This is a genomic window from Streptomyces inusitatus (genome assembly GCF_014651115.1).
GTDB classification, from domain to species: Bacteria; Actinomycetota; Actinomycetes; order Streptomycetales; family Streptomycetaceae; genus Streptomyces; species Streptomyces amakusaensis.
Window position 1 is genome coordinate 1 of sequence record NZ_BMWG01000002.1, and the last position, 55,325, is coordinate 55,325.

The 55,325-nt window shown below is 71.5% G+C and carries 54 protein-coding genes and 3 pseudogenes (1 of these 57 running past the window's edge); 15 read left to right on the plus strand and 42 right to left on the minus strand.

What is annotated here, in order from left to right; translation table 11 throughout:
* Positions 1-149: helix-turn-helix domain-containing protein (locus tag IE247_RS34950; RefSeq protein WP_190121436.1), on the plus strand; the 149-nt coding region annotated here is incomplete at its 5' end.
* A 19-nt stretch (positions 150-168) separates the two neighbouring features.
* Here the strand turns inward: IE247_RS34950 and IE247_RS03725 are convergent.
* Both IE247_RS03725 and IE247_RS03730 read right to left on the minus strand, forming a co-directional pair.
* Positions 169-705: a hypothetical protein gene (locus IE247_RS03725; protein ID WP_190121437.1), complete on the minus strand. Its 537-nt coding sequence runs from the start codon at positions 703-705 to the stop codon at positions 169-171.
* Between the two features lie 138 nt (positions 706-843).
* On the minus strand, positions 844-1,242 hold the full coding sequence (locus tag IE247_RS03730; protein ID WP_190121438.1) for a hypothetical protein: 399 nt from the start codon (positions 1,240-1,242) through the stop codon (positions 844-846).
* Between the two features lie 143 nt (positions 1,243-1,385).
* Here IE247_RS03730 and IE247_RS03735 point away from each other — a divergent pair, with 143 nt between their 5' ends.
* Positions 1,386-1,928, plus strand: coding sequence for a GNAT family N-acetyltransferase (locus IE247_RS03735; RefSeq protein ID WP_229868605.1), 543 nt, complete (start codon positions 1,386-1,388; stop codon positions 1,926-1,928).
* 54 nt (positions 1,929-1,982) lie between these two features.
* Here IE247_RS03735 and IE247_RS03740 read toward each other — a convergent pair whose 3' ends face one another.
* Positions 1,983-2,309, minus strand: coding sequence for a hypothetical protein (locus tag IE247_RS03740; RefSeq protein WP_373305498.1), 327 nt, complete (start codon positions 2,307-2,309; stop codon positions 1,983-1,985).
* 284 nt (positions 2,310-2,593) lie between these two features.
* Here IE247_RS03740 and IE247_RS03745 point away from each other — a divergent pair, with 284 nt between their 5' ends.
* Together IE247_RS03745 and IE247_RS03750 are read left to right on the plus strand one after the other, a co-directional pair.
* Positions 2,594-3,148: a peroxiredoxin gene (locus IE247_RS03745; RefSeq protein ID WP_190121439.1), complete on the plus strand. Its 555-nt coding sequence runs from the start codon at positions 2,594-2,596 to the stop codon at positions 3,146-3,148.
* Between the two features lie 3 nt (positions 3,149-3,151).
* Complete coding sequence (locus tag IE247_RS03750; protein ID WP_190121440.1) at positions 3,152-3,688, plus strand: alkyl hydroperoxide reductase; 537 nt, start codon at positions 3,152-3,154, stop codon at positions 3,686-3,688.
* A gap of 76 nt (positions 3,689-3,764) precedes the next feature.
* Here the strand turns inward: IE247_RS03750 and aztD are convergent, their stop codons facing one another.
* Genes aztD through aztB form a run of 4 tightly spaced genes read right to left on the minus strand, consistent with a single transcriptional unit; the run spans position 3,765 to position 8,064 of the window.
* Positions 3,765-4,964: a zinc metallochaperone AztD gene (gene aztD, locus IE247_RS03755; RefSeq protein ID WP_190121441.1), complete on the minus strand. Its 1,200-nt coding sequence runs from the start codon at positions 4,962-4,964 to the stop codon at positions 3,765-3,767.
* Between the two features lie 24 nt (positions 4,965-4,988).
* Positions 4,989-5,912: a zinc ABC transporter substrate-binding protein AztC gene (gene aztC / locus IE247_RS03760; protein WP_190121442.1), complete on the minus strand. Its 924-nt coding sequence runs from the start codon at positions 5,910-5,912 to the stop codon at positions 4,989-4,991.
* On the minus strand, positions 5,909-7,162 hold the full coding sequence (locus tag IE247_RS03765) for a hypothetical protein (RefSeq protein ID WP_190121443.1): 1,254 nt from the start codon (positions 7,160-7,162) through the stop codon (positions 5,909-5,911). The genes aztC and IE247_RS03765 overlap by 4 nt, the downstream gene beginning before the upstream one ends.
* A gap of 50 nt (positions 7,163-7,212) precedes the next feature.
* The gene (gene aztB, locus IE247_RS03770; RefSeq protein WP_190121444.1) at positions 7,213-8,064 is read right to left on the minus strand and encodes a zinc ABC transporter permease AztB; all 852 of its coding nucleotides are present in this window, start codon (positions 8,062-8,064) and stop codon (positions 7,213-7,215) included.
* Between the two features lie 16 nt (positions 8,065-8,080).
* Between aztB and aztA the strand changes: the two genes are divergently transcribed.
* The gene (aztA, locus tag IE247_RS03775) at positions 8,081-8,824 is read left to right on the plus strand and encodes a zinc ABC transporter ATP-binding protein AztA (protein WP_373305499.1); all 744 of its coding nucleotides are present in this window, start codon (positions 8,081-8,083) and stop codon (positions 8,822-8,824) included.
* A gap of 21 nt (positions 8,825-8,845) precedes the next feature.
* Here the strand turns inward: aztA and IE247_RS03780 are convergent, their stop codons facing one another.
* The 5 genes from IE247_RS03780 to IE247_RS03800 form a co-directional block, all read right to left on the minus strand.
* Positions 8,846-9,628: a hypothetical protein gene (locus tag IE247_RS03780; RefSeq protein ID WP_190121446.1), complete on the minus strand. Its 783-nt coding sequence runs from the start codon at positions 9,626-9,628 to the stop codon at positions 8,846-8,848.
* The gene (locus IE247_RS03785) at positions 9,625-11,031 is read right to left on the minus strand and encodes an AI-2E family transporter (protein ID WP_190121447.1); all 1,407 of its coding nucleotides are present in this window, start codon (positions 11,029-11,031) and stop codon (positions 9,625-9,627) included. Before IE247_RS03785 ends, IE247_RS03780 begins: the two co-directional genes overlap by 4 nt.
* Before the next feature lie 128 nt (positions 11,032-11,159).
* Positions 11,160-11,927 (minus strand): lysozyme family protein, encoded by a 768-nt coding sequence (locus tag IE247_RS03790; RefSeq protein WP_506005031.1) that lies wholly within the window; start codon positions 11,925-11,927, stop codon positions 11,160-11,162.
* Positions 11,928-12,340: 413 nt separating this feature from the next.
* A complete protein-coding gene (gene phoH2, locus IE247_RS03795) occupies positions 12,341-13,663 on the minus strand; it encodes an RNA 5'-3' helicase PhoH2 (RefSeq protein ID WP_190121449.1) in 1,323 nt (440 codons plus the stop codon).
* Between the two features lie 352 nt (positions 13,664-14,015).
* A complete protein-coding gene (locus tag IE247_RS03800) occupies positions 14,016-14,777 on the minus strand; it encodes an isoprenyl transferase (protein ID WP_190121450.1) in 762 nt (253 codons plus the stop codon).
* Positions 14,778-15,031: 254 nt separating this feature from the next.
* Between IE247_RS03800 and mgrA the strand changes: the two genes are divergently transcribed.
* A complete protein-coding gene (mgrA, locus tag IE247_RS03805) occupies positions 15,032-16,099 on the plus strand; it encodes an L-glyceraldehyde 3-phosphate reductase (protein ID WP_190121451.1) in 1,068 nt (355 codons plus the stop codon).
* A 348-nt stretch (positions 16,100-16,447) separates the two neighbouring features.
* Here mgrA and IE247_RS03810 read toward each other — a convergent pair whose 3' ends face one another.
* Genes IE247_RS03810 through IE247_RS03820 form a run of 3 tightly spaced genes read right to left on the minus strand, consistent with a single transcriptional unit; the run spans position 16,448 to position 19,341 of the window.
* Positions 16,448-16,816, minus strand: coding sequence for a winged helix-turn-helix transcriptional regulator (locus tag IE247_RS03810; RefSeq protein WP_190121452.1), 369 nt, complete (start codon positions 16,814-16,816; stop codon positions 16,448-16,450).
* Between the two features lie 26 nt (positions 16,817-16,842).
* A complete protein-coding gene (locus tag IE247_RS03815) occupies positions 16,843-18,498 on the minus strand; it encodes a DUF2079 domain-containing protein (protein WP_190121453.1) in 1,656 nt (551 codons plus the stop codon).
* Between the two features lie 48 nt (positions 18,499-18,546).
* Complete coding sequence (locus tag IE247_RS03820) at positions 18,547-19,341, minus strand: prepilin peptidase (protein ID WP_190121454.1); 795 nt, start codon at positions 19,339-19,341, stop codon at positions 18,547-18,549.
* 88 nt (positions 19,342-19,429) lie between these two features.
* Here IE247_RS03820 and IE247_RS03825 point away from each other — a divergent pair, with 88 nt between their 5' ends.
* A complete protein-coding gene (locus IE247_RS03825; RefSeq protein ID WP_190121455.1) occupies positions 19,430-19,795 on the plus strand; it encodes a DUF192 domain-containing protein in 366 nt (121 codons plus the stop codon).
* Here the strand turns inward: IE247_RS03825 and IE247_RS03830 are convergent.
* The 15 genes and pseudogenes from IE247_RS03830 to IE247_RS03900 form a co-directional block, all read right to left on the minus strand.
* Positions 19,792-21,132, minus strand: coding sequence for a hypothetical protein (locus tag IE247_RS03830; RefSeq protein ID WP_190121456.1), 1,341 nt, complete (start codon positions 21,130-21,132; stop codon positions 19,792-19,794). The two genes, IE247_RS03825 and IE247_RS03830, sit on opposite strands and share 4 nt — an antisense overlap.
* A gap of 72 nt (positions 21,133-21,204) precedes the next feature.
* Positions 21,205-21,906: an OmpA family protein gene (locus tag IE247_RS03835; RefSeq protein ID WP_190121457.1), complete on the minus strand. Its 702-nt coding sequence runs from the start codon at positions 21,904-21,906 to the stop codon at positions 21,205-21,207.
* Entirely contained in the window at positions 21,906-22,511 is a 606-nt protein-coding gene (locus IE247_RS03840) for a hypothetical protein (RefSeq protein WP_190121458.1), read from the minus strand. Before IE247_RS03840 ends, IE247_RS03835 begins: the two co-directional genes overlap by 1 nt.
* Before the next feature lie 46 nt (positions 22,512-22,557).
* Positions 22,558-23,217: pseudogene (locus IE247_RS03845) on the minus strand (pilus assembly protein TadG-related protein); the annotation flags it as partial.
* A gap of 44 nt (positions 23,218-23,261) precedes the next feature.
* Positions 23,262-23,513 carry a hypothetical protein gene (locus IE247_RS03850; RefSeq protein WP_190121460.1) on the minus strand — a complete coding sequence of 84 codons (252 nt, stop codon included), beginning with the start codon at positions 23,511-23,513 and terminating at the stop codon, positions 23,262-23,264.
* Between the two features lie 195 nt (positions 23,514-23,708).
* Entirely contained in the window at positions 23,709-24,605 is an 897-nt protein-coding gene (locus IE247_RS03855) for a response regulator (protein ID WP_190121461.1), read from the minus strand.
* A 41-nt stretch (positions 24,606-24,646) separates the two neighbouring features.
* Positions 24,647-25,966 carry a sensor histidine kinase gene (locus tag IE247_RS03860; RefSeq protein WP_190121462.1) on the minus strand — a complete coding sequence of 440 codons (1,320 nt, stop codon included), beginning with the start codon at positions 25,964-25,966 and terminating at the stop codon, positions 24,647-24,649.
* Positions 25,967-26,017: 51 nt separating this feature from the next.
* Entirely contained in the window at positions 26,018-26,905 is an 888-nt protein-coding gene (locus IE247_RS03865; RefSeq protein ID WP_190121463.1) for a DUF5936 domain-containing protein, read from the minus strand.
* A gap of 22 nt (positions 26,906-26,927) precedes the next feature.
* Positions 26,928-27,866: a type II secretion system F family protein gene (locus tag IE247_RS03870; protein ID WP_190121464.1), complete on the minus strand. Its 939-nt coding sequence runs from the start codon at positions 27,864-27,866 to the stop codon at positions 26,928-26,930.
* Positions 27,867-27,923: 57 nt separating this feature from the next.
* Positions 27,924-29,264, minus strand: coding sequence for a TadA family conjugal transfer-associated ATPase (locus tag IE247_RS03875; protein WP_190121465.1), 1,341 nt, complete (start codon positions 29,262-29,264; stop codon positions 27,924-27,926).
* A gap of 81 nt (positions 29,265-29,345) precedes the next feature.
* Positions 29,346-29,756, minus strand: a complete 411-nt coding sequence (locus IE247_RS03880) for a TadE/TadG family type IV pilus assembly protein (RefSeq protein WP_190121466.1) — start codon at positions 29,754-29,756, stop codon at positions 29,346-29,348.
* The gene (locus tag IE247_RS03885; protein WP_190121467.1) at positions 29,753-30,196 is read right to left on the minus strand and encodes a TadE/TadG family type IV pilus assembly protein; all 444 of its coding nucleotides are present in this window, start codon (positions 30,194-30,196) and stop codon (positions 29,753-29,755) included. The genes IE247_RS03880 and IE247_RS03885 overlap by 4 nt, the downstream gene beginning before the upstream one ends.
* Before the next feature lie 25 nt (positions 30,197-30,221).
* On the minus strand, positions 30,222-31,469 hold the full coding sequence (locus tag IE247_RS03890) for a CpaE/TadZ family protein (RefSeq protein WP_190121468.1): 1,248 nt from the start codon (positions 31,467-31,469) through the stop codon (positions 30,222-30,224).
* Positions 31,470-31,476: 7 nt separating this feature from the next.
* Positions 31,477-32,193, minus strand: a complete 717-nt coding sequence (gene cpaB, locus IE247_RS03895; protein ID WP_190121469.1) for a Flp pilus assembly protein CpaB — start codon at positions 32,191-32,193, stop codon at positions 31,477-31,479.
* Between the two features lie 259 nt (positions 32,194-32,452).
* The gene (locus tag IE247_RS03900; RefSeq protein WP_229868619.1) at positions 32,453-33,331 is read right to left on the minus strand and encodes a hypothetical protein; all 879 of its coding nucleotides are present in this window, start codon (positions 33,329-33,331) and stop codon (positions 32,453-32,455) included.
* Positions 33,332-33,699: 368 nt separating this feature from the next.
* Here IE247_RS03900 and IE247_RS03905 point away from each other — a divergent pair, with 368 nt between their 5' ends.
* Entirely contained in the window at positions 33,700-35,397 is a 1,698-nt protein-coding gene (locus IE247_RS03905; protein ID WP_190121470.1) for a chitinase, read from the plus strand.
* A gap of 327 nt (positions 35,398-35,724) precedes the next feature.
* Positions 35,725-37,059 carry a M14 family metallopeptidase gene (locus tag IE247_RS03910; protein WP_190121471.1) on the plus strand — a complete coding sequence of 445 codons (1,335 nt, stop codon included), beginning with the start codon at positions 35,725-35,727 and terminating at the stop codon, positions 37,057-37,059.
* 93 nt (positions 37,060-37,152) lie between these two features.
* Here IE247_RS03910 and IE247_RS03915 read toward each other — a convergent pair whose 3' ends face one another.
* The 4 genes from IE247_RS03915 to IE247_RS03930 form a co-directional block, all read right to left on the minus strand.
* Entirely contained in the window at positions 37,153-38,619 is a 1,467-nt protein-coding gene (locus IE247_RS03915; RefSeq protein ID WP_190121472.1) for a GntP family permease, read from the minus strand.
* Between the two features lie 171 nt (positions 38,620-38,790).
* Positions 38,791-39,201, minus strand: a complete 411-nt coding sequence (locus IE247_RS03920; RefSeq protein WP_190121473.1) for a RidA family protein — start codon at positions 39,199-39,201, stop codon at positions 38,791-38,793.
* Between the two features lie 45 nt (positions 39,202-39,246).
* Positions 39,247-39,999: an IclR family transcriptional regulator gene (locus tag IE247_RS03925; protein WP_190121474.1), complete on the minus strand. Its 753-nt coding sequence runs from the start codon at positions 39,997-39,999 to the stop codon at positions 39,247-39,249.
* Complete coding sequence (locus IE247_RS03930) at positions 39,996-41,096, minus strand: sugar kinase (protein ID WP_190121475.1); 1,101 nt, start codon at positions 41,094-41,096, stop codon at positions 39,996-39,998. The genes IE247_RS03925 and IE247_RS03930 overlap by 4 nt, the downstream gene beginning before the upstream one ends.
* An 86-nt stretch (positions 41,097-41,182) precedes the next feature.
* Between IE247_RS03930 and IE247_RS03935 the strand changes: the two genes are divergently transcribed.
* The gene (locus IE247_RS03935; protein ID WP_190121476.1) at positions 41,183-42,457 is read left to right on the plus strand and encodes an amino acid deaminase; all 1,275 of its coding nucleotides are present in this window, start codon (positions 41,183-41,185) and stop codon (positions 42,455-42,457) included.
* A gap of 24 nt (positions 42,458-42,481) precedes the next feature.
* Positions 42,482-44,095, plus strand: a pseudogene (locus IE247_RS03940) (N-acyl-D-amino-acid deacylase family protein); the annotation flags it as partial.
* 51 nt (positions 44,096-44,146) lie between these two features.
* On the opposite strand, the gene IE247_RS03945 reads toward IE247_RS03940, so the two are convergent.
* Positions 44,147-44,371 (minus strand): hypothetical protein, encoded by a 225-nt coding sequence (locus IE247_RS03945; protein ID WP_190121478.1) that lies wholly within the window; start codon positions 44,369-44,371, stop codon positions 44,147-44,149.
* A gap of 190 nt (positions 44,372-44,561) precedes the next feature.
* On the opposite strand from IE247_RS03945, the gene IE247_RS03950 reads away from it, so the two are divergent.
* The gene (locus IE247_RS03950; protein WP_190121479.1) at positions 44,562-44,819 is read left to right on the plus strand and encodes a chaplin; all 258 of its coding nucleotides are present in this window, start codon (positions 44,562-44,564) and stop codon (positions 44,817-44,819) included.
* Between the two features lie 98 nt (positions 44,820-44,917).
* Here IE247_RS03950 and IE247_RS03955 read toward each other — a convergent pair whose 3' ends face one another.
* Together IE247_RS03955 and IE247_RS03960 are read right to left on the minus strand one after the other, a co-directional pair.
* Entirely contained in the window at positions 44,918-45,778 is an 861-nt protein-coding gene (locus IE247_RS03955) for a tyrosinase family protein (protein ID WP_190121480.1), read from the minus strand.
* Between the two features lie 17 nt (positions 45,779-45,795).
* Complete coding sequence (locus tag IE247_RS03960) at positions 45,796-46,227, minus strand: tyrosinase family oxidase copper chaperone (RefSeq protein ID WP_190121481.1); 432 nt, start codon at positions 46,225-46,227, stop codon at positions 45,796-45,798.
* Positions 46,228-46,481: 254 nt separating this feature from the next.
* Between IE247_RS03960 and IE247_RS03965 the strand changes: the two genes are divergently transcribed.
* Positions 46,482-47,738 carry a cytochrome P450 gene (locus IE247_RS03965; RefSeq protein WP_229868622.1) on the plus strand — a complete coding sequence of 419 codons (1,257 nt, stop codon included), beginning with the start codon at positions 46,482-46,484 and terminating at the stop codon, positions 47,736-47,738.
* Here the strand turns inward: IE247_RS03965 and IE247_RS03970 are convergent.
* Together IE247_RS03970 and IE247_RS03975 are read right to left on the minus strand one after the other, a co-directional pair.
* Complete coding sequence (locus IE247_RS03970) at positions 47,735-48,238, minus strand: DUF5949 family protein (RefSeq protein WP_190121482.1); 504 nt, start codon at positions 48,236-48,238, stop codon at positions 47,735-47,737. The genes IE247_RS03965 and IE247_RS03970 overlap by 4 nt on opposite strands.
* 45 nt (positions 48,239-48,283) lie before the next feature.
* Positions 48,284-48,883 (minus strand): DUF4352 domain-containing protein, encoded by a 600-nt coding sequence (locus tag IE247_RS03975; RefSeq protein WP_190121483.1) that lies wholly within the window; start codon positions 48,881-48,883, stop codon positions 48,284-48,286.
* Positions 48,884-49,338: 455 nt separating this feature from the next.
* On the opposite strand from IE247_RS03975, the gene IE247_RS03980 reads away from it, so the two are divergent.
* The gene (locus tag IE247_RS03980; RefSeq protein WP_190121484.1) at positions 49,339-49,584 is read left to right on the plus strand and encodes a hypothetical protein; all 246 of its coding nucleotides are present in this window, start codon (positions 49,339-49,341) and stop codon (positions 49,582-49,584) included.
* Positions 49,585-49,591: 7 nt separating this feature from the next.
* On the opposite strand, the gene IE247_RS03985 is transcribed toward IE247_RS03980, so the two are convergent.
* Together IE247_RS03985 and IE247_RS03990 are read right to left on the minus strand one after the other, a co-directional pair.
* Complete coding sequence (locus IE247_RS03985) at positions 49,592-50,854, minus strand: NAD(P)-binding domain-containing protein (protein ID WP_190121485.1); 1,263 nt, start codon at positions 50,852-50,854, stop codon at positions 49,592-49,594.
* A 74-nt stretch (positions 50,855-50,928) separates the two neighbouring features.
* On the minus strand, positions 50,929-52,314 hold the full coding sequence (locus tag IE247_RS03990; RefSeq protein ID WP_229868774.1) for a carboxylate--amine ligase: 1,386 nt from the start codon (positions 52,312-52,314) through the stop codon (positions 50,929-50,931).
* A 176-nt stretch (positions 52,315-52,490) separates the two neighbouring features.
* Between IE247_RS03990 and IE247_RS03995 the strand changes: the two are divergent.
* Positions 52,491-53,804, plus strand: a pseudogene (locus IE247_RS03995) (glycoside hydrolase family 26 protein); the annotation flags it as partial.
* A 447-nt stretch (positions 53,805-54,251) separates the two neighbouring features.
* On the opposite strand, the gene IE247_RS04000 reads toward IE247_RS03995, so the two are convergent.
* A protein-coding gene (locus tag IE247_RS04000; RefSeq protein WP_190121486.1) for a GNAT family N-acetyltransferase crosses the window boundary here: on the minus strand, positions 54,252-55,325 show its 3' portion. 78 nt of this gene lie beyond the right edge of the window; the window shows 1,074 of its 1,152 coding nt (coding positions 79-1,152); its start codon lies beyond the right edge, outside the window; the stop codon is at positions 54,252-54,254.

Here is a 55,325-nt window from a genome sequence, read left to right on the forward strand (position 1 = left end):
TACTCCCCCTCCTCCAACTCCTCACCGACCGCACCGAACACCGCATCAAAGACCTCGCCCACAACACCGGCCTCACCCGAAGCCAAGTGGCCAAAGTCATCGAAGAACTCATGACCGGGGGAATCGTCGCGGTCCGGAAGCGGGCGTGAGGGCGCGACCCAGCCACGGTCACGGGCCCGTGTTTCCCTCGAAGGCACCCAGGCTGATCAGGCTTATCCGGTGGTCCCAGGCGTCCCACCGCACATGCTTCCGCGCGCCCCAGTAGTAGTTGTCGTAGCCCATGAGGTCGCCGTATGCCTCGTCTTCGTGCGTCCGGTCGGGTCTGCCGAACGCAACCAGGAGTTCCTCGTACGAGGTCAGGTGGGCGAAGTGGGACAGATGCGGGCCGTAGATCGCGAAGCCGACGACTGTCCCTGCTCGAACCTTGTAGGTGAGCTTGTCGGTGCAGTACAAGAATCCGTCTGACTGGGCAGCGTGGTTGACGACCTCGTCGAGGGTCAGCTGCCGCCCGTCGGTGGCGTAGTACTCGCTGTCGGTGTCGGTCCCGCCGCAGTACCGGGCGACTACGGAGGACTGGGCCTGGACGATGCTCCGGCGTGGAACGCTGGTGGCTGGCGCTCCCAGGGCTGTGCCGCTCATCGCGACAGTCGTGAGGTCGAGGTCCGGCCGGGACAGTATGTCCAGATTGTCGAGGATCTCGATCATCGTCAGAGTCTAAGGTCGCCATGAGGGGGTCCGAACGCGGCCAGTCGGCACTCCTCAAGGCTCCCGGTCCCGGCGAACCGCCGAGGAACACATGACACGCCTCCGCCAGGATGCGCACCCGTCCTTCGGCGATGCCTGTCACAGCCGTCCCTCACCCTCCCGCAGCAGCCATTCCCTGGCCGAAGGAACGCGGCCAAGGAGCTGGCCCACCTTCATGCCTTCTTCGCGTGAGGTCACCCTCGGCAGTGGGCTGAAGTCTTCGGGAAGTACGTCCAGCCAGCTCACCACGCGGTCTCCCGCCCGCAGAGTGATCAACAATTCGCACCGCAGCTGGCGTGGAACGTCCGGGCGGTGGGACAGGCTGTTCCACAGGGTCGGCCACAGATAATGGGTGCCATCAGGCGCCGCATTCGCCCGCACCCACGCCGGGTCCAGTCGCGAGTTCAGGCTGAGGTCACACGCCCGCTCCTCCAGTCTGAACAGCGAGGACGAATCGATGACTTTCACCTCGCGAGGCAGTGGCTCATCGAAGGTCATCGGCCCATGCTGCCCCACAGCGCCCCACCACGAGGAGCCGACCCCGACGAGTTGCCGCACGACAAGGCCGCAATCTTGATCGTGCGGGAGCCCGGCGGCCTGTGTACTGGTGTGCGGCGACGCCGGCCTGACAGGATCGGCTCGTGATCAGAGCCTCGGTAACCCTGCGCGAACTCGTTGTCGGTGACTGTCACTCCGTACATGCCTTCGCCAGTCTTCCGGAGGCTTGCCGCTACCAGGCATGGGGGCCGAACACCGAGGAACAGACAAGGGACTTCGTTCAGGGCGCGGTGGATGCCCGGTCACAGTCCCCGAGGACGAGATTCGTGTACGCGGGCTGCCTCGACGGTGAACTCGTCGGTATCGGCGAACTGAAGGTTCGCAGTCTGGCCCACCGGCAGGGCGAGATCTCCTATCTCGTCCATCCCCGGGTGTGGGGTCGCGGCGTGGGCACAGCCATCGGCGGGGAACTTCTCGGCAGAGGGTTCGGGTCGACAGGGCTGCACCGGATCTTCGCGACCTGTGATCCTCGCAATGTGGCATCGGCCCGGGTGCTGGGCAAGCTCGGCATGGTCCACGAGGGCCGGCACCGGCACACCGTTCTGCTCCGGGACGGCTGGCGTGACTCCGAGGTCTTCAGCATCCTCCAAACAGAATGGGTGCACCGGCCCGAGCCTCTTCGCTGAGATGTAGCCCGCGCGGCGGCTACGGCGAACGCGCGCCGATGGCTCGGCCTCCGCTTACGCCGGCAGTCTCACCACGGCCGGCGTGGTCATCTCGTTGTACTCAAGGGAGATCGGGTCCAGCTCGACGCTCTGAACCAGGACTCCGGGAAAGTCCTCGAACCGGGCGAGGGCGTCCGCGATGGCCCGAGTCAGCGTCTCGGCCTCGAAGGAGCATGTGAACCACGACCGCTCAGGGGACTCGACCAGCGAGATCCTCCCGTCGTGGAAGCCGGCCACCTGCGCCAGCGCATCGGACTGCTCCTCGGTGATGATGTCCTGCAAAACCAGGTTGAAATACCAGTTACGCGCAGGCACGGTGCTGCCTGACGAATCCATCGACATACCTCGCTTCTTCGCTCGGGTTCTGTGGCGTGGAGGAAACAGTGCGCCGCTGGCTGCACGGGCAGCAGTAGGGCCCATGACCGTATGTACTACTCGCCGACCGCGAGGAGGGTACGGAATCAGAAGCGAGGCCATCCGATCGGGCTACCGCACGGCCCAGGGGTGACCCCGACCGATTGATCGGGCCCCCTGATCACATTGACCCGATTGATCGATTTCACCAACGATCGCGGATATGACAGGGTTCCTTTTGTCCAAACCCTCATGCATCCAGGAGTAACACTGTGCTGACTGTCGGCGACCAGTTCCCCACCTACGAGCTCACTGCCTGCGTCTCCCTGGAGGCCGGTAAGGAGTTCGAGGTCATCACCCACAAGTCCTACGAGGGCAAGTGGAAGGTCGTCTTCGCGTGGCCGAAGGACTTCACCTTCGTGTGCCCGACCGAGATCGCCGCGTTCGGCAAGCTGAACGACGAGTTCGCCGACCGTGACGCGCAGGTGCTGGGATTCTCCGGGGACTCGGAGTTTGTGCACCACGCCTGGCGCAAGGACCACGCGGACCTGCGTGACCTGCCCTTCCCGATGCTGGCGGACTCGAAGCACGAGCTGATGCGCGACCTGGGCATCGAGGGTGAGGACGGGTTCGCGCAGCGTGCCGTCTTCATCGTGGACCCGAACAACGAGATTCAGTTCACGATGGTGACCGCCGGGTCCGTGGGCCGGAACCCGAAGGAGGTCCTGCGGGTGCTGGACGCGCTCCAGACGGACGAGCTGTGCCCGTGCAACTGGACCAAGGGCGAGACGACGCTGGACCCGGTCGCGCTGCTGGCCGGTGAGTGACACATGGCTCTCGACGCTCTGAAGTCCGCGCTGCCGGACTATGCCAAGGACCTGAAGCTGAACCTGGGCTCGGTCATCGGCAACAATGACAAGCTTTCGCAGCAGCAGCTGTGGGGCACGGTTCTCGCCACCGCGATCGCTTCGCGCAGCGCCATTGTGCTGCGGGAGCTGGAGCCGGAGGCGAAGGCGAACCTGACGCCGGAGGCGTACACCGCCGCGAAGGCGGCGGCGGCCGTGATGGCGATGAACAACGTCTTCTACCGGACGCGGCACCTGCTGTCGGACCCGGAGTACGGCACGCTGCGCGCCGGGCTGCGGATGAATGTCATCGGCAACCCGGGTGTGGAGAAGGTCGACTTCGAGCTGTGGTCGCTGGCGGTGTCGGCCGTCAACGGCTGTGGCCAGTGCCTGGACTCGCACGAGCAGGTGCTCCGCAAGGCCGGGGTCGAGCGGGACGTCATCCAGGAGTCGTTCAAGATCGCGGCCGTGGTGCAGGCCGTGGGCGCGACCCTCGACGCCGAGGCCGTGCTCGCGGGCTGAGGCTCGCACGTACATACATCACATCGGTCTCCGTACCCCTGACGAGGGGGTACGGAGACCGATGTCGTTTCAGGGGTCAGTGCTTGACGCCGCTCAGCTCGTTGGACGGCTTCGGCAGGGTCGCCGAGGCGAGCTTCTTGCCGGATTCGACGTCGATGGCGTGGATCTTCCGGGTGGCCGGGTCGGAGACATAGGCCGTGTGGTCGCGTACGAAGATCGCGGGGCGGGGGCGCTGCCAGTCCAGCGGCTCCTTCCAGGCGCCGATCACGGGGAGCGCCTTGGTGACCTCGCCCTTCTCGGGGTCGATGACATGGATCGCGCCGTCGGTGCCGAGGACGAGCGCCTCGCCGTGCGGGCCCCGGGCGAGGGAGCGGAAGGTGTAGCTGGTGTTGTCCAGGTCGACCAGGCGCAGCTTTCCGGTGCGGGTGTCGATGAGGGAGATCTGCTCGGGGCGTTCGAGTTCGGCGTCGGCGTCCTTCTTGTAGTCGCCGAGGACGATCGGGGACTCGTCGGAGCCGGCGACGTTGCCGATCCTGCCGTACGGGGTGGGGCTGTCGACCTTGGTGATCTTGCCGTCGCGGTAGATCAGGACGCCGTCCTCGCAGCCGATGACGACGGCCTCGTCCTTGGCGGTGGCCTCGCCGTGGACGCCGGGGCACTTCTCGCTGCGGGCGATCTCCTCGCGGTCCTTGCCGAGTACGGAGATGCCGACGCGCTCCTCCTCGGTGCCGAGGGTGGTGAGAAGCCGGCCGTCGGCCAGCTCGACGGCGACTCCGTGGTGCGGGGAGCCGGTGCGGTGGATGTCGGTCCTGGGCGCTCCGTCGGCCAGCTTCTTCGGGTCGAAGGCGGTGATGTCGCCGGTGCCGTCGGTGAAGAGGACGGTCCGGCCGGCGTGGCGGACGACATGGCCGGGCTTGGCGCCGGGGAACTCGATGTCGGTGAGGGTGCCGCCCGCCGCGTCCAGGGCGCGGAAGCCGGTCGCGGTGGATATCAGGACATGGCGGTCGTCGCCGGCGGGGTTGACCCGGTTGAATCCCTTGAGGGGGATGTCCTTCGCGAGTTCGAGGGTGTCGCCGTCGAGGAGGTGGAGACCGCCGTCGTACGTGGTGACCAGCGGGTTGTTGATCTTCTCGGCGGCCTTGGACGCCTTGGGCTCCTCGGTCTTCGCGGACGGCTTGTCCTCCGTGCCGCACGCGGTGAGCGAGACGGCGGTGGCGAGGACGACGGCGGCTCCGGCGAGTCGCCGGGTTCGCCGGGTTCTCGGGGGGATTCTCATGGCGGGGTGTTCCTTTCTGGGGAATCAGGTCAGTCCGTCGGCTATCGCCGTGGTGTTGGCGCGCATCATGGCGAGGTAGGTGGGCGCTCCCCCGCGTGCGTCGGTGAGGGACTCGGAGAAGAGCGGGACGATCTCGACGTCCACCCCGCTCTCGCTCTTCAGCACCCGGGCCAGCCGGTCGGGCTGGGAGGAGTCGGCGAAGACCGCCCGTACACCCGCCTTCTCGACGGCGGTGGCCAGGGATTTGAGGTCGGAGGCGCTCGGCGAGGCGAGCGTGGTGCCGCTGGGGATGACGGCTCCGACGACGCGGAAGCCGTAGCGCTGGGCGAGATAGCCGAAGACATGGTGGTTGGTGACCAGGGCGCGCTTGTCGGCGGGGATCGCGTCGAAGGTCTCGCCCATCCAGTGGGCGAGGTCGGCGAGTTCCCGGTCGTAGCCGTCGGCGTTGGCGCGTATCGCGGCGGTGTCGACGCCGTCGGCGTGCTCGGCGATCCGGTCGGCGATGAGACCGGCGGCCTTGCGGACCCGGTGCGGGTCGGTCCAGAAGTGCGGGTCGGGCTGTCCGGCCATGGCGTCGGAGCGGTAGTCGACGGGGTCGACGGCCTCGCCGACCGCGAGCACGGGTACGCCCGCCTCGCGGGCGGCGTCGACATGGCGCAGTACGTTCTCCTCCAGGCCGAGGCCGTTGTGGACGACGAGGTCGGCGCGCTCGATGCGGGCGGCGTCCTGGGCGGAGACCCCGAAGGAATGCGGGTCGGCCCCGGGTCTCATCAGTACGGTCACCTCGGCCTCGTCGCCCGCTATCTCGCGGGTGATGTCGCCGAGGATGTTGGTGGTGACGACCACGCTGGGCCGGTCCTCGCCGCCGGGGGCGCAGCCTGCGAGGGCGAGCAGCAGAGTGCCCGCGAGAAGGAGGGCGAAGGGGGTACGGGGGGTACGGGGGGTCATCGGCCGGTCTCCACCATGTGGGCGGGCGGGAAGGGGAGGGTGAAGGTGCGGGAGATCCGCAGGCCGTCGCCGTGGTCGATCTCGTGGATCTTCTTCGCGGCCGTGTCGTTGATGTACGCGCGGTCGGCGTCGATCTCGACGGCGGGCGGCGGGGCGTCGGCGTCCCCCGTACGCGTCGCTGCGAGGATCCGCCGCTCGGCGGTGCGCTTCCCGGTGACGGGGTCATGGGCCCTGAGCACGCCGTCCTCGCCGAGTGCGAGCACGGGCGCGCCCTCGCCCGCCGTGTTGACGGCGGTGACCGGGCCGGTCTTGATCAGGGTCCAGGTGCGGGCGGTGACGTCGAGGACCCAGACCGCGTCGCGGCCCGCGCGGGCGGTGAGGGTGGTGCTGCCGGGGCGGTGGGTGAAGCGGTCGGCGCGGCGGGGCGCTTCGACGGATTCGCCGTAGGGGATCCGCACTCCGGTGTGGCGGCCGTTCTCGCCGGTGACGGTGACGAGGAGGGCTCCGTCGGCGCAGCCGAGGACGACGCCCCGTCGGGTGACGGCCGCGCCGCGCGGCTCCGCGCACTTCTCGGCGAGGACGGTCTTCCGTACGCCGTCGCCGCCGCGCACCTCGACGGCGTCGCGGCCGGGGCCGGTGCCCGCGAGGACGAGGTGGTCCTTGTGGGGTACGGCGGGGCCCGCCGGGTTCTTGAGGGCGGTGCCCTCGCCGGTCTCGCCCTTGACCTCGCCTTTCTCCAGTGCGGCGCGGTCGAGGAGGCGGGTGGTGCCGTCGGCGGAGGAGAGCGAGGTGACGGCGGTGGAGCCGTGGACGCGGGCCGGTGGCTCTCCCCGGATCTCGCCGAGGTGGCGGACGGGCGCGCGGTAGTGGTGGACATGGTCGCCGTGGTCGACGGTCCAGCCGCCGCCGTCGATGACATGGGCGCCCGCGCGGGTGGCGGCGTAGGCGAACCGTCCGTCGGTGAACAGGGCCCGGACGGGTGCGGTCCGGCCCGCCGGGGTGAGGTCGCCGGTGAGATCGCCGGTGATCAGGTCGAGTACGCCGACGGTGCCGGTGGCGGTGTCGGCGAGCACCAGCCGGGGCTGGCGCTCGGCCGTCTCCTCGGCCCCTTCGACGTATCCGTGCGGGGCTTCCGATTTCCCGGAGGCCGGGGGGTCGGCGGCGGGGCTCTGGCAGCCGGAGATGAGCAGGGCGGTGGCGAGTACGGCGGAGAGGGCGATCGCCGAGGCGGTCTTCGAAGCAGTGGTCATGGCGGTGGGCCGTACTCCCTTGGGCGGGCCGGGTGGGCCGGGCGGGCCGTTCACGGGCGGGGGGCGGTGGGTTCGGGGAGCCTCGGCAGGCGGTCGCGGGCGCCCGCGACCAGCGTGGAGAGCAGGAATTGGAGGACCGCGACGGCGGCGATCGTGGCTCCGGCGGCGGTGCCGAGATGCCAGGAGAGGAGCAGTCCGAGGAAGGTCGCACTCACTCCGGTGCAGGCCGCCCCGGCCATGATCATCGGGATTCGGCGGGCCCAGGGCAGTGCGGTCGCCGGGGGCGCGATGAGGAGTCCGAAGACGAGCAGGGTGCCCACGATGTGGAAGGAGGCGACGATCGCCAGGGTGAGGAGGCCGAGCAGCGCGAGGTGCGCGAGGCGGGGCCGCAGCCCCAGGGTGTGGGCCTTCCGCTCGTCGAAGGCGAGGGCGACGAAGGGCCGGTGGCCCAGGACCGAGACGGCGAGCGCGATGCCCAGCGCGATCAGCAGCTGGACGAGGTCGCTCTCCCGCACGGCGAGCACATCGCCGAAGAGGAAGCCGGTCAGATCGACGGCGAAGGACTGCGAGCGGGACACGACGATCACGCCGAGGGAGAGCATCCCCACGAAGAGCAGCCCGATGCCGGTGTCCTGGGAGAGCCGGGGCGAGCGGCCGAGCACACCGACGCCCAGCGCCATGGCGGCGGCGCTGGCGGCGGCCCCGGCCAGCAGATTTCCGCCGAGCAGCGAGGCGAGGGCGACACCCGGCAGCATCCCGTGCGACATGGCGTCGCCGAGGAAGGCCATGCCTCTCAGTACGACCCAGGTGCCGGCGAGCGCGCAGATCAGCGATACGAGGACGCCTCCCCACAACGCCCGCTGCACAAAGGTCACCTCGAAGGGCCCCGTCAACCATTCCATGAACCGGGACCCTATGATGAAAACGATTATCAGTGCAATCAGGCGTGGAGGTGCTTCCGGGGTGCGACAGGTGACACTCGACGGCGTGGCGGCGGGGTATCCCGGCCGGCCGGTGCTGTCCCAACTCGACGCGGTGATACCGGCGTTCGCGGCGACGGCGGTCGTGGGGCCGAACGGCTCGGGCAAGTCGACGCTGCTCGGCGCGGTGGCGGGTGTGATCTCGGTTACGGCGGGGACGGTCACCCATCGCACCGGGGCGCGGCCCGCCTATGTCGTACAGCGCAGTGCCGTCTCCGACGCCCTGCCGATCACCGTCCGCGACACGGTCGCGATGGGACGGTGGGGTCGGCGCGGGCTGTGGCGGCGGGCCTCGGCGCGGGACCGGGCGGTGGTGGAGGGCTGCCTTGAACGGCTGCGGATCGGCTCACTCGCGGACCGCAGGCTGGCCGAGCTGTCCGGCGGGCAGCGCCAACGGGCCCTGGTGGCGCAGGGGCTCGCCCAGGAGGCGGATCTGCTGCTGCTGGACGAGCCGGTCACCGGGCTGGACGAGGCGGCCCGGCGGATCATCGCCGAGGTGCTCGCCGAGGTGACGGCCCAGGGCGTCACCGTCGTACAGGCCACTCACGATCTGACGGCGGCGCGGCGGGCGGACCACTGTCTGCTGCTGCACGAAGGGCGGCTGCTGGACTCGGGTCCGCCCGCCGATGTGCTGACCGACGAGGCTCTCGAACGCCTCTGGGGCCTGCCCGCCCGGCGGTGACCGGTCGGCCGCGGTGACCGGTCAGCTCTGGAGCTTGGCCATCAGGGCCCGCATGTCGTCGACGAGGACCTCCTTGACCGTGGCGACCTGCTTCGGCTTGGGGTCGACGGGTTCGCCGTTCTCGTTCGTCGGGAGGTTGATGTGCATGGAGAGCACGGCCTGGCCGTCCAGCACCTGGAGCTCGGGCAGGCTCACCCCCTCGGGCTCGACGAAGAAGGCGCGCTCGCCCAGCCCGTCGACCGGGACCTTCTTGACGTCCTCGTCCATGAAGACGTACTCCAGGGCGAGGGCCGCGTCGAACTGCGGTCCCGGGTCGGTCCTGCGGTGCAGGGTGTAGCTGATCGAGACATCGCCCGACACGGTCTCGACCGAGGAGTGACTCTCCGGGGTCTCGAATTCGAGCCAGCAGATGGCGTGGTCCATCGCGGGGTCCTCGTGGCTCCTGGGGTTGCCCGTCTGCGTCCGCCCGAAGGCGACATTGACCGCCGTCAGCTCGGCGTCCCGACAGAGGTCCTCACTCGTCCGGTACTTCCCGACGTCCGGCTCGCGCTCCCCGTACGCGTACAGTCCGGCCGCCCAGAGCGCCGAGGCGGTGACCGCGCCGCCGAGCGCCCACAGCCACTTCCGCGGACGCGGGTGGCCGGATGCGGAGGGTTCGGGCTCCTCGCCGGGGCTCTCGTCTCCGTCCATGTCCCGGTCGTCGTACCGGTCGTACCGGTCGTCGCCGTGGCGGCCCGGGACGGAGGGCCCGGACCACTTCAGCGGTTCGCCGTCCTCGCCGGTCAGTTCGGGCTCGGATATCACGCGTCCCCCTCGGGCCGGGCGGACCGCTCGACGGGCCGGGGCGCGGGCTCGTCGCCGACGGGGGCCAGGGGGGAGGCGTCCAGGGAGGTCGCGCCGTGCGGCGGCGGGGTGCGGCGCACCGCCTCCTCCTTGACGTACGCGCGGAGATAGCCGACGACCGTGTTGGTGACCGCGACCAGCGGCACCGCCACCACCGCGCCGCCGATCCCGGCGGTCACACCGCCCACCGCGACCGAGAGGACGACCGCGAGGGGATGCACCCGGACCGCCCGGCCGAGGATGAACGGCTGGAGCACATGGCCCTCGATCTGCTGTACGGCGAGCACCACGACCAGGACCATCAGCGCGGTGAACACCCCCTGGGTGACCAGGGCGACGACCACCGCGAGCGCGCCCGACATGACCGCGCCGACCAGCGGGATGAAGGCGAACAGGAAGATGAAGACGGCGAGCGGCACGGCCATCGGGACATCGAGGAAGTAGATGCCGAGGCCGATGAAGATGGCGTCGATCAGGGCGACGATCACCGTGCCCCGCACATAGGCGGTCAGGGTGCGCCAGGCGCGCGGGCCCGCTCCGGCGACGCCGCCCCGGGCCTGGGCCGGGACCAGCTTGAGCGTCCACTCCCAGATGCGCTTTCCGTCGTAGAGCAGAAAGAGCACCGAGAACATCGCCAGCAGTATCCCGGTGAGGACCTCCACCATCACGGAGACGCCCTGGAGTCCGGCGGAGGTGATCTCCTCGGTGTTGGTGCCGATGGTCTCGCTGAGATTCTCGGCGATGCCGCTGATCTGGCTCTCGGTGACATGGAAGGGACTGTTCAGCACCCAGCGCTTCAGTTCCTCGATGCCGTCCCTGACCCGGGCGGAGAGATCGTCGAGATTGTCCATCACCTGCCAGACGACGAACCAGCCGACCAGGCCCATGATGACGAAGCCGGCGACCGCCGTGACGGCGGTGGCGAGCCCGCGCGGCAGACCCAGCCGTCTCAGCCGTGCCACGGTGGGCTGGAGCAGCGCGGTGATCAGCAGCGCCGCGGTGAAGGCCAGCACCACCAACTGGATCTCGCCGATGACCCGCATCAGCACCCAGAGCGTGCCCGCCAGCACCAGCAGCCGCCAGCCGGCCTCGGCCGCGACCCGCATCCCCCAGGGGATGACCGCGACGGGCTCCGGGCGGGGCGCGATCGCGGGGGCGTACGCGGGGGGCACGGGAACGCTCTGGGGTGCGGCGCTCTCGCCGTCGCCCGGAACCGGGTCGGCGGCCGGAGGTCGCCGCTCCCCGCCCTCGTCCCGATCTCTGTCCCGGTCTCTGTCCCTGTCGTCGCGGCCCTCTTCGATGCGCCGCGAGATCCGGGTAAGCCCGGCCCCCAGATCGGCGAGCCAGCCGGGCAGTCTTGCCATGGTTCTTCCTCTTCCCCCAGTGCGCGTCCGCCGGAGTCCGACGCCCTCCGGGAGCAAAGACGGTACACGCAACGGAGCCCCTCACCGTTTTCACGGCGAGGGGCTCCGTCTAAGCAGCCGAACGGTCTCTAGTACCAGCGGTTGGCCTGCCAGAACGACCAGGCGCCACAGGGGCTGTCGTACCGCTCGTTCATGTAGTTGAGACCCCATTTGATCTGGGTCGCGGGGTTGGTGCGCCAGTCCGCGCCCACCGAGGACATCTTCGAGCCGGGGTACGCCTGGACCAGGCCGTACGCGCCCGAGGACGGGTTCTGGGCCTGGTAGTTCCAGGTGGACTCGTGCTGCACGATATTGCTGAAGCACTGGAACTGACCGGCGGGGACGATCTGCCGGGCGATCGCCTTGACCTCGGCGACCGTGTACGAGCCCTTGGCGGTGAAGCTGGCGGTGCCGACGGAGGAGTCGGAAGCGGTGTCGCGCTCGGCGTCACGGCTGGCGCGCTCGGCCTTCTCCTTGGCCTCGCGCTCCTTCTCCGCCTTCTCCTTCTCCGCCTTCTCCTTGGCCTCGCGCTCCTGCTCGACCTTGGCGTCGGCGGCGGCCTTCTTCGCCTTCGCGGTCTTGGCGGCCTGGACGCGGGCGTCCTCCTCGGCGGCCTTCTTGGCGGAGGCGTCGGCGACGGCGGCCTGTGCGTCCGCCTGCTCCGTCAGCGAGGCGACCTGCACCTGGGCCTGCTGGCCCATGGGTATGTCGGCGATGAGGGTCGCGTCGGCGGCGGTCGTTTCAAGGTTGTCGTTCGGCGACTGAGGGTTGCCCGAGGCAACGCCGACGACGGCTCCGACGGTGGTGACCGCGGTGGCGGATGCCACGGCGAATCCCCGGACCGAGATCCGGCTCACACGGTTTCCTTCCAGCATCGCCCGCACAGGTGACCCCGCGGACGAATCGTGCCCCTGGCACTGGCCTCCCACTGCGTTGGGTCACAGGAGGCGCTGGCCCGTGGTCAACTCCCCTGGGGGAGTGGCCGATACAGCTTGCGGGCGGCACACGACGACACGTATGGAGTTGTTCGGTGTTGCTCGCGCACCAAGGGGTGGTGCAGTTGTGTCGTATGCGGGGCCTGACGGAAGCAAGACTCTGCCGGAACCGGCCACCGCAAGGCAATTCTTCGTTGCGTGGGATAGCTCACACCCACTTGGTGGAGGAGTTCGCCGGGAAAGCCCCCCCAACACAGCGCCGCCCCACTACGCTTCTGCGCTTCGCGGGGCGGCGCCTGCCGTGTCGGCCTGCTGTCGGCCGGTCGGCTGTCGTATTAAATCTGACCGTCCTCCAGCATTTCGGTCACCAGTGCGGCGATCTGCGAGCGCTCGGAGCGGGTGAGGGTGACATGCGCGAACAGCGGATGCCCCTTCAACTTCTCGACCACGGCGACGACTCCGTCGTACCGGCCCACGCGCAGATTGTCCCGCTGTGCCACATCATGGGTCAGTACGACCCTGGAGTTGGCCCCGACCCGGGAGAGGACCGTCAGCAGGACGTTCCGCTCCAGGGACTGGGCCTCGTCGACGATGACGAAGGCGTCATGGAGCGAGCGGCCCCGGATATGGGTGAGCGGCAGGACTTCGAGCATCCCGCGCCCGAGCACCTCCTCGATGACCTCGCGGCCCGCCACGGCCGAGAGGGTGTCGAAGACCGCCTGCGCCCAGGGGCTCATCTTCTCGGCCTCGGTGCCGGGGAGATAGCCCAGCTCCTGCCCGCCCACCGCGTACAGCGGCCGGAAGACCATCACCTTCTGGTGCTGCTGACGCTCCAGCACCGCTTCCAGGCCGGCGCAGAGCGCGAGCGCGGACTTGCCGGTGCCGGCCCGGCCGCCGAGGGAGACGATGCCGACGTCCGGATCGAGCAGCAGATCGAGCGCGATGCGCTGCTCGGCGCTGCGGCCGTGGATCCCGAAGGCCTCGCGGTCCCCCCGGACCAGCCGGACGCCGCCCTCGGCGGTGACCCGGCCGAGGGCCTTGCCGCGCTCGGACTGGAGGACGAGCCCGGTGTGCACGGGCAGCCCGTCCGCCTCGGGGGTGTAGACCCTCTCCTCGCTGTAGAGCTGGTCCACCTCCTCGGCCGAGAGCGACAGCTCGGCCATACCGGTCCAGCCGGAGTCGGTGATGGCCAGCTCCGCCCGGTACTCCTCGGCCAGCAGGCCGACGGACGAGGCCTTGATGCGCAGCGGCAGGTCCTTGGAGACGACGGTCACGTCGTACCCCTCGGCCTGGAGGTTTCTCGCCACCGCCAGAATCCGCGAGTCGTTGTCGCCCAGTCTGAAGCCGGCCGGGAGGAGCGCCGGATCGGAGTGGTTGAGTTCGACGCGGAGGGTGCCGCCGAGATCGCCCAGCGGGATGGGGGCGTCCAGGCGACCGTGCCGGATGCGGAAGTCGTCCAGCAGGCGCAGCGCCTGCCGGGCGAAGTAACCCAGTTCCGGATGGTGCCTCTTGGCCTCCAGCTCCGTGATGACCACGATCGGCAGCACGACTTCGTGCTCGTCGAATCGGGTCGGGGCGTTCGGATCGGCCAGCAGGACGCTGGTGTCGAGAACGTAAGTGCGCCTGTCGGGCAGTCGGCGCTTTGAGCTGTTCACCACGGAAGGACGTACCCCCTCGGATGAGGTCGGCGGTGCGACGCCGTCGCGGGCCAGATGGTCTCCCCGCCGCGACACGGCAGGGGACCTCCCCGCCGGAGGCGGGGGAGGAGCCGGGCTTCAGGCCACGATGCGTGGGCCGAGCACCGGCCCTCCGCGCGGTCCGCACTGGGGGTGCGTTCCTTCGTGTGCAAAGGGCCTCCCGGGTGAGTGGCACCCGCCACTCACTGAGAAACGACGTTCGTGGATCGGACGTCGACCTGGAAGGGATATTCCCTCGAACACCCGCGGCCATGCCACGGCGTGGGGCCACACCTGGATGAACAGTGAGAGACCGGTTCGGCGGCGGCGCTGTTCAGCTGCCGTAACGCCGGTGCCGGGCGGCGTAGTCGCGCAGCGCGCGCAGGAAGTCGACCTTGCGGAAGGCGGGCCAGAAGACTTCGCAGAAGTAGTACTCGGAGTGGGCGCTCTGCCAGAGCATGAAACCGGACAGCCGCTGCTCGCCGCTGGTGCGGATGACCAGATCGGGGTCGGGCTGGCCCCTGGTGTAAAGGTGCTCGGAGATGTGCTCGACGTCGACGATCTCGGCCAGCTCCTCGAAGCTGGTCCCCTTCTGGGCGTGCTCCAGCAGCAGCGAGCGGACCGCGTCGGCGATCTCCTGGCGGCCGCCGTAGCCGACGGCGACGTTGATGAGTATGCCGGTGTGGTCGTGGGTGGCCTGTTCGGCCTCCTTCAGCACGGCCTGGGTGCGGGCGGGCAGCAGATCCATGGTGCCGACGTGGTGCACCCGCCAGCGGCCGTCGGCGGCGAGCGCGCGCACGGCGTCCTCGATGATGCCGAGGAGGGGGACCAGCTCCTTCTCGGGGCGGTCCAGATTGTCGGTGGAGAGCATCCAGAGCGTGACGACCTCGACCTCGGACTCGGCGCACCAGCCGAGCAGCTCCTGGATCTTGCTCGCCCCGGCCTTGTGGCCCGCCTCGGGCGAGCTGCCCGAGGCCTTGGCCCAGCGGCGGTTGCCGTCGAGGATGACTCCGATGTGCTTGGGCACCTGGGTGTGGTCCAGTCGGCCTTCCACCCGGCGTGCGTAAAGCCTGTACACCAGGTCACGCAGGTTCACGGAGTCCACCTCTCGGTTCTGTTCGCGCTCGTCTGTAAGGGCTCGCCCGCCGGGGTGCCCGGAGTACGGGGACCGGGGCGGGGGCTCGTGGATCGGCTGACCGGGGTCCGCTCCCGGGCGGCGTGCCACCGGCGGCGCGTCCGGGGCCCGGCACCGGGCGGCCCGGCCGGGGACGGGCGGCGGTCTCCCGCGCCGTTCGGCTTCCCCTGAAGCCGCAACACTACTGCTCACCGGCCACGACGGCCCAACCCGGTATGTCACAAGTCCGTGATAAGGAGGGATGTGTGACTGATCCCTCTGTATATCTCGCTTCCGCCGACCGCTACGACTCGATGGAGTACCGCCGCTCCGGCCGCTCCGGCCTGCGCCTTCCGGCGATCTCGCTCGGTCTCTGGCACAACTTCGGCGACGACCGCACCCTTGTCTCTCAGCGGGCGATCCTGCGCCGCGCCTTCGATCTCGGGGTCACCCATTTCGACCTCGCGAACAATTACGGGCCGCCGCCCGGATCGGCCGAGCTGAATTTCGGCAAGCTCTTCGCCCAGGATTTCGCCCCCTACCGCGATGAGCTGATCATCTCGACCAAGGCGGGCTATCTGATGCACCCGGGCCCCTACGGCGAATGGGGCTCCCGGAAGTATCTGCTGTCCTCGCTGGACGCCTCGCTGAAGCGGATGGGTCTGGACTACGTCGACATCTTCTACTCCCACCGCTTCGACCCCCACACTCCGCTGGAGGAGACGATGGGGGCGCTGGCCTCGGCCGTGAAGCAGGGGAAGGCGCTGTACGCCGGTGTCTCCTCGTACACCTCGGAGCAGACCGCCGAGGCGGCGCGGCTGCTGCGCGAGATGGGGGTGCCCGCCCTGATCCATCAGCCCTCGTACTCGATGATCAACCGGTGGACCGAGGAGGACGGGCTGCTGGACACCCTGGAGACGGCGGGCATGGGGTGCATCGCCTATGTGCCGCTGGCGCAGGGGGTCCTCACCGGGAAGTACCTCCGGGGGATCCCGGAGGGCTCGCGGGCCAGCCAGGGCAAGTCGCTGGACCCGGGGCTGCTCTCGGAGGACGTGGTGCGCCGGCTGAACGGGCTGAACGACATCGCGGCGGGGCGGGGGCAGTCGCTGGCGCAGCTGGCGCTCAGCTGGGTGCTGCGGGATCCGAGGATGACCTCCGCGCTGATCGGCGCGTCGAGCGTGGCGCAGCTTGAGGAGAATGTGGCGGCGCTGGCGGGGGCTCCGCTGAGTTCGGCGGAGCTGGCGGAGATCGATGTCTTCGCGGTGGACACCGAGGGTGCGAACATCTGGGCCCGCCGGGGCTGAGAGCCCGCCCGGGAGGGGGCCCGGTGTGCCCGGGAAAGAAAACGGGCCGGTCCGTGGGGGGGGATACGGACCGGCCCGAGGGGGGGTTTCCACCATAACGCTTCGCAGGTCGTGGCGCGCGCCACCCGGGAGCGGGGGCGTGTCGCGGAGTCCGCGAATGGCCGGACACAGACGGCGGGGGCAGACGGCCCAAGGGATTCCGGACCGGGCGTGTCGCCGGAGCCGTCCCCCCGAAGGGTGAACCGGACCGGATGCGCCCGGTTGACGGTCCGGGGGCGGCGCGGGGCCCGGCGGGACGACCGGACGGACGACCGGACGGGCGGCCGGACGACCTGCCCCGGCCGCAGGTCAGGCCGCGGCCTCGGCCTCGGCTTCCTTGGTCTTGTTGGCGATGATCTCCTGCATGAAGGCGGCTCCCCAGTCCCCGAGCGGCTCCAGCGCGGTGTTCAGCGCCTGGCCCAGTTCCGTGAGGGAGTACTCGACCCTCGGCGGGACCTCCCGGTAGACCTCGCGGTGCACCACGCCGTCCGCCTCCAGCTCACGCAGCTGCTGAATCAGCATCTTCTCGCTGACTCCGGGCACGGAGCGCCTCAGCTCGCCGAAGCGGAGGGTCCCCGCATCGTTGAGCGCCCAGAGAATGAGCGGCTTCCACTTTCCGCCGACGACGTCCACCGCCGCGTCCAGGCCACAGTGATAGGACGGCTTGATCTTGGCCACGGCAACTCCTCCGGGTGTGTCAGCACTTACCTTTTCGCCAGTACACCATCTCCGCCGGGAAAGCCCGCCATGGCGGACGGAATTCGTCCCCCGTACCCTCCTGGCTTCCCCGGCTCCGGGTCGCGGCGGAGCAGGGTGATGCCGTCGCGGTGGGCGATACGGCGGTAGCCGTACGAGTCCTCGGCGGCGGCCAGCTCGGCGGCCTGCTGTCCGGCCGGGTAGGGCCAGTGGCCCGTACGGTACGGCCAGGCCTCGGGCGCTTGGCTGTCGTGGATGATCCACTCGGCGGTCGGGCGCGGCAGCTTTTTCCGCGCGTCGCCGTCGCCGGGGCCCTGGCCGTCGCCTTCGCCGGGGCCGTGGAGCCTGGCGTCGACCGGGTAGGCCGGGAAGAGGACCACCTCGCAGCGCGAGGTCAGCTGGGGTACCAGCCGGTTGGAGGCCGCGACGCTCGCGCCGTCGGGGATCCGCGCGAGCAGCGCGCGGGCCGCCTCGATGTGCCCGGTGGTGCGCCAGGTGGCGCGCTGGGCAAGCTGGGCGAGGGGGAAGGACGGCAGCAGTACGAGCGTCACCGCCAGGGCCGTGGTCAGGGTGGCGCGGATCTGGCGGGCGCCGAGCGGATGGGCCTCCCGCCGCCAGGGCCGGAGCGCGTCGATGAGCCCGGCGACGACGAGGGGCATCAGCACGGCGCTGTAGTGGAAGGAGGTGCCCCAGTGGAAGCCGTTCTGCGAGAGCATCCGCCAGCCGAGGGTGGGGACGGCGAGCAGCGCCAGCGGTGAGCGCAGGGCGAGCAGCGCGGAGGGCGCGAAGACCAGGATGAGCGTCATGGCCTTGATGTCGGGCCGCAGCGCGTCCAGCGGGGCGAGGGCGATGGCGGCGAGCGGGGAGGCGTGGGCCCCGTCGTCGAGGTTGCCGCCGTGGGCGTAGCCGCCGGCCGGGTTGAGCGCGGGCAGCAGCAGTTTGATCTGGACGGCGGAGGCGAGCAGCCCGGCCGCCGCGGTGAGCGTGCCGAGGCGGCGGGGGCCCTTCCAGGCGATGACGCAGCCGAGCGCGGCGAGCGTAAGACCCAGGTCCTCCTTGACGAGGACGAGGGGGGCGGCCCAGGCCACCGCCGCGCGCCAGCGGCGCTGTCCGAGCGCGACGGCGGCGAAGGAGAGCAGCGGTACGGCGAGGGCGACCTCGTGGAAGTCGAAGGCGGCGGCGGAGGCGATGCCCCAGCTGAGCCCGTAGGCGAGGGCGACGGCGTGGGCGCCGCGGCGGCCGAGGGCGCTCCCGGCCCAGGAGACGAGCGGCACGGCGGCGACGGCGAGCAGCGCGGACTGGGCGAGGAGGAGGCAGAGCGGGGAGGGCCAGAGCCGGTAGAGGGGGGCGAGGAGGGCGAGCGCGGGGTGGAAGTGGTCGCCGAGGAGGTTGAAGCCGTCGCCGCGCAGGGGGACGACCGGGGGTCTGAGGTGGGCGTAGGCGCGGACGGCCTGTTCGAAGATGCCGAGGTCGTAGCCGGTGGTGCGGAGGAGGGTGTGGCGGCGTACGGCGACGGTGGCGTAGAGCGCGAAGAGGACCGCCGCCCAGCTCCAGGGGAGGAGGGCGGCGGGGAGGGTCCGGGGGTTCGGGGGTGGGGGCTGCGGCGTCGGAGGGGTGCGCGGTGCGCCGCGCCGAGCCACCGAGTTGTCAGTAAATGTCCGCATACATCTGGACTCTATCTGTGATAACTCGTCAGCCGGGGCAGGTCCCGGTCAGCCTGCCGCGAGACCGCCCGCGAGGACTCCGGCCAGCGCGCCCGCGATCATGAACGGGCCGAAGGGGATCGCGGTCCCGCGCCCCGCGCGGCCCAGGAGCATCAGCCCCAGCCCGTACACCGAACCGAACAGGAACCCGGCGAAGGCCCCGGCGAACAGCACGCTCCAGCCGTACCAGCCCAGCACCACCCCGAGCGAGAGCGCGAGTTTCACATCGCCGAAGCCCATCCCGTCCGGATGGATCAGGAAGAGCGCGAAGTAGACCGCGCCGAGGGCCGCGCCGCCCAGCAGCGCGCCCGGCCAGGAGCCTGCCGCGCCCGGCAGCAGCGCCGCCGGGCCCAGCAGGCCGGCGGCGGGCGCCGCGAGCGGCAGGGTGAGCCGGTCGGGGGGCCGGTGCACCCGCCGGTCGACGAGGGCGAGCAGCACGGCGAAGGGCGTGAGCAGCAGGCACACCGCCAGTTCGGGGCGCGCGCCGGTGGCGGCGGCGAGCGCCGCGCAGACCAGCGCGGTGACGGCCGGGACGGCTCCCGCTCCGGCCCCCTTCGCGACCCGCGGGCCCGGCTCCGTACCCGCACCGGTCTGCGCGGGCCTCGCGCCGACCCGTACCCGGCACTCGGGGCAGCGCGCCCCGCCGAGCCAGCCGCGCGCCGGGCCGGTGAAGGGGTGTCCGTCCGGGCAGCCGTCCCGCCACGGCCGGGAGGGCTCGACGGAGAGCCGGTACGCGGCACGGGGCACCAGCAGCCCGGTGGCCGCGCCCCACAGAACGGCGGCGGTGATCAGCGTGGCGTACACGGCCCCGAGGGTAGGCGGCGCCCGGCCGCCCGGTCATGGGCCCGGGGGCCCACTCGGAATCCGCGCGCCCCCGATAGCGTCTACGGCCATGGGTTCGGGAGAGCGGTGGCGGGACGGCGAGGGGTCGTTGTGGGTGGAGGGGCGCGACGCGCCGGTGCCCCTGGAGATCGCGGCGGGTTACCGCAGCAGGCGGCGGGGGCTGCTCGGCCGGGACGGTGTCGAGGGGGCGATGCTGCTCACGCCGTGCGGCGCGGTGCACACCTTCCGGATGCGCTTCACCGTCGATGTGGCCTATCTGGACCGCGAACTGCGCGTGCTGGACGTCCACACCCTCCGCCCCGGGCGGCTCGGCAGGCCCCGGCCGCGGGCACGCCATGTGCTGGAGGCGGCGGGCGGGGCGATGGAGGAGTGGGGAGTACGGAAGGGAGTGCGGCTGCGGGTGGAAACAACCTAGGAGCGGGGTTCGCCGGTGGAGGCGTGGCGGCCCCGGGGGCGGGCGAGGCGGGCGGCGGCGGTCCAGCCGAGGAGAGTGAGAAGGAGCGCCGAGCCCAGGCCGATGCCGGTGATGCCGACGACCGTCAGGAGGGTCTCGCGGGGGTCGTCGTCCTCGGCCCGCCCCTCCATGGCCTCCTCCCGGTCGTCCTCGGTGATGCCGAAGCCCGCCGCGACCGGGTCGCTCAGATAGGCGGGCGCCTCGGCGCGCTCGCCGTCGAGGGTCAGCCGCAGGGTCACCGGCAGTGGGCCCGGGGCCTTCCGGTCGAGGGAGACCCGGAGATAGTGCGGACCGGAGAAGCGCATTCCGCTGATGTCGTTGTGGTCCGACGTCCGGTTGCCGAAGACGGCCCGTTCGGTGTCGAGGGAGAGCTTGCCCGGCCTGCCCCGGTAGGGCTCGGCGGTGTTCTCCACAAAGCCCCGGGCGGTGTTGAACACCGTGACCCGCAGCCCGCCGCCGGGCCGTCCCGAGGTGCCGCCGTCGCCGAACTCGGCGTCGAGCAGCAGCCGCTGCCCCCACTCCACCGGAACCCGGTAGAAGCGGCTGTCGCCCGGGTTCAGCGCCTCGCTCCACACACCGTGCCCGATCGGATGGGTGTCGTTGAAGCCGGATCCCCCGGTCACCGGCGTGGCCGGGCCGCTCACCCGCTCCGGGTCGCCCCGGTCCTCCGGGGCGGTCGGGGTGACGGGCCCGGCCGTGCCCTCCTTGAGGCCGGGCTCGCTCATGTGCTTCAGCTCGACCGTCCAGCCCTTGGCGGTCGAATCGCTCTCGCCGCCGCCGATCCACTCGACGGTGTAGAGGTACTCCCCCGCCGCCTGGCACTCCCGGCCCTGCCCGATGCGCCGGGTGGAGTAGTCGGCGACGGGCAGCGGGGTGGACCCGCCGAAGGTGATGTCGTTGCGGACGCTGCACCGGGCCCCGTCGGCGGACTCCAGGGAGACCCGTATCCCGTCGGTGGGACGCACCCGGCTGCCGGGCGGCGGGGCGAGCACGGCGGAGACATAGGCGTTCGACGTGTCGTCGAGCACGACCCGGTAGTACTTCCGCTCCCCCGCCGAGATCGAGTCGACATAGGTGCCCTCTTCGAGCCTCGGCCCGCCCGCCTCCGCCGAAGCGGCGCCGGAGATCCGCTGCGCGTCGGGAGCGGTACGGTACGCCCCCGGCCAGTTCGCCGACGCGGCCAGTGCGGGCGCGGGGCCCTGGGCGAGCGAGCACACCGCCGCGAGGGCGACCACCGCCGACACCCGCCGTCCCGCCGCCGCCGGCCGCCTGGTGACCGGCGTACCGCCCCGCCTCATCCGTGTGCTCCTAGACCTGTCGTTCCGACTCCACACCTGCGGGCCGATGCATCTTATCGGCCCGTATGGTGGTCAGTTGGGGTTTCCGGCGGCGGATCCGGTGGGGAAGGAGACCTCGACCCGGCGGTTCTTCCGGCGGCCGTCCTCGGTGGCGTTGTCGGCGATCGGATAGTCCTCGCTGTAGCCGCGGACCTCGTAGGTGACGCCGGGGTCGTTCAACTGCTCGCTGAGGACCCCGTGGACGGCGTCGGCCCGCTGGCGGGAGAGTTTGCGGCCGTGCTCGTAGGTGCCCAGATTGTCGGTGAATCCGAAGACCCGGATCTTCCGGCCCCGGTGCTTCTCGACCTCCGCGGCGATCGCGGCGATACGGCTCTCGGCCCGGGGGTTCAGCTCCGCGCTGTCCTTGCCGAAGAGGACTTCCGCCTGAAGCGCGAACTTCAGCGAGATCGTGGTCTCCTCGCGGCGCTCCTCGCCGCCCTCGGTCTCCACGATGGAGACGATGTCGAGGACGCGCGGCTGGGCGAGGGTGGCCCCGTCCCGCATCTTCAGTCCGGCGCTGTCGGCGTCGACCTGGGGCGGTTCGGAGAGCGGCACGGCCCCCGGGGGGGCGCTCGGGTCGTTCTCGGCCGGGGCGGCGGCGGGCACGGCGGCCGAGCCCGCGGCGGAGGCGGAGGTCAGCTGGAATCCGGTGAACAGCAGAGTCAGGGCGACGGACACGGCCGCCGGCCGCCGGCCCGCCGTGCGCGGAGTCCGCCGCCCGGTCCCGGCGGCCATCAGCTGATCTCGATCGTGGCGCTGGGCATGAGCGGGATCTGCACATCGACCGAGTCGGTGTCCTCGGGGGGCGCGGGGAACTGGGCGAAGAAGTCGACGCTCCGGCCCGCTTCGAAGGCGCTCAGACCGGTGGTGGTGAGCGGGTATCCGTCGGTGTCGCGGAGCACGTAGTAGCGCTTCTTGCCGGCCTTGTCGACCAGGGTGATGCCGGCGAGGGAGCGTCCGGTCACCTTGACCTGCTTCTCCTGGCCGTTCCACTGGACCGGCGGGGCCTGCCGTTTGCCGCTGACGTTCTGCACGACGCCCGCGAGGGTCAGAAAGCCGCCGTCGTCGCGGACCGCGCTGTGCACGGTGAACTGGAAGCCGTTGCCGCCCTTGATGGTGGCCAGGACCTGGGGGGCCTCCGGCGCGGCGGAGCCGCCGTCGTCGCCGGGCCGGCCGGACTCGGCGATGTCGGCCGGGGTGGAGACCGCGGCGTTGCCCTTCTCGTCCGCGTCGTCCTCACCGTCGCCGCCGCCGCACGCCGTGAGGGAGAACGACAGCGCCGCCGCCACAAGGACCGCCGTCACTGTCCCGGGGGCCTTCGCTCGATGCCCAATGCTCATCAGTGCTGTTCCTTTGCGTTCGGTGGCGGTGCGTTCGGTGGCGCGGTCAGTCCCCGTCCAGCCGGACGGTGAAGAGGTCGGACATGTCGGGGAGGCGGTCCGGCTGCTGCGGATCGAGGTCGAAGCTCTCGCCGCCGTCGCAGTCGAGCGTGCCGGGGGAGACGGGCTCCGGCGGCTCGGCCGGTTCGGTGGGCTCGGTGGGCTCGGCCGGTTCGGACGGCTCCGAGGGGGTGGACGGCTCGGCGGGCTCGGACGGCTCCGGGGGCTCCGCGGCGGCGAAGGTGCAGCGGGGCTCGACCACGGCGGTGGCCGTCGCCTCCGCGCGGAAGTTCTCGGTGCCGGGCAGCACGGTGTCGCCGATCGACTCCCGCGCGTCCACGGCGACGGTGTATCCCCAGCGGCCGTCGCCCAGCGAGAAGCAGTCCCCCACCAGGGTCCCGTTCGCCTCGGCGAACCGGCCGGCGGCGTCACAGCCGGTTCCGAGGGTGTCCTTCGGGCGGCCGTCGAGGAAGTCGCGGAGGAAGTCCGGGTCGAGGATGCCCGCCGCCAGGTCCTCGCCGAGGCTGTCGCGGGACTCGCGGGCGGCGGCGAGCGCGGCGGCGTCCGCGCCGGACTGGGTCCCGCCCCGGCTCGCGCCCGCCTGCCCGACGGCGAAGAAGGCGAGCGCGAGAAAGAGCAGGCCCACCACCATCGCGAGATAGATGGGGGTCGCCTGCCCTGCCTCACGGGTGCGGCGGGCGCCCGGCGCGGCTACTCGCCGCCGCCCCCACCGCCGCTGAGGATCTCGCCGACCTTCTCCGTCAGCCCGTTGGCGATGTCGTCGGCCACTCCCGAACCCACCAGCGCCGCGATGATCGCGGCCACCAGCACGATCACTCCGACGTACTCGACCGAGCCCTGTCCCCCGTCGCGGCGGTCCCTCCTCGCGCGCGAGGCTGCCGCCGCTCGGGCCGCGAGATACAGACGGGTCCTGACCACGGCCTTGAGCGTCACGTTCGGCATCGGCTTCCCCTCCGGCGCCGGGGGCGCTGACGCCGGCCGGCTCGTACGAGTCCATGTCTCCGCCCGCCGGACCCGCGACGCCCGCCCTCCGGCGGCCGGTCCGGGTGGCGGCGTGAGAAATGTACGCCGGAAGCGCGCGCCCGGGAATGGGCCCCGGGGCCCAACGGCGGGCCCAGGCGAGGAGGGTGCGCCCGGTCATGAGGCACCCGCCGGGCCGGTCGCGCCGCGCGCCGCCGCCACGCCGTGCCAGACGGCGATGGCCTCGCCCCTGCTGGCCGCGTTCAGCTTGGCGAAGATGCGGTTGATGTGGTTCTTGACCGTCTTCGGGCTGATGAAGCAGGAAGCGGCGATCTGCTGATTGGTCAGACCCGACGCGATCAGCCCCATCACCTCGACCTCCCGCCTGCTCAGCTCGGTGATCACTCCTCGGGGCTCCTCGGCCGGGTGGGGGCCCGAAGATGAATGTCCCACATTCGCTTGCGTAAGCGAAGCCTGTTGAGCAAATTCCCGGAACCTTGGGCGGGGCCATGTACCAGGCATTGCTTGTCCGATGAAGCGATTCTCTACGGTTTCGTCGGAGTGGATGTGTGCGGTCGCAGACGCTTTCGCGGCCGGATCGCCGCGTACTCCCGCGAGCAGGGCGCCGGTCGCGGAGGGGGAGAGCGGCGCACGGCCTGCCCGGATGTCGCGTACCGCGGCGACCAGCTCCTCGGCGGTGAACTCGCCGTGGACCAGATAGCCGCCCGCGCCCCGCCGCAGCGCCTCGTGGACGATCGCGCTCTCCCGGCTGTAGGTCATCATCAGCACCGGGGCGAGCGGGACCAGATGGGGCAGGGCCGATATGCCGTCCACGCCCGGCATCCGGACGTCCAGCAGCACGACGTCCGGCCGGTGCCGGACCGTCGCCTCGTAGGCCTGGCGGCCGTCGGCGGCCTCCGCGACGACGGCCAGATCGGGACGGCCCTGCAACAGGGCGGTCAGACCCGCCCGTACGACCGGGTTGTCGTCGGCGACGACGATCCGGAGCGGGGCGGCCGGCGGGGGCGGGTGCTCCACCGGGCCGGGGGGATGGTGGGGGTGGTCGTCCGGCATGGCCACGGCCTCCTCTCTGAGCGGGGGACGGGAAACGGGGGTCACAGCAGCAGCGAGACCGGGGCGCTCGGCACGGCGGGCAGGGGGAGTTCGAGGCGGACCTCGGTGCCGCGGGAGGCGGGGCCCCGGCCGATCCGGATCCGCGCGCCGATGGAGGCGGCCCGTTCGACCATGCCCACCAGGCCGAAGTGGCCGGATCTGCGGAGCCCTTCGAGGGTGGTGCCGGGCGGCAGCCCCTTCCCGTCGTCGTAGACGCTGATCCGCAGCACTCCGTCGAGCACCCCCGCCGACACCTCCACCCGCCCGGAGCCGCCGTGCCGGCGGGCGTTCTCCATCGCCTCCGACGCGATGGTCAGCGCGTGCCGGGCGACGGCCTGCGACAGCGCGGGCGGGCTCGCGCCGACGCGGCGGAAGACGGCGCGGACGCCGTCGCGGCGGTCGAGGTCCTCGGTACGGGCGCCGAGTTCGGCGACGATGTCCGTGCCGCCGTCGGGGGTGGGCTCCCGGCGCAGATCGGAGAGCAGCTCGCGCGATTCGGCGGCGGCCCGGCGCGCGGCCCTGGCCACCAGCTCGGCCTGGAGCCGTACGGTGGACGGGTCCATCCGGTCGGCGGTGTGGGCGAGCCCGTCGGCGGCGAGCGCGAGCCCGTGCAGGGTCTTGGCCACCGAGTCGTGCATCTCCCGTGCGAGCCTGGCGCGTTCGCGCTCGACCGCCCCGCCGGCCGCGAGCCGGGCGCGGGCCTCGGAGAGCGCCTGTCCGGCCTCGCCGAAGCCCAGCATCAGCCGGCGCAGGGTGCTGCCCAGCGCGCCGGTCAGCACACAGAGCCCGGGGAGCAGAAGGGCGGTGAAGCGGGCCACCGCCTGGTCGTTGACGGCGTACGCGCCCGCCACGATCAGCGACTGGAGCACGGCGAAGACGGCGGCCCCGCGCCGGCCGTAGATCAGCCCGGCGAGCAGCGGGGTGCAGATGGTGACGTACGCGAGGGTGGAGTCCGGCGACGCGGTGATCAGCAGCAGTGCGCCGAAGGCCATGTCGGCGCCGAGCAGCCAGGGGTGGCGCAGCAGTACGGGGCCGAACCGCTCCCAGTCGCGGAGCAGGGCGTACGAGGTCATGAAGGTGACCAGGACCGCCGCTCCGACCAGCCAGCTCGCCGGGCCAGGGCGGGTGCCGGCGAGGGCGAAGGGGACGGCCAGCGCGATCATGGCGAGGCGGAAGCCGAAGACCTGGCGGCAGAGCGCCTGGAGGGCGTTGACCTGGAGGGGCAGCGAGGGGGTGCGGGAGCGGCCCGGGCCGGTGCCGGACGGGTCGGTACGGCTGTGGTCGTGGCGGTCGTGCTGATCGTGGTGTTCGTCGTGGTCCATGGGGCTCACCTCCCGTTCCTGAGCGCTGCCGGGTGCCGGGGGCCGGGCGGGTCAGCCGCCCAGCACCTCCGAGAGATCGACTCCCGCGCCGTAGTAGAAGCTCGCGATGATGAGGATCATCGTCGCCGGGAGCATGATCAGGGTGACCACGAGCGTGGACTTGGGCACCGCTCTGGCCGCGTCCCTGCGGGCGTTCTGGGCGTCGGTGCGGCGCATGTCGGTGGCGATCTGGATGAGGGTCTCGACGATCGGCGCGCCGAGTTCCTCGCCCTGCTGGAGCGCGGTGACCAGCATCGACACCTGCTCCGAGTCATTGCGCCTGCGCAGTTGGTCGAAGGCTTCGCGGCGGCTCACTCCCATGTCCATCTGGCGCAGGGTGATGCGGATCTCGTCGGACCAGGGGCCCTCGTACTTCTCCGAGACGCGTTCGAGGGCCTGGCGGAAGCCGAGGCCGGCCGAGACGACGACGGCGAGGACGTCGAGGAAGTCGGGGAGGGTGCGTTCGATGTCGGCGCGGCGGCGGCGGATGGCGGCCTTGATGATGACGTCGGTCCAGAGGAGGCCGAAGAGCAGCAGCAGGATCGCGAGGACGAACTGTCCGCGCAGCAGCATGGAGAGGAAGGCCAGCACGCCCAGGAAGCTGTAGACGGCGCGGCGGGCGGCGTAGCGGTCGACGGTCATGCCGCCGGGGTTGCCCGCCATGTCGAGCCGGACGCGCAGGGCGTCGACCCGCTTGGGGCCCATGGAGCGGAGCACGGCGGGGGCGTAGCGCATGCCGAGCCGGTCGATTCCGGAGCCGACCGCCGTGGTGCGGGTGGCGCCGATCTCCAGCGCCAGGGCGAGGTCCTCGGGGAGTTTCGCGTCGGCGCGGTACATCCGTACGCCGTGGAAGACGCCGTACACGGACAGGCCGAGCAGCGCGGCGAGGAGAAGTCCCATGGTGTCCTGTGTCCTCCTTGTCTCAGACCTGGATCCGGGAGACCCGGCGGATCAGGAACGCGCCGAGTCCGTAGAGGCCGAAGGCGATGAGGGTGGTGATCTGGCCGACCACCGAGCCGGTCATTTTGTCGAGGGCTCCGGGGGTCATGGAGTTGATCATCAGCAGGAAGCCGAGGCCGAGCAGGGGGACGGCCAGGGCGGTGACCTTGATCTGGGAGAGCGTGGTGGTGACCTCCCGGCGGGTCTCCTTGCGCTCCTCCAGGGACTGGGTGAGGTTGCGCAGCGAGGTGACGACCTGGCCGCCTGCCCGGTTGGCGAGGATGAGGGTGGTGACGAGGACGATCAGCTCGCGGGAGGGCAGCCGCTCGGCGAGCCGGCCGAGCGCCTCGTCGAGGCTCTGTCCGACGGCGAGCTGGTCGGCGACGACGCCGAGTTCATGGCCGGCGGGGTCGTCGAGTTCCTCGGCGGCCATGGCGAGGGCGGTGCGCAGGGCGAGTCCGGCCTGGGTGGCGTTGGCGAGTACGCGGGTGAGCTCGGGGAGCTGGTTGATGAAGGCCTCGGTGCGCTTGTTCCGCTGCCAGTTGAGGAAGGCGTTGGCTCCCCAGAGGCCGGCGAAGGCCGCGAGCACTCCGAAGAAGGGGGCGAAGACCGCGCCGATGATGAAGTAGAGGGAGAGCAGCCCGGCGAGGACGTAGACGGCGTACTCGCCGGGGGTGAGGTCGAGGCCGGTGACGGCTATCTTCCGTTCGATGCGGCGGCCGAGGCGGGTGGGGCGCAGCCGCCGGTCGACGCCGTCGAAGCGGCGGCGGCCGGTGGGGCCGGTGAGCGTGCCGCTCTGGGTCATCCGGTCGACCAGGGCCTGTCGCTGGGCCCTGCCCGAGGCGTAGGTGTGCGCGCCGATGACACCGAGCACACCGGCGAGCAGTGTGACTCCGGCTGTCAGAAGCGGGAGATTGTCCATGTCGGGCGGGGCCTTTTCGATGGGCTTCGGATGACGGTGAGGGGGCTCGGGGGCCGTTCAGACGACCGTTCGGCGCACGGCGAGCTGGTCGTCGGAGTCGGCCACGCCGAAGACCGGGGGCAGCGGCTCGTTCTTCATATAGAGCCGTTCGGCGACCTTGCGCGGGACCGGGTGGTAGACAAACCGGCCGTTCACCCGGCCGTCGGCGGTCATGGGCTCGGCCTGGAAGCGGCAGACGGAGACGATGCGGTACTCGTCGCGGCCCCGGGAGTCGACGACGGCGATCTCGGTGACCCGGCGGGAGCCGTCGGCGTGCCGGGTGAGCTGGACGATGACGTCGACGGCGCTGTTGATCTGGTCCCTGATGGCGATGAAGGGGATCTCGACCTCGGCCATGGAGGCGAGGGTCTGGAGCCGCATCAGCGCGTCCTCGGCGCTGTTGGCGTGGACGGTGGCGAGCGAGCCGTCGTGGCCGGTGGACATGGCCTGGAGCATGTCGAGCGTCTCGCCGCCGCGCACCTCTCCGACGATGATGCGGTCGGGGCGCATGCGCAGGGAGTTGCGGACGAGGTCGCGGATGGTGACCCGGCCCTTGCCCTCGACGTTCGGCGGCCGACTCTCCAGGGTGATCACATGGGACTGCTGGAGCTGGAGTTCGGCGGAGTCCTCGATGGTGACGATCCGCTCGTTCTCCGGGATCAGTCCGGAGAGGGAGTTGAGCAGGGTGGTCTTGCCGGTGCCGGTCGCGCCGGAGACGATCACATTGAATTTGGCCCGGACCAGACCCGAGAGCAGCAGGGTCATCTGCTCGTCCAGGGAGCCGATGGCGATCATTTCCTGGAGGGTGAAGGCGCGCGGGAAGCGGCGGATGGTGAGGATGGGCCCGCTCAGGGAGAGCGGCGGGATGATGACATTGACCCGCTCCCCGGAGGGGAGGCGGGCGTCGACCATCGGATTGGCCTCGTCGACGCGGCGGTTGACGGTGGAGACGATGCGCTCGATGGTCTGCATCAGCTGTTCGGCGGAGGAGAAGCGGAGCGGGAGCATCTCCAGCCGGCCGCCGCGCTCCACATAGACCTGTTCGGGGCCGTTGACCATGATCTCGCTGATGGAGGCGTCTTCGAGCAGCGGTTCCAGGATGCCGAGGCCGAGGGCTTCGTCGACGACCCGGCGGATGAGCTGGGAGCGTTCGACGCTGGAGAGGACCGGGCCCTCGCGGCTGATGATGTGGCCGAGCACCCGTTCCAGCCGGGCCCTGCGCTCGGCGGCGGCGAGCGCCGACATCTCGGCGAGGTCGATCTCCTCCAGGAGCTTGGCGCGGTAGACGACGACAAGGCGGTTCTCCTCGCCGTGGCCGTTGACCGGCTCGGGGCTGCTGATGCGCGCCCGCAGGCTCATGTCCTCATCTCCCAGGTGGTGCTAGGTCTGCGCTGGATCTGCCGGGTGGTGCGCGGGCTCGGGGGCTCGGGGGCGGGCGGTTCAGTCGCAGGGCATGGTGACTCTTCTCGTCGCCGGGCCGATGTCGAAGACGGGCAGCAGCCGGGGGACGGAGACCACGGCGGTGGCGGTGACCTCGTCGGCCCCGGCGCACTCGGCGCTGATGGAGGCGTCCAGCCAGTCGCTGAGGGCGGCCCGGCCGGCCGCCGCGCCCTTGCCGTCGCCGTCCTTCTGGGACGCGGCGCGGGCGGCGGCGCGGGCGGCGGTGCCCGCCTGCTGGGCGGTGTAGGCGGCCAGGCCGAACTGGACGGCAGCGAGGCCGACCAGCAGCAGCAGGGTGATCACTCCGGCGTACTCGATGGCGGCCTGGCCGCTCTCCGGCTCACGGGCACGGTCACGGGCACGGGCACGGGCACGGGCACGGATGCGTACGCGTACGCGGTCACGGCTCATGAGGGGACCTCGTTCACGGCGGCGGCGTCGGCGTCGAAGGTGAAGGGCAGATCGAGCACCCCGGGGAAGAGCACGGGCACGGAGAAGGTGATGCTGACCTCGTACAGATCGCCGCCGTTGCCGGGGCAGCCGAAGCGCGCCCCGGCCAGCCAGGCCGCCGGGAGGTCCTCCCGCGCCGCCGCCTCGCAGGCGGCCGGTCCGTCCACCGCGCCCGCCCTGGCCCCCGCGTCGGCCGCGTTGCCCGCCAGGGAGAAGCTGTAGCCGATGAGCGCGGCCTGCCAGAGCAGGGCCAGGGTCGCCAGGATGACAGGGAGGGTGCCGGTGAACTCGACGGCGGCCTGGCCCCGGTCCTCCCGCAGCCGGGCGCGGACGAGCCGCGCCCACCCGGGGGCCACGGCCGGCGCGGGGGCCGTCCGCCCCGCTCGTACGTGAGACCTCATCGCTCCCCGTACCCCCTCACGGTGCTCATCTCGACCGTGCCCGGCGGAGGCCGATCGAACCCCGGTCGCCCCGCAATCTGCCGTGTTTCGGCTCAGTCTGGGGCGCGCGCACCAGCTCCAGTTCGCCCGCGAGCGCCCAGAGCGCCTGTTTGACGGCGGACTTCGCCTCCAGGTCCTGCATCCGCCCGGCGTCGACCACCGGCTGGAGTTCCTTGTAGCCGGCCGGGACGGCGGTCCTGGCGACCCGGGTGCCGGTGATCTTCTCGATCAGCGGGGGCTGGATCTCGGTGGCCCGGTTGTGGCGGTTGACGACGGCGACGGTCTCCTCCGCCTTGCGGATCTGGAGCCGGTCCCAGAGCCGGACCATGCGCTTGGCGGCGCGGACCGAGACCACGTCCGGAGTGGTCACCAGCAGGGTGGTATCGGCCATTTCCACGGCGGCGGCGTTGGCGCTGTTCATCTGGGTGCCGCAGTCGATGACGACGACCTCGTACCGATTGCGCAGCGCGCTGACGATCTGCCGTACGGCGCGGTCGGTGACCTCCTCGCCGCGCTCGCCCTCCCCCGGCGCGAGCAGCAGCCCGAGCCCGGTGTGATGGGCGAAGAGGGCGTCCTGGAGCACCCGGGGCGAGATGTCCTGGATCCCGGCGAGGTCGGCGATCGAGCGGCGGAACTGGACGTCGAGGTAGGAGGCGACATCGCCGGACTGGAGGTCGAGATCGGCGAGCGCCACCGTGCGGCCCGAGGCCTGGGCGGCCAGCGCGAGCTGGACGGCGGTGACGGTGGTGCCGACGCCGCCCTTGGCCCCGCTGACGGTGACGACGGTGCCGCCGGGGCCGGTGAAGACGTCGGCGCTCTGCCCGAGGTGCCTGCGCACCCCGGTGGACCAGCCGGCCGCGGCGGCCACGCGCTGGGCGAGTTCCTCGTACGAGAGGGGGAGGGCGACCAGGCCCCGGGCGCCGGAGTCCATCGCGGCCGAGTAGAGCGCGGGGCCCGCGTCGGCCGTCACCAGGACGACGCCGACGGCGGGGAAGCGCAGCCCGACCTCACGGATCAGTTCGAGGGCGGGCACCGGTCCGATGCGCTCGTGGACGAGGACGACCTCGGGCAGTTCGTCGAGCGACTCGGCGGCCAGTCTGGCCAGCGTGTCGAGCAGGGTGGTCGAGTCCCCCACCGGGGCGGCGGGTTCGGCGTCGGGGAGCTGGCTCAGCAGGGTGGTGACGGCCCGGGCCGCGTCGGCCTCGCCGACGGCCGGAAGGATGCGTGTGGTCATACAGCCCTCACCTGTTCTTGTCTTCGTCGAGGGTGTAGGTGCTGTCGCCGGGGCGCAACGCGGAGCCGCTGCCCCTGGCGAGAAGGGCGAGCCGTACGTTCTCGGCGAAGGACTCGGCGTGGGCCACCCGCTGGGCGTCCTTGGTGTTCAGGGCGAAGGTGATCGGCACCGCCTCGCGCAGGGTGCTGCTGCGGCGGTCCTCGCTCCGGCGGTCGATGGGGGTGAGCCTGCCGACGTCGATGACCCGGGCCCCGGGGACGATGACCCGGGACTGGTCGGCGTCGCGCTCGGTCCTGCCCGCGAAGGTGGCGAAGATATTGACCCGGTCACCGGGGGTGATCTTGCCCGCGACCCCGGTGGCGGAGTCGATCATGATGGCGATCTCCTGCTCCCCGGACTCCAGTTCGGGCCGGTCGACGATCATGTCGTCCTGGAGCAGCGAGCCCTTTTTGAGCCGGGTGACGGCGATCTTCCCGACGACCTCGGAGAGATTGGTGACGGCGCTCTCCGACAGCCAGCGCCTGGGCATGCTGACCTTCTCGAACTGGCCGGGCCGCAATTCCGTATAAGGGGCGACCTCGGTCTTCACCCGATAGGCGGGAACCTCGGGTCCGACCTTCGAATTCACATCATTGATCACTGATATCACGCCGGCGAACGCGCCGAGAGCGCACAGCACCGAGACGATCAGAAGGATGACGCCGCGTCGTTGGCGTGAATTCATGGGCTGGGCAACCTCGTTCGCTGACTTCGCCGGTCCCGCACACTTCGCGGGACCGGCGGACCGAAGCAGACAGGGACTGGCGGAGCGGAGGGGGTGGGCGGAGAAAGGGACGGAGCGAGCGGTGCGACGGCGGTCCGGGCGACCGCCGTCCCGGGCCGGCTACGGTACCGTCGGCACCCGCTCGACCTGCGGTTACGGAAGGCCCGAAGGGTGCGGTACGAGGGGTTCCGTACGGCCGGGGGCCGGTCGCCGCCGCCGGTCACGGGCCGTGGTGGGCGGGGGTTCCGTGCTTGGGCACGCCGGATTCACGGTCCTGGCTCTCGGCCGCCACGAGCGGCGCGGAGCAGAATCCGCAGCGGTCACCGATGAGTTCGATTCCGCACCAGGTGCACACCTCTCTCCGTACGGAGGCCACCAGCTGATAGAGAGTGGAGATGTCGGGGAGGAAGGCCGCGAATTCCAGCAGCTTTCCCGTACCCCACCAGCGCGCGGATTCCGCCGGAAGCTCGGTCTCCTCCACGCCCTGGGACTGCCATTCGGGAACCAGCGTCTTCTCGATCCACTCCGACTGGAGCTGCCCCCTGGCCACCACCAGCCGGGTCGCGAACGCGGGGCCGCCGAGCTGTCCGGAACCGATCCGGATCACCTCGGGCTCGGGGTTGGCGAGCACTCCGAACTGGGTGCCGGGAACCCAGGACTTGGCGTGCGAGCGCATGGTGACCGGCACCCGGTCGAGCCGGGTCACGGAGTTCAGCAGGGCGCCCGCGTAGATGTAGTGGGAGAGCAGCCGGGCGGCGGAGGCGATGATCCCGGGGCCGAAGTCGCAGACGGACAACTGGCGTAACTGGCGCGCGAGTACGGCGACGCCCAGCGGCGGCAGATCGATCTTGAGGAGGGCGACGCGATTGCTCTCCAGCACGGACCGGACCGTGTGCAGCCTGCGCTCATGGGCGGGCGGCAGGGAGGACGGATACAGGGAGACCACCGAGCCGTGCTGTTCCAGGAGGACGGTGACGGCGGATATCGCGGCGTCCAGCGGCAGGTCGGCGGGCGACGGAAGCAGGGCCGCCGTCGGCGTGTGCTGGTCCATCGGCGGCAGCACCAGATCTGCGCTGGTGACAGCTATTGCGGTCGGCACGCTGGTTCCCCGTTCGGCTCCGGTCGCCGGTGGTCCCGCGACCGCAGATACGTACTACTCGCTGCTTCTGCACGAGCACTTTATCCGCGACTCCCCAGGCAGAGAACACCTCGCGGAACCCAGAGCCGCAGCCCGTGCACACTCCGCACAGGCCAAAGCTCACCAAAGGATGACGATCCAGTACACCCACAGCGGGGGTGCGCCCGGGGCCGTACGTCCCGGTATGGCCGAAACTCGACGAGGGGTACTCCGGACCAATCGGTGCCACAGGTCTTGACAACCCGATTGGTCTGGACCAGCTTTACGCCATAACGGTGGCCACCGTCTCTTACTTTCTCCCCCCACAACTCCCCCACTGGAGGCAGCAAGTGGACCGCACCACACGTTCACGGAGATGGATCGGCGGAGCCCTTTCCCTCGCGGTCGGGGCCGGGCTCACCGTCACCGGCATGGCAGGAACCGCACAGGCGGCCGACATCAATGTCGCCAAGAACGCCGGGTTCGAGTCAGGACTCTCCAGCTGGACGTGTTCCGGCGGCACCGGCGCGAACGTCTCCACCCCGGTACGCACCGGCGCATCGGCCCTGAAGGCGACTCCCGCCGGGGCCGACAACGCGAAGTGCTCGCAGATCGTGGCCGTCAAGCCCAACTCCACGTACCAGCTCAGCGCCTGGACCCAGGGCGGCTACGCCTACCTCGGCGCGAGCGGCACCGGCACCACGGACGTCTCGACCTGGACCCAGGGCAGCTCCGCCTGGGGGAAGCTCTCCACCAGCTTCCGCACCGGCCCGAGCACCACGTCCGTCACCGTCTACACCCACGGCTGGTACGGCACCCCGGCCTACTACGTGGACGACGTCAGCGTCTTTGGCCCCGACGGCGGCGGCGGCCAGGACCCCGACCCGGTCGTGCCCACCACGCCCACCGGTCTCGCGGTCGGCACCGTGACCTCCTCGACCGTCGCCCTCAACTGGGGCGCGGTGTCGGGAGCCACCAGCTACCACATCTACCGCGACGGCACGAAGGTCCAGACGGCGTCCGGCACCTCGGCCACGGTGAGCGGGCTGACCGCGAACACCTCGTACCAGTTCCAGGTCACCGCCGCCAACAGCGCGGGCGAGTCCGCGAAGTCCACCGCGGTCACCGGCCGCACCGGCGAGGGCCCGATCATCCCCGACCCGGTCGTGCCCAAGCACGCGATCACCGGGTACTGGCAGAACTTCAACAACGGCGCGACCGTCCAGAAGCTCCGCGACGTGCAGTCGGCCTACGACATCATCGCGGTCGCCTTCGCCGACTCCACCACCACCCCCGGTGAGCTGACCTTCAACCTGAGCCCGGCGCTCGGCTACGCCAACGTCGCCGAGTTCAAGGCGGACATCGCCGCCAAGCGGGCCGCCGGCAAGTCGGTCATCATCTCCGTCGGCGGCGAGATCGGCAATGTGACGGTCAACAGCGACGCGTCCGCCACCACCTTCGCCAACAGCGCCTACGCGCTGATGCAGGAGTACGGCTTCAACGGTCTGGACGTGGACCTGGAGCACGGCATCAACTCCACCTACATGACGAAGGCGCTGCGCCAGCTCTCCGCCAAGGCGGGCCCGAAGATGGTCCTGACGATGGCCCCGCAGACCATCGACATGCAGTCCACCTCGACCGAGTACTTCAAGCTGGCGCTGAACGTGAAGGACATCCTCACGGTCGTCAACATGCAGAACTACAACAGCGGCGCGATGCTCGGCTGCGACGGCAAGGTCTACTCGACCGGCACGGTCGACTTCCTCACCGCGCTCGCCTGCATCCAGCTGGAGAACGGTCTCGACCCGTCCCAGGTCGGCCTCGGGGTCCCCGCCTCCACGCGGGGCGCGGGCAGCGGCTATGTCAGCCCGGCCATCGTGAACGCCGCGATGGACTGCCTGACCAAGGGCACCAACTGCGGGACCTTCAAGCCCGCCAAGACCTACCCGACGCTGCGCGGCGCGATGACCTGGTCCACCAACTGGGACGCCACCGCCGGCAACGCCTGGTCGAACTCGGTGGGGGCGCACATCAAGACCCTGCCGTAGCGGAAGCCGGCCACCCCGGCCGGCCCCGCGAACCGGCGGCACCGCCGCCGTGAAACCTGTCGTACGCACCACCTACCCCCACGCCAGGTCGTACGACGCAGCCAGCAGCGCCCCCGCTTCCGCGGAGGCGCTGCTGTGCGTGGCGGGTCCGTCCGTCTCCGGTGTGCGGAGCGGTCGGATCGGGCAGCGATCCCGGGTACGCGTCCGAACTCCACCTCTTGACCTGACCATGTCATGGCCGCACGATGTGTCCCCACACCGCACCACCGCACCACGCGTCCGATCCGTGCGCCTGTTCCACCCCCCAGTCCACACCCGGGAGACAGCATGCGACTACGCATCCGCGGCAGCGGCCGGAAGGCCGCCACCCTGAGCGCCCTGCTGGCGCTCGCGGTGGCGGCGCCCTTCACCGCGAGCGCGGCACCGCCGGACCCCAAGGCCCCGGCCGTCGCCGCCGACGAGCGGACCCGCCAGTACCAGATCAAGGGCGAGGCGACCGTCGCCTCCCGGACCGCGATCGCCTCCCTCGGCGTCACGGTCGACGAGGCCGATCCGCACTCCACCGTCATCAGCGCCAGCGCGTCTCAGGCCGAGCGGCTGCGCGCGCTCGGGCACCGGCTGATCGAGCTGCCGGGGCCGCCGGCCCGTACCGGCGGCGGTCCCGTCGAAGCCTTCGACTTCCCGCCGGCGGACTCGCGCTATCACAACTACGCCGAGATGAACACGGTGATCGACCAGCGGATCGCCGCGTACCCGAACATCATGAGCAAGCGGGTCATCGGCAAGAGCCATCAGGGCCGGGACATCATCGCGGTCAAGATCAGCGACAATGTCGCCGCCGACGAGAACGAGCCCGAGGTCCTCTTCACCCACCATCAGCACGCCCGTGAGCATCTGACGGTGGAGATGGCCCTCTATCTCATCCGTGAGCTGGGCGAGGACTACGGCACGGACTCCCGGATCACGAGCGCCGTGAACAGCCGGGAGATCTGGATCGTCCCGGACGTCAACCCGGACGGCGGCGAGTACGACATCGCCACCGGCAGCTACCGGAGCTGGCGCAAGAACCGCCAGCCCAACACGGGCTCGACGGCGGTCGGCACCGACCTCAACCGCAACTGGGACTACCGCTGGGGCTGCTGCGGCGGCTCCTCGGGCTCCTTCGGCTCGGACACCTACCGGGGCCGGGCGGCCGAGTCCGCGCCCGAGGTGAAGGTCGTCGCCGACTTCGTACGGAGCCGGATCGTCGGCGGTCAGCAGCAGATCAGGACCGCCATCGACTTCCACACCTACAGCGAGCTGGTGCTCTGGCCGTTCGGCTACACCACCGCCGACACCGCCCCGGGCATGACCCAGGACGACCGGAACGCCTTCGCGGCGGTCGGCCAGAAGATGGCGGCCAGCAATGGCTACACCCCGGAGCAGGCGAGCGATCTCTACATCACCGACGGCTCGATCGACGACTGGCTGTGGGGGAATCAGCGGATCTTCGGCTACACCTTCGAGATGTATCCGGGCAGCTTCGGCGGCGGGGGCTTCTATCCGCCCGACGAGGTGATCGAGCGGGAGACCAGCCGCAACCGGGACGCGGTGCTCCAGCTGCTGGAGAACTCGGACTGCATGTACCGCTCCATCGGCAAGGAGCAGCAGTACTGCGCCTGACCCGGCATGAACGCCGTGAACACGGGCCGAAGGGCCGCCCGGGGCGCACAACCCCCGGGCGGCCCTTCGGCCGTCGGCGTGTCCGCCGGTGTGTCAGACCACCAGGCTCAGCGCGGCCGCCACCGCGAAGCCCGCGACCGACAGCACCGACTCCAGCACCGTCCAGGTCTTCAGCGTGTCCCGCTCGGAGATGCCGAAGTACTTGGCGACGATCCAGAATCCGCCGTCGTTCACGTGCGAGGCGAAGATCGAGCCCGCCGAGATGGCCATGATGACCAGCGCGAGGAAGGGCTGCGAGTGGTCCGCGTTCTCCACCAGCGGCAGCACGATCCCGGCCGTGGTCACGATCGCGACCGTCGCCGAGCCCTGGGCGACCCGCAGCACCAGCGAGATCAGATAGGCCAGCACGATGATGGGCAGGCCCACGTCCTCGAAGGTGTCGGAGAGCGCCTGGGCCACCCCGCTCGCCTTGAGGACCGCGCCGAAGACGCCGCCCGCGCCGACCACCAGCAGGATGTTGCCGACCGGCTTCAGCGAGGAGGTCGACACCCGCTCCAGCGAGGTCCGCGACCAGCCGCGCCGGATGCCCAGCAGGTAGTACGCCAGGATCAGGGCGATCGTCAGCGCCACGAACGGGTTGCCGAAGAACTCCACCACCGAGCGGAGGGTGGAGGGGTCGAGCGCGATGGAGGAGAAGGTCGCCGCGAGGATCAGCGTCAGCGGCGTACCGATGATGAACAGCACCGTGGAGAGCGCCACCGGCGACTCCCCGGCGGCCCCGGGGCCGCGCTCGGCGTCGACCGAGGCCTTGGCCTCCTCGGCCGCCTCCAGCATGTCCTGGGGGACCTCGACGAAGACGCGCCTGCCGATCCAGTCCGAGTAGACCCAGGCGGCGACGACGGCGGGCAGTCCGACCACGACGCCCATCACGATGACCCAGCCGAGCGAGACGTCGAGCAGACCCGCCGCGGCGACCGGGCCGGGGTGCGGCGGCAGGAAGGCGTGGGTCATCGACAGACCGGCCAGCAGCGGCATCGCGTAGAGGATGACGGACTTGCCGGAGCGCTTGGCCGCCGCGTACACCAGCGGCGCGAGAACGAAGATTCCGACGTCGAAGAAGACCGGTATACCGAAGATCACTCCGGTGACGCCCATGGCGAGCGGGGCGCGCTTCTCGCCGAAGACCCCGAGCAGACGGTTGCTCAGCACCTCCGCGCCGCCGGAGACTTCGAGGATCGCGCCGAGCATGGTGCCCAGGCCGATGATGATGGCGACATGGCCGAGGATGCCGCCCATGCCCGCCTCGATGACCGACTCGGCCGCCGAGCGCTGCACGGTGCCGAAGAGTTCGGTGACGGAGAGACCGGCCGCGAGGCCGACGGCTATGGAGACGGCGAGCAGCGCGACGAACGGCTGGAGCCGGATCTTGATGATCAGTACGAGCAGGAGGGCGATCCCGAGGGCGGCGACGGTCAGCAGACCCGCCGTTCCATCGATGAGAAGAAGCAGTCCTCCGGTGTGCGGCGGTGCACCGGGCGGGGCATCGGCGGCAAGAAGCATGGTTCAACCCTTGGTCGGTGGAGGGTTTTTGGGTATGGCGGAGCACGGCACGGCGCTCCCCGGAGGGGGCGCCGTGCCGTGCGCGCACATCGATGTGCCAGGTGGTGCTGGGGTGTTACGTGGTGTTACGTGTTACGGAGCGAGTCCGGCCGAAGCCGGGCCCGGGCGGCTCTAGCCGAGGACGGCGAGCGCGTCGATCTCGATGAGCAGTCCGGCGGGCAGGCCGACGTAGACCGTCGTACGGGCGGAGGCGGGGGCCTTCAGGCCCTGCTCCTCGAAGTACGCGTTGTAGATCTCGTTCATCTCGGCGAAGTGGTCCACGTCGGTGAGGTAGACACGCGTCATGATCACGTCGTCCCAGCTCGCGCCGCCCTCCTCCAGGATCGCCTTGACGTTGGCGAAGGTCTGGAGGGTCTGCTCGCGCAGGGTCGGGCCCGCCGGGGTCGGGGGCTGGCCCTCGACGGCCGGGAGGAAGCCGACCTGACCGGCGACCTGGAGGAGGTTGCCCTTCTTCACGCCGTGCGAGAACTTGGCGGGCGGGGCGGTGTGGGTGGAGGGCGTGATCGCGGTCTTCTCGGTCATGGTGCGTCCTTAGCGTCTGTTCAGTGAGGGCTGTTCGAGGCGGGCTCAGTGCGGGGTGCCGGAGCCCGAGTACTCCCGGCTGATGGCGTCGGCGGTGCGCCGCACCAGCGGGAGGAGGGTGAGGAGTTCCTCGGCGGTGACGACCACATTCGGCGCGGAGACCGACATCGCCGCGACGACCCGGCCCGCCGCGCCCCGGATGGGTGCGCCGATGCAGTTGATGGACTCCTCGTGGCCGCCGAGGTCGGTGGCCCATCCCTGCTCGCGGACGGCGGCGAGTTCCTTGAGGAACGCGGCGGCGTTCGGCGTCGAACGGGATGTGTACATGGGGTAGTCGAGCTTGTCGGCGATGGCGCGCCGCTCGTGCTCGGGCAGATCGCCGAGGAGCAGCTTGGCGACGGCGGCGACGGTGATCGCGACGGGCTTGCCGATGCGGGAGTACATCCGTACCGGGTAGCGGCTCTCGACCTTGTCGATGTAGAGGACTTCGCTCTCCTCGTACACGGCGAGGTGGACGGTGTGTCCGATCTGCTCGTTGAGGGTGACGAGATGGGGGTGGGCCACATCGCGCACATCGAGGTTCTCGACGGCCTCCTGGGCGAGGGCGAAGAGCCGGGCCCCCAGGCGGTAGCGCTGGTCCTGCTGGCGGTAGACGAGACCGTGGTCGTGGAGCGTACGCAGCAGTCTCAGCGCGGTGGACTTGTGGACGCCGAGGCGGTCGGCGACCTGTCCGAGATCGGCGGGTCCCTGGGCGAGCAGCGGCAGGATGCTCAGGGCGCGGTCGACGGTCTGGCTCATGGGATACGTACCTCCTCATCCTCGGCCGAGGTCCAGCCGGGGCCGAGACGAAGTGTCTGCCAGGTCTCGTCGTCGAGTGCGACGAGCCGGTCGGCGTGGTCGGCGCCGGGGGGTGCGGTGAGGTCGCCGGGGACGGTGAGGGTGGCGGCGGCCCAGAGGTGTCCGTGGCGGAGGAGGGCCTTCGGGGCGAGGCCGCGGAGCCGGGCGGAGAGATAGCCGGCGGCGAAGGCGTCACCGGCGCCGACGGGGGCGACGACGTCGACCGTGGGGGCGGGGGCGAAGGTGACCGTGTCACCGGCGTCCGGACCGGCCCCGGCGGGGCGTTCGAACATGGTCGCGCCCCGCGCGCCCTGCTTGACGACCAGGACGGCGGGTTCGGGGAGGGCCGCGCGGACCGCCTCCGGGCCGGCCAGGCCCCAGGCGGTCTCGGCCTCGTCGTCGCCGACGAAGACGAGGTCGGCCCCCCGGGCCAGCTCCAGCAGGACCCGCGGGCCGGAGTCCGCGCGCCAGAGGCCGGGGCGGTGGTTGACGTCGAAGGAGATCAGCGGGCGCCCGGCGCGGGGAGCGGTGAGGGCGCGCATCAGGGCGAGGCAGTCCTCGGAGAGGGCCGCGGTGATGCCGGAGACATGGAGCACCCGGGTGGCGTCGAGGCTCTCGGGCGGGACGGTCTCGGGGGACATCGCCGAGGCGGCCGAGCCGCGCCGGTAGTAGACGACCTCATGGGCGTCGGTGGAGCGGTCGGTGGCGGTGCGGAAGTAGATCCCGGTGGGACGGCGGGGGTCCCGGCCGACGGCGGAGGTGTCCACCCCGTACGCCCCGATCGCCCGGATCAGATGGTCGCCGAAGCCGTCCGAGCCGACCCTGCTGACCCAGCGCACCCGGTGTCCGGCGGCGGCGAGCGCGCACGCCGCGTTGGACTCGGCCCCGCCTATGGCGCGGGCGAAGGAGGGGACGTCGGCGAGGCGTCCGGGCTGTGAGGGAAGGAACGTGACCATGGACTCGCCGAGGCAGATGACGTCGGCGACATCCACGGCTCCGGTTCCGGTCAGGCTGCTCACCCTGGGGCTCCTCGCGGGGTCTGGGGCGGTCGGATCCATTGACCCGACGCTGCGCCGGATGTTAGACACCATTGAGCGATATACGCAATGAGTGTTGCACATGATGCAACGACGAGGGAGGACCCATGTCCGCCGACCAGCTCGGCCCGCTCCGCCGGGAACGTGTCGACCACCGGTTCAAGGCGCTGCCCCCGGACGCCGAGGGCCTGACCGTCGGCGAGCTGGCGGACCAGCGGCGCAATCTCTTCACCGGCGGCTTCACCACCCCCGTCCTCGCGCTCTCCGCCGAATCCGTCGAGCACAACCTCGCGCTGCTCCAGACCTACTCCGAGCGCCACGGACTGGTCTTCGCCCCGCACGGCAAGACCTCGATGTCCCCCCAGCTCTTCGCCCGCCAGCTTGAGCGCGGCGCCTGGGGCATCACCGCCGCCGTCCCCCACCAGGCCCGCGTCTACCGCGCCCACGGCATCGACCGGATCTTCCTCGCCAACGAGGTCGTCGACGCCGCCGCCCTGCGCTGGATCGCCGGCGAACTGGCCGACCCCGGCTTCCGGCTCATCTGCTACGCCGACTCCCTCCGCGGCGTCGAGCTGATGAACGAGGCCCTCACCGAGGCCGGCGCGCCCCGCCCGCTCGACGTGGTCGTGGAGCTGGGCGCGGGCGAGGGAGCCCGCACCGGGGCCCGTACCGAGGCCGAGTGCGCGGCCGTCGCCGACGCGATCGCCGCCGCACCGGCGCTGCGGCTCGTCGGCGTCGCCGGATACGAGGGCGAGGTGCCGAACGCCGACGACGACAGCGTCCGCGCCTGGCTCCGCCGGATGATCGCGCTCGCCGCCGACTTCGACCGGGACGGCCGCTTCAAGGACACCGACGAGATCGTCGTCAGCGCGGGCGGCAGCGCCTGGTTCGACGCGGTCGCCGATGTCTTCGCCGAGGTCCCGGAGCTCTCGCTGCCGGTGCTGAAGATGCTGCGCTCGGGCGCGTACATCTCCCACGACGACGGCCACTACCGCCATCTCACCCCCTTCAACCGCGTACCGGACGAGGGAGCGCTCCAGCCCGCCTTCCGGCTGTGGGCCCAGGTCGTCTCGCGCCCCACCCCCGCGCAGGCCTTCCTCAACGCGGGCAAGCGGGACGCCGCCTACGATCTCGACCTCCCCGAGGCGCAGGCCGTCCGCGACGCCCGCACCGGCGAGATCCGCCCCGCCGACGGCATCACCGTGAGCGGCCTGTCCGACCAGCACGGCTGGGTCCAAACCACCCCCGAAGCGGATCTGGAGGTCGGCGACTGGCTCGGCATGGGGCTCTCGCACCCCTGCACCTCCTTCGACAAGTGGCAGCTGATTCCGCTGGTCGAGGCCGACGGCACGGTCAGCGACTACATCCGCACATTCTTTTAGAAGGCCCCTCAGGCAGAAGGAAGCGGAGCTATGGATCTCGTCATCCGTGACACCCGTGTCATCGACGGCGGCGGCGGCCCCTCCTACCGCGCCGACGTCGGCATACGCGACGGGCGCATCGCCGCCATCCGCCGCGAGGGCCGTCCGGCGCTCTCCGGCACACGCACCCTCGACGCCGCGGGACTCGCCCTCTCCCCCGGCTTCATCGACATGCACGCCCACAGCGATCTCGCCCTGCTGCGCGACCCCTCGCACGAGGCGAAGGCGGCACAGGGGGTGACCCTCGAAGTCCTCGGCCAGGACGGACTCTCGTACGCCCCGGTGGACGAACGCACACTCGACGGCGTGCGCCGGGCCATCAACGGCTGGAACGGCGGCGGGCCCGGCGACGACTCCGTGGACTTCGACTGGCGCACCGTCGGGGAGTATCTGGACCGGCTCGACCGGGGCATCGCCGTCAACGCGGCGTATCTGATCCCCCAGGGCACGGTCCGGATGCAGGTCGTCGGCTGGGACGACCGGCCCGCCACCGACGCCGAGCTGGCGCGGATGAGCGAACTGGTCGCCGAGGGGCTGGAACAGGGCGCGGTCGGCATGTCCTCCGGGCTGACCTACACCCCGGGCATGTACGCCAAGGACGCCGAGCTGACCGAGCTGTGCCGGGTGGTCGCCTCCTACGGCGGCTACTACTGCCCGCACCACCGCTCCTACGGCGCGGGAGCGCTCCAGGCGTACGAGGAGATGGTCGCCCTCACCCGCGAGGCGGGCTGCTCGCTCCACCTCGCCCACGCCACCATGAACTTCGGCGTCAACAAGGGCCGGGCGGGCGATCTGCTGGAGCTGCTCGACACCGCGCTGGCCGACGGCGCGGACATCACACTGGACACCTACCCCTACACCCCCGGCTCCACCACCCTGGTCGCGGTGCTGCCGAGCTGGGCCGCCGAGGGCGGCCCCGAAGCGCTGCTGGGACGGCTCGGGGACGACGAGACGGCCGAGCGGATCCGCCACCATCTGGAGGAGATCGGCTCGGACGGCTGCCACGGGGTGCCGATGGAGTGGGAGACCATCGAGATCTCCGGGGTCTCCGACCCGGCGCTCGCCGCCTACGTCGGCAAGACCGTCGAGCAGTCGGCGCGCGAGCGGGGCGAGGCCCCCTGGGTGACCGCCCGGCGGCTGCTGATCGAGGACAAACTCGGCTCCACGATCCTCCAGCACGTCGGCCACGAGGAGAACGTCCGCGCCATCATGCGCCACCGGGTCCACACCGGCGGCAGCGACGGCATCCTCCAGGGCGCGAAGCCCCACCCGCGCGCCTACGGCACCTTCCCGCACTATCTCGGCCGGTACGCGCGTGAGCTGGGCATCCTCTCCCTGGAGGAGACGGTCGCCCATCTCACCTCGCGCCCGGCGGCCCGGCTGCGGCTCCCGGACCGGGGGCTGGTCCAGGAGGGCTACCGGGCGGATCTGGTGCTCTTCGACCCCGAGACGGTCGCGGCGGGCTCGACCTTCGAGTCCCCGCGCACCCTGCCGTCCGGCATTCCGCATGTGCTGATCGACGGCAAGTTCGTCATCGAGGACGGCGTACGGACGGATGTCCTGGCGGGCCGCTCCGTCCGCCGCACGCCCCGCGACTGACCGCACGACCCGCGACGGACCGCACGTCCCGCGACGGACCGTTCGCGAGTCTCAGGCGGGGAGCCCCGGCACGATCTTGCCGACCACATCGGTGACGGGCTGGAGCGCCCCGCCCGGCGGGGGCTTGAGCAGATTGCGGTCGACCTCGCCGACCGCCGACTGCTTCGCGGGGTGCTGCGGGGCGGCGGCGGTGACGGCCTGAGCGGCGCCCGCGGCCGAAAGAGTGAGGAAAACGGCGACGAACGCGACAGCGGCTGTTCTCTTGTGACAGATCATGCGCTGTGCAACGCGCGGAGGGGCCGACGAGTCACGTTCCGGCCCGTATGGCACTTCCGACACATGTGCCACTACGGCATGCGCGGCCACTTTCGCGATGATCCGTTACCGCCCAGCGGCTCCGGCGTTGAAGGGGCGTGACGGTCGCAAGTCCTGTGGCCGATGTCCCGAAAATCGCAAGGAGAAACTGATGTCGCGTTTCGCCAAGGCCGCTGCTGTCGTCGCCGGCTCGGGCGCCCTCCTGGTCGGCGGCGCCGGTATGGCCATCGCCGACGCCGGAGCGCACGGCGCCGCCACCCACTCCCCGGGTGTGCTGTCGGGCAACCTCGTCCAGGTCCCCGTCAACATCCCGGTCAACCTCTGCGGCAACACCGTCAACATCATCGCGCTGCTGAACCCGGCGTTCGGCAACACCTGCGTGAACGCCTCCGAGGGCGGCGCGTACTAAGCCCCACCCGCGTTACCCCGCATTACCCCGCATTACCCCGAGCACTGTGGCCTCCCCTTCGGACGAAGGAGGAGGCCACAGTCCTGTGCGGGCCCGGCTCAGACGTAGCGGTAGAGCCGGGAGTGGTCCAGCAGCCGCGAGGGCGGCTCGCCCCAGGGCGGCATCGGATCATCCAGCGCGAAGACCCGCCCGGCCTGCGGATCCGGGGCGGCGACCCGCGTACGGGGCTGATATCCGGCCCCCGGACGGGCCCGCTGCCAGCGGTCCCACAGCAGATCGATGAAAGCGTGATGGAGCCAGAAAACCGGATCATTGGGAGAGGTCGCGCCCAGCATCAGACCGCCCACCCAGCGATGCACCCGGTTGTGGTTGCGCCACCGCGCGGAATCCCCGGTACTCCAGCCCTCGACGGCATTGCGGAAACCGGAGGTCGCGGTGGAGTCCCAGGGGGCCGCGTCGTAATGGGGCTCGGCGAGCGCGGCAGCCACCTCCTCGGCGGTGGGCAGGGCCAGCGGCGCGGACGGCCGGCCGAGATTCCGGGTGAGATACCTGCCGTCGGTGATCCGCGAATCGATCCGCCAATTCCCGGCGGAGTACGCGAACGGGCCGGTCATCACCTGCCGGTCGCCCGTCCGGCCCGTGCCGCCGAGGAAATCGTCCGCCCAGAGCGAGGAATCGGGCGTACGGTCCACCGTCCAGTCCCAGTAAGGGATCGTCACCGAGGAGTCGACCCGCTGGAGCGCGCCCTCGAACTCCAGCAGATAGCGCCGGTGCCAGGGGAAGAACGACGGCGTCATATGGGCCGCCCTGGGCCTGCTGTCGCCGTCGGGCACATAGAAGTCGTCGTGCATCCTGACGAACTCGTCGTAAACCCCCGAACGCTTCAGCTCCAGCAGCGCGTCGATCAGCCGCCGCTTCTCGGTGGGGGAAAGATTCCGCTGATTCTTACGGGTGTGCACCAGTGCCGCTCCTGTCCTCAGAGTCCCGTCGCGGCGGCCGCCAGCCGGGCGGTCCCCAACTCGTCGACCGCGGCACGGGCCGCCTCGCGCAGCGTCGGGAACGACTCGTAGTGGTTGACATGGCTGAGATAGCTGCCGTCGGCCCGCCGCATGACATGCAGCGGCCGGCCGTCGATCCGGACCTCGACACCCGGCGCTCCGCCCGCGGACCCCCCGGCCGCGCCCGCCGGAACCATGACCGTCACGGTGCCCTCGATGTGCCGCCCCCGGTACAGCTCCGCGAACCGCTCCAGATCACGCCCCGGGCCCGGGGCGCGCCGCTCGGAGCCCGCCGGGTCGCGGGCGACGAGCAGGGGCGCGAGCGCACCGGCCGCGCCGGCGACCACGCCGACGGTGAAGACCGCCTGCAGAGCGGCGCGGCGGGACAGCGGGCGGTTGAGGATACGCATGGTCGGTCCGTCCTGTTCGACCTCGCCGTCCGGTCGGGGACGGCCGTGCACCGCCCTGTCAACGAGACGACGGCGAAAGGGTTCCTCTTCCGGGTGGCACACGCACCCGGACGGCGGTCACCGGAACGCGTGCCCGCCGTCCGGGGGAAGGTCGCGCGAAGGGAGGCAATCCCCGGCCGCCGGGCCGTGTCGGCCGGGAACGCCGCCGGACAGTGGGCCAGCATGGCCGCCCCGCCCCTCAGGAGGTCATCACCGTGGAAGCCCCCCTCAGCACCGGCGAGGTCGATCTCGCCGACCCGTCGTTCTGGCGGCTGCCGCGCTCCCGCAGGCTCGCCTCCTTCGCCCTGCTGCGCACCCTGGAGACCCCCGTCCGCTTCGGTGCGGGGCCCGGCTTCTGGGCACTGGTGAGACACGCCGACGTACGGGCCGCGAGCCGCGCCCCCCAGCACTTCGCCAGCGCGCCGGGGGTCACCACGCCCGAGCCGGCGGCCTGGGCCAAGGCCGTCTTCGGCAACTCGATGGTCAACATGGACGGCCCCGAGCACGCGGCGCTGCGCGGCATCGTCTCCCGCGCCTTCACCCCCCGGCTGCTGGCCGCCGCCGAGGAGAACGTACGGGCGATCGCCCGGCGGGTGACGGAGGAGACGGTCCGCGACCGGCCCGCGGACTTCGTGACCTCGGTCGCCTCCCGGATGCCGTTCGAGGTCATCTGCGACCTGATGGGCGTGGACGGCCGGTACCGGGACGAGATCGCCCGGCAGATCGACGAGGCGTCCCGGAACGTGGGCGTGGGCCGCCGCCGGATCCGGGTGCCCGGGCGCGGGCTGCGGGCGCTCGCCCGGCTCAATCTGACGATGGCCAAGCTGGCCGGGGAACGCCGCCGCCGGCCCGCCGACGACCTGATCACCGCGCTGGTCACCGCCGACGTCGACGGCGCGGCCCTCTCCTCCCGCCAGCTCGGCGCGTTCTTCTCACTGCTGCTGGTCGCCGGGGTCGAGACCACCCGTAACGCCGTCACACACGGACTGGCGCTGCTCTCGGCCCACCCGGAGCAGCGGGCCCTGCTGACGGAGGACTTCGAGCGGTACGCGGACGGCGCGGTGGACGAGATCGTGCGGCACTCCACGCCGATCATCCAGTTCCGCCGCACGGTCGTGGCCGAATGCGAGCTGGGCGGGCGGATGTTCGTCCCCGGCGAGAAGGCCGTGCTCTTCTACGCCTCGGCCAACCGCGACGAGGCCGTGTTCGACGACCCCGACGCGTTCGACATCACCCGGGACCCCAATCCGCATCTGGGGTACGGGGGCGGCGGCCCGCACTACTGCCTCGGGGCACATCTGGCGCGGCAGGAGATGAAGGCGCTCTTCGGCGAGCTGCTCGCCCGGGCGGACGGTCCGCGCGCGGCGGGGACGATGGAGCTGATCGACTCCAGTTTCGACAACCGGGTCCGCTCGCTGCCCGTCGTCTTCGGCCCGGCGGACGCTCCGGCCGGCCTTCGGGTCCCCGGTTAGCCGCGCAGCCGGCTCACCGGGAGCAGAGCGTGCGCGGCGGCCAGCAAGGTGCCCTCGTCGCCGACATAGGACTGGAGGAGTTCCTCGGTGAGAGGCTCCCCCGGGGTCGCCTCGGGCCAGGGGCGGGTGCTGATGAGCAGATGGGCGTGGCCGCGCGACTCGGCGGCGGCGAGCCACTCGACGGGGGCCGGGCACTGGGCGCTCAGACCGGGCATGTTGAGGACCGCGCGCCCGCCCTGGACCAGCAGTCTGATCGGCGAGTTGAAGGAGGTCGGGGTGGCGTCGGTCAGCGTGCCGTCGACCGCGAGACCGCCCTGCCGGATCAGCCCCTCCAGGGCGGTGACACCCGCCTCGGGCCCGCCGTCGCCGTCGCCGAGGGAGTAGACGAGCAGATACGGCATGTCGTGTCCGGCGTCGGGGTCACCGGTCCAGGCCAGCATCGACACTGTGCCCAAGTGGCCGCGCTGGACAGTGTTCTTGGCAGAGTTCGCGAGGGTCATGGACCGGCACCCTAGTGCCCGGCCCGGTCCGGCGGCCCCCTCCGTTCATCTGGATGGGGGAAAGCGGAGCTGCCAGGCGAGGGACCGGTTTCCCAGGACCGTGTGAAGACGTACGATCCGTGCCCGCTCCGGCACTTCGAAGACCAGCCAGCCCTTTCTCTGTTCGCCCACCGAAAGGGTGTTCCAGCGCAGCGGGGCCCCGGTGGTGAGGGTTCCGGTGGTGACCGGGAGATGGCGCTCGCCCGTGTCGTCGACCACCCAGGCGCGGGCTCCGGCCACCTCATGGGGCTTGCCGCCGAAGTTGAGCAGGGTGACCGCGACGCCGACCCACCGGGAGCCGCTCGCCGGGCGGTCGGCGGCGCGGACGCCGACGGCCGGGTCCACCTGGCCGACGACCGAGACCCGCAGATGCGTCCCCGACCCCCGGCCGCCGAGGTCGGCCGAGTCCCCGACCCAGGCCACCTCGGGCTTCGCGGCGGCGCGGGCCGGCTTCTCGTCGGAGGCTGCCGCCTGGGCGGCCGGAGTGGCCGGGGCGGGCCGCGCGCGCGGCGGGGGGCCGTCGGTGAGGGCGTCGACGGGGTTCTGGCAGGCGGTGAGGCTCATCGCGAGCGCCGACAGCAGCAGCACCCGGGCAATGTGGCGCATCGGTCCCCTTCAGCAGGCCGTTTTCCGTATCATCACCGCCTTCGGCCGGGAAGAGACGCTGCGGGGCACGTGTCGCGTCCGGTGTCGCCCGGAGGGGCCCCGGAGATGCCGGTGGTCGGTCCCGGGGGGCGTAACTGCCCGGTGGTCGATCCGGGGGGCGTACTGCCCGGCGGTCGGGGTCGAGCGCAACGCCCGGTGGTTGGTCCGGGGGGGGGCGTACTGCCCGGCGGTCGGGGTCCGGGGCCGCTCCGGGACCGGGTCCGGGACTGCTTTCCTCACCGCGCTCCGCGCGAGCTGCGCCGCTTTACGTCCCGGACCCGGTCCCTGCGCGTCCCCGTCCAGGTCAGTTCCCGGCGATCCCGTTCCGGGCCCGATCACCGAAAAACCGTTCCCTCACTACTTCCCCGTGCGGGGTGTGCGGTGACCTCGCCCCGGGTGCGGGCGTTGGCCGACGTATGGCGAGAACTCCCGAAGCCGACCGCTGGGAGCGGGTGCGGCCGCTCACGGCCCCGAGGACCGATCCGTACGTCCGGCCACCGGGGGCGGACGAGAGCCCGATCTACGACCGGCTGGCGCGGGAGTGGAGCACGGCGGGGCGCACCCTGCCGGGGGCGGACGACGGGGAGTGGGGTCTGCTGGCCCGCTTCCCGCCGCTGCCGGGGTTCCCCGACTTCCCCGGCGGCGGCGTGCACACGGGCTGAGGGAGCGTCAGCGCTCCCGTACGGAGTGGGGGGCTACGGCCGGTTCGGCGGGGCGGGGGAGCCGGACGCCGGCGCGGTCGCGGAGCCTGCGGCGGGCCCCGGCGACCAGCCGGTGGGCGGTGAAGGTCGCGCCGTGGACAAAGCGCATGGACGGGCCGAAGGAGGGCGCGGCGAGCAGCCCCGCGAAGAACAGCCCCGGGCAGGAGGACTCGAAGCCGGCGCTCAGCTCGGGGGCCCTGCCGCCGCCGACCGTGGCGACGGCCCGCCGCAGCGAGCTGTCCAGCAGCCGCAGCCGGTCGAGGTCCGGGGTGAAGCCGGTCGCGGCCAGCACATGGTCGCTCTCGACGACCACGCTCTCCCCGTCGGGCGCGCCCAGGGTCAGCAGGACCCTTTCGCCGTGTGCCGCCGCGCTCCGCAGTCCGTGCCCCAGCAGGGCGGGCACCCGCCGCTCGTAGCGCTCGCGCAGCCACCACGCGCCCGCCGGGCCGAGCGCCGTGCGGGCGATGTGCTCCCGGGTGGACGCGGGGAGTTTGCGTACCGCCCACGGGGTCTCGGACCAGACCCAGCTCGTCCAGCCGGTGCCCAGTCCGCTGTGCGGGGTGCGCAGCGAGCGCAGCACCCCGCGCTGGAGGGGCTCGGGCGGGGTGTTCCAGTTCAGCCGGGCCCTGCGGGCGACCAGCCGGGGCCGCGCGCCCTGCTCGGCGAGGAGGGTCGCGGTCTCCAGCGCGGCCTGGCCCGCGCCGAGGACGGTGACATCCTGGCCCCGGAAGCCGCTGAGGTCACGGTGGCCGCTGCTGTGCGAGACCTGATGGGCGGGGAGGGCGGCGAGCTGCTCGGGGAGCTGGACGAAGGGCATCACGCCGACGGCCAGGACGACGGTCCTGGCGCGCACCCGCTCGCCGTCGGCGGTCTCCACCCGGAAGCCGTCCCCGGCGGGGGCGACGAGGGTGACGGTCCGCTCGTCCACGGCGGGCACCGCGTGCTCGGCGAACCACATGCCGTACTCGGTGAACGCGGCGATGGGCAGCGGGGTGCCGTGCACGGCGTCGAAGCCGTGCTCCTCGCTGAAGTGGCGCAGCGTGTGGGCGGCCGAGGGGTCGGAGAGATTCGACGACCAGGGCTCCGACTTGAGGTACATGCCCTCCGGCATGTGGTCGCGCCAGGAGGCCATCGCGCGGCCGAAGACTTTCAGGCTCATCCCGGCCGCGGCGGCGTGGGCCGCGATGGAGAGTCCGTAGGGTCCTGCGCCGATCACTGCCATGTCGTACACGGTTGGTCCGTTTCTTCGCGGTAGGGGGCGGTCGGTGGGAGGGGGAAGGTCGGTACGGGTGGACGGCGCGGGGCTCATGGGGTGCGCGCCGCCGTGCCGCCCTGTCGGGGCGGCGGGGGCCGGTGCGTACGGGAGCGCGGGGCGCGCAGGAGGGCGCGCAGGGCGGTCCGCAGCCGGTGCGCGGCCTTGGCCAGGCCCCGGCCGGTCCAGGCGGCGGCCATGGCGAGGAAGGGCAGCGGATCGTCGCTCGCGTACCAGGCGGTCTCGACGCCCGCACGGGGAGCGGTCGCCGTGCCCGGGCCGGCGGGAGCGGGCCGGGCGGAGCGGTCGCGGAGCGAGACGAGCGCCGAGAGCAGCGCGTAGTTCTCGGCGACGAAGACCCGGCCGGGGCCGCCGCCGGTGCTGATGACGCGCTGGCCGGTGAGATCGAGATAGAGGGCGCGTACGACGTCGAGTCCGCCGGGCTCGGTGAAGAGCCGGAACTGCGCGCCGGGGCGCGGATTGGCGTCGAGGAGCTGGTGGACGCCGGTGGCGGGGTCGCGGCGGAAGTCGAGATCGAGGATGCCCCGGTAGCCGACGTGCGAGACCAGCCGCAGCGCGGCCCGCTCCACCTCGGGGTTGGGCTGCCAGCTGCCCTTCGCGGTGAGTCCGGTGCGCACCGGCCAGGACAGCTCCTTGCGGCCGCTGCCGCCGAGCAGACAGACCGTGCCGGAGGGTCCGCCGGAGAAGCAGCCGTGGAAGAACCAGTCGGTGTCGGGGGCGTCCGGCAGATAGCGCTGGAGAAGGAGGCGGCTGCCCGCCGCGCCCGCCTGTTCGCAGAGTTCGCGGGCCGCCCCCGGGGAGCGTACGAGGGTGGTGCTGCGGAGTCCCGCGGCGGCGGGCAGCAGCCAGGGGTGGGTCCACTTCGCGACCAGCGGCAGTCCCAGCCGCCGTACCGCGTCGGCCGCCTCACCGGGGTCGGCGGGGACGAAGGTCTGCGGGTGGGGAATGTCGGCGGCGGCGCAGAGCGAGGCGAGTTCGGCCTTGTCGGCGAGGCGGCGGGGCAGCTCGGGCGGCTGCTCGGGAAGGTGGAAGCGGTCGCCGAGCAGGGCCGCCCGGGCGGCGGTGTGAATGGCGCTGACATCGTCCATGGCGATCAGCACCGCGCGTCGGCCGATCCGGTCGGAGATCCGCAGCAGCAGCTCCACCAGCGCGTCGGGGCCCACGGGTTCGGCGGGGCCGACATGGGCGCGGTGCAGATGGCGGGAGCGCGCGACGGGGCTGCCGGCCGACTCGACCACGGCGTGCACCTCGACGCCCGCGCGGCCCAGCGAGCGGACCGCGCCGAGGGTGCCGTGGTGGAACGGATTGCGGTCGAGGCGCAGCACCAGGGCGGGCGTGCCTGCGTCGAAGGGGCCCCCGGGCGGAACGCGGGTGTCGTACGGCACTTCGGCCGCGACCCCGGTGTCGAAGGGTGGCATCAGCGTCACAACTTTCACCTGGATGGTCCTGGAAAACCCGGCCCGTTCTCACGAATTACGCACTGACGGGATGTCAATCTGCGAATTAGTAACACTTTCTGGCTACGGTCGGGTACGCCACTATGAGGCCGGAATTCCAGACCGGACAGCACGTACGGCTTTCTCTAGGAGGAGCAATGACTCGTCGACGCCGGTTCACCGGTACGTGCGTCGGAACGGTCGCCGCCAGTCTGCTCGTTTCGACAGGAGTATTCGGAGAACGGACGGCGGGCGTCGCACGCGCCGAGGAGAATCCGGCCCCGGTGCCGGCCTCGGCCCCGGCTTCGACACCGGCGTCAGCACCGGCGTCGGCACCGGCTTCCGATCCGGTGTCGGCATCCGCGCCGGCATCCGCGCCGGCATCCGCGCCGCCGCTGGTGCCGGCCTCGGTGCCGGGAGCCTCATCGGTCGCGATGGGGGCCTATCTCGACTACGGACCGGCCGGGGTGTGGCGCATGGAGCAGCTCTCCCGGTGGCTCGGCGGCGCGGAGCTGAAGGCCGGTCACACCTACCTGCCGGGCGACCGCTGGAGCAATATCGAGGGCGCTCCCGACTTCCTGACCGAGTGGGCCCGCTGGCGGCGCGGTGCTGACGACCGGATGTTTGTGCTCAATGTGCCCATGCTGGAGCGGAACGAAGACCGGCTTCCGGACTGGTACGTACGGCTGCTGCTGCGGGCGGGGGCGGCGGGGCGGTACGACCAGCACTTCCGGGCGCTGGCCGAGCGGCTGGTGTCCCTGGGGGTGCCGGACACCGTGATCGTCCTGGGCTGGGAGATGAACGGCACGACCTACACCCACCGCTGCGGCCCCGACCCCCAGGCGTGGAAGACGTACTGGAAGCGCATCGTCACGACGATGCGCTCGGTGCCGGGGCAGAGCTTCCGGTTCGACTTCGCGCCCAACCGGGGCAAGGACGCGATTCCCTGGCCCGAGTGCTACCCCGGGGACGACGTCGTGGACATCATCGGGATGGATTCGTACGACCAGGCCCCGGGACGGACGTTCGACGAGCAGGTGAACACTCCGTACGGACTTCAGCACCAGGTGGAATTCGCGGCGGCGCACAACAAACTCATCTCGTACCCGGAATGGGGATTGTTCCGCAACGGGGACAATCCCGATTACATGCGGGGCATGCTCGAATGGATCGAGCGGCACAAGCCGCTGTACCAAACCATTACGGATTACTGCCCGCACGGTGTCTGGCAGTGCGATGACAACCCCAAATCGTCGAAGGTCTTCCGTACGATGCTCTTCGCGAAGCCGGGACCGGTGCCGCCGACTGCACCAGTGACACCGACTCCACCGGTCACACCGACTCCACCGGTGACACCAACCCCGCCGGTGACACCGACTCCACCGGTCACACCGACTGCACCGGTGGTGCCCACTCCGCAGGTGCCGACGCCCACACTGCCGACGCCCACACCGCCTTCGGTGCCGGTCCCTACGCCGACGCCGACTCCGGTGGATCTGCCGGCCCCGGTGCCGACGCCGACGCCGACGCCTCCGGCGGTGGTGCCGACACCGACACCAACGCCGCAGCCCGCCGATACGACACCGGCTCCCACCCGGACGCCCGAGGAACCGTCGCCTTCGCCGGTACCCGTCCCGTCCCCCGTCCCGTCCCCGGTCCCGTCCCCGCCGCCGCTCGTCAAGCCGGTGCCGAACCCGCTGCCGCCCGTCGCACCGACCCCGCCGCCGCCCACACCCGCACCCGCACCCCAGCTCAACTCCAAGAAGTGGTGCGTGCCCCTGGACCTCGGGGACTGGGTCGCCCAGTGGGTCCCCCGGCGGGAGTACTGCGTGACGGTCCCGTGGCCCTCGGGCTGGCCCTTCGGCCTCTCGGACGACTAGACGGCGACGGCGACGGGCGGGCCAGGGCCAGGGCTAGGGCTAGGGCGATCGCAGCCCCGCCCGCCAGTCGTTGAGCCGGGCGCGCCACAGCTGCGCGGCGGGGAGCCGGGCGTTCACGGCGCTCGCCGCGCGGTCGCGCCAGGCGGCGCGCGCGGTGTGGAGCCGGAGGAGAGGTTCGAGTCCGGGCGGGGCCAGCAGCAGCCGCTGGTTGGCGACCGCCTCGGGCCGCCAGTGGTTCTTGTACGCCTCGTCCCCGCGCAGCAGGCTCACCACCCGGCGGCCCGACGCGGCGGCGGCGTCGGCGTCGTGGCGGAGCAGCATCGTGGCGACGTCGACCTTGTCCTGTCTCAGCCCCGGGTGCGCGCCGTACAGATATCCGCCGGTGAGCCGCCCGGACAGCAGCGCCACACTCGCCGCGACCACCTCGCCGTCCCGGCGGTACTCCGTCAGATCGGCCGCCCCCTCGCGCACCATCCGGCGGGTGGCCCGCACCAGATGCTCGGCGAACCGGGGGCGCAGATGCTCGACGGTGACCCCGCGCCCGCGCCACTGGAGTTCGTGGAGGCGCAGCAGATGCGCCATGGCGTCGGGCACCTCGTCCTCGGTCACCGTGCGGTCCTCGATCTTCAGCGAGTCGATTCTGCGGAGTTTGGCCCGCACCCGCTGGGCGCGGTGGGCCGGGAGCCGCTGGAGCAGCTCCGTCATGGGGGCGGCGGGCAGCTCCAGACAGACCGAGTCGGCCAGCCGCCGCCGGCCGCCCCGCCAGCTCTCGTACAGCAGCTCGGCGGCGGCCCCCGGCCGTACCTCGCGCAGATCGGTCACCGCGCCCGGGGCGGCGCGCCGCACACCGTCCGCGAGCGCTCCGATCGCCACGTCCCGGTGCTCGTCGTCGACGAGGATGTCGCCGTAGTCGGAGATCGCGCCGCCGAGGAGGACGAGCAGGGGCATCGGGCGGTGGACGAGCATGAGCGGCGCGGCGGCGATCAGCCGGCCGTCCAGCCGTACGAGCACGGTCCGCAGCCGGCCGCCCGCCGCGTAGGAGAGCCACCAGGATTCCAGCCAGGCGTGGTTCTGGAAGGGGGTGGCTTCGGCGCAGCGGCGCTGGAGGGCGTC

Bases quoted from the DNA above. Each gene is read 5' to 3' on its own strand.
- IE247_RS03825 (WP_190121455.1), top strand. From the start codon at position 19,430: ATGGGTTCGGGAGAGCGGTGGCGGGACGGCGAGGGGTCGTTGTGGGTG.
- IE247_RS03920 (WP_190121473.1), bottom strand. From the start codon at position 39,201: ATGACCGAGAAGACCGCGATCACGCCCTCCACCCACACCGCCCCGCCC.
- IE247_RS03930 (WP_190121475.1), bottom strand. From the start codon at position 41,096: ATGGATCCGACCGCCCCAGACCCCGCGAGGAGCCCCAGGGTGAGCAGC.
- IE247_RS03925 (WP_190121474.1), bottom strand. From the start codon at position 39,999: ATGAGCCAGACCGTCGACCGCGCCCTGAGCATCCTGCCGCTGCTCGCC.
- IE247_RS03945 (WP_190121478.1), bottom strand. From the start codon at position 44,371: ATGATCTGTCACAAGAGAACAGCCGCTGTCGCGTTCGTCGCCGTTTTC.
- IE247_RS03835 (WP_190121457.1), bottom strand. From the start codon at position 21,906: ATGGCCGCCGGGACCGGGCGGCGGACTCCGCGCACGGCGGGCCGGCGG.
- IE247_RS03855 (WP_190121461.1), bottom strand. From the start codon at position 24,605: ATGCCGGACGACCACCCCCACCATCCCCCCGGCCCGGTGGAGCACCCG.
- IE247_RS03785 (WP_190121447.1), bottom strand. From the start codon at position 11,031: ATGGCAAGACTGCCCGGCTGGCTCGCCGATCTGGGGGCCGGGCTTACC.
- IE247_RS03915 (WP_190121472.1), bottom strand. From the start codon at position 38,619: ATGCTTCTTGCCGCCGATGCCCCGCCCGGTGCACCGCCGCACACCGGA.
- aztD (WP_190121441.1), bottom strand. From the start codon at position 4,964: ATGAGAATCCCCCCGAGAACCCGGCGAACCCGGCGACTCGCCGGAGCC.
- IE247_RS03990 (WP_229868774.1), bottom strand. From the start codon at position 52,314: ATGCCACCCTTCGACACCGGGGTCGCGGCCGAAGTGCCGTACGACACC.
- IE247_RS03885 (WP_190121467.1), bottom strand. From the start codon at position 30,196: ATGAGGTCTCACGTACGAGCGGGGCGGACGGCCCCCGCGCCGGCCGTG.
- IE247_RS03815 (WP_190121453.1), bottom strand. From the start codon at position 18,498: ATGCGGACATTTACTGACAACTCGGTGGCTCGGCGCGGCGCACCGCGC.
- aztA (WP_373305499.1), top strand. From the start codon at position 8,081: ATGAAAACGATTATCAGTGCAATCAGGCGTGGAGGTGCTTCCGGGGTG.
- IE247_RS03935 (WP_190121476.1), top strand. From the start codon at position 41,183: ATGTCCGCCGACCAGCTCGGCCCGCTCCGCCGGGAACGTGTCGACCAC.
- IE247_RS03830 (WP_190121456.1), bottom strand. From the start codon at position 21,132: ATGAGGCGGGGCGGTACGCCGGTCACCAGGCGGCCGGCGGCGGCGGGA.
- IE247_RS03975 (WP_190121483.1), bottom strand. From the start codon at position 48,883: ATGCGCCACATTGCCCGGGTGCTGCTGCTGTCGGCGCTCGCGATGAGC.
- IE247_RS03980 (WP_190121484.1), top strand. From the start codon at position 49,339: ATGGCGAGAACTCCCGAAGCCGACCGCTGGGAGCGGGTGCGGCCGCTC.
- aztB (WP_190121444.1), bottom strand. From the start codon at position 8,064: ATGGAATGGTTGACGGGGCCCTTCGAGGTGACCTTTGTGCAGCGGGCG.
- IE247_RS03870 (WP_190121464.1), bottom strand. From the start codon at position 27,866: ATGGACAATCTCCCGCTTCTGACAGCCGGAGTCACACTGCTCGCCGGT.
- IE247_RS03730 (WP_190121438.1), bottom strand. From the start codon at position 1,242: ATGACCTTCGATGAGCCACTGCCTCGCGAGGTGAAAGTCATCGATTCG.
- IE247_RS03910 (WP_190121471.1), top strand. From the start codon at position 35,725: ATGCGACTACGCATCCGCGGCAGCGGCCGGAAGGCCGCCACCCTGAGC.
- IE247_RS03840 (WP_190121458.1), bottom strand. From the start codon at position 22,511: ATGAGCATTGGGCATCGAGCGAAGGCCCCCGGGACAGTGACGGCGGTC.
- IE247_RS03860 (WP_190121462.1), bottom strand. From the start codon at position 25,966: ATGGACCACGACGAACACCACGATCAGCACGACCGCCACGACCACAGC.
- IE247_RS03960 (WP_190121481.1), bottom strand. From the start codon at position 46,227: ATGCGTATCCTCAACCGCCCGCTGTCCCGCCGCGCCGCTCTGCAGGCG.
- IE247_RS03740 (WP_373305498.1), bottom strand. From the start codon at position 2,309: ATGTCGATGGATTCGTCAGGCAGCACCGTGCCTGCGCGTAACTGGTAT.
- aztC (WP_190121442.1), bottom strand. From the start codon at position 5,912: ATGACCCCCCGTACCCCCCGTACCCCCTTCGCCCTCCTTCTCGCGGGC.
- IE247_RS03750 (WP_190121440.1), top strand. From the start codon at position 3,152: ATGGCTCTCGACGCTCTGAAGTCCGCGCTGCCGGACTATGCCAAGGAC.
- IE247_RS03725 (WP_190121437.1), bottom strand. From the start codon at position 705: ATGATCGAGATCCTCGACAATCTGGACATACTGTCCCGGCCGGACCTC.
- IE247_RS03880 (WP_190121466.1), bottom strand. From the start codon at position 29,756: ATGAGCCGTGACCGCGTACGCGTACGCATCCGTGCCCGTGCCCGTGCC.
- IE247_RS03875 (WP_190121465.1), bottom strand. From the start codon at position 29,264: ATGAGCCTGCGGGCGCGCATCAGCAGCCCCGAGCCGGTCAACGGCCAC.
- IE247_RS03865 (WP_190121463.1), bottom strand. From the start codon at position 26,905: ATGGGACTTCTCCTCGCCGCGCTGCTCGGCCTGTCCGTGTACGGCGTC.
- cpaB (WP_190121469.1), bottom strand. From the start codon at position 32,193: ATGAATTCACGCCAACGACGCGGCGTCATCCTTCTGATCGTCTCGGTG.
- IE247_RS03765 (WP_190121443.1), bottom strand. From the start codon at position 7,162: ATGACCACTGCTTCGAAGACCGCCTCGGCGATCGCCCTCTCCGCCGTA.
- IE247_RS03890 (WP_190121468.1), bottom strand. From the start codon at position 31,469: ATGACCACACGCATCCTTCCGGCCGTCGGCGAGGCCGACGCGGCCCGG.
- IE247_RS03950 (WP_190121479.1), top strand. From the start codon at position 44,562: ATGTCGCGTTTCGCCAAGGCCGCTGCTGTCGTCGCCGGCTCGGGCGCC.
- mgrA (WP_190121451.1), top strand. From the start codon at position 15,032: ATGTCACAAGTCCGTGATAAGGAGGGATGTGTGACTGATCCCTCTGTA.
- IE247_RS03850 (WP_190121460.1), bottom strand. From the start codon at position 23,513: ATGCCGAACGTGACGCTCAAGGCCGTGGTCAGGACCCGTCTGTATCTC.
- IE247_RS03970 (WP_190121482.1), bottom strand. From the start codon at position 48,238: ATGACCCTCGCGAACTCTGCCAAGAACACTGTCCAGCGCGGCCACTTG.